Annotated in this window: 44 protein-coding genes, 3 tRNA genes, 1 other RNA gene and 5 pseudogenes; 26 read left to right on the top strand and 27 right to left on the bottom strand. The window is 36.7% G+C overall.

Translation table 11 applies throughout. The features are described 5' to 3' along the window. Positions 1-2 precede the first annotated feature (2 nt). The 3 genes from ACFIK8_RS04850 to ssrA all read right to left on the bottom strand — a co-directional run bounded on the left by ACFIK8_RS04850 (position 3) and on the right by ssrA (position 1,293). A complete protein-coding gene (locus tag ACFIK8_RS04850; protein WP_375636175.1) occupies positions 3-185 on the bottom strand; it encodes a DUF4169 family protein in 183 nt (60 codons plus the stop codon). An 8-nt stretch (positions 186-193) separates the two neighbouring features. Continuing rightward, the gene (locus tag ACFIK8_RS04845) at positions 194-739 is read right to left on the bottom strand and encodes an SspB family protein (RefSeq protein WP_375636176.1); all 546 of its coding nucleotides are present in this window, start codon (positions 737-739) and stop codon (positions 194-196) included. A gap of 197 nt (positions 740-936) precedes the next feature. Then, positions 937-1,293, bottom strand: a transfer-messenger RNA (tmRNA) gene (gene ssrA / locus ACFIK8_RS04840). Positions 1,294-1,390: 97 nt separating this feature from the next. Between ssrA and ACFIK8_RS04835 the strand changes: the two genes are divergently transcribed. Continuing rightward, complete coding sequence (locus ACFIK8_RS04835; RefSeq protein WP_015856622.1) at positions 1,391-1,696, top strand: DUF2853 family protein; 306 nt, start codon at positions 1,391-1,393, stop codon at positions 1,694-1,696. A gap of 75 nt (positions 1,697-1,771) precedes the next feature. On the opposite strand, the gene ACFIK8_RS04830 is transcribed toward ACFIK8_RS04835, so the two are convergent. From ACFIK8_RS04830 to ACFIK8_RS04820, 3 genes are all read right to left on the bottom strand, one after another. Continuing rightward, complete coding sequence (locus ACFIK8_RS04830; protein ID WP_375636177.1) at positions 1,772-3,079, bottom strand: MFS family transporter; 1,308 nt, start codon at positions 3,077-3,079, stop codon at positions 1,772-1,774. A gap of 678 nt (positions 3,080-3,757) precedes the next feature. Beyond that, on the bottom strand, positions 3,758-5,068 hold the full coding sequence (locus tag ACFIK8_RS04825) for an MFS family transporter (RefSeq protein ID WP_375636178.1): 1,311 nt from the start codon (positions 5,066-5,068) through the stop codon (positions 3,758-3,760). 602 nt (positions 5,069-5,670) lie between these two features. Beyond that, positions 5,671-6,978 carry an MFS family transporter gene (locus ACFIK8_RS04820; RefSeq protein WP_375636179.1) on the bottom strand — a complete coding sequence of 436 codons (1,308 nt, stop codon included), beginning with the start codon at positions 6,976-6,978 and terminating at the stop codon, positions 5,671-5,673. A 194-nt stretch (positions 6,979-7,172) separates the two neighbouring features. Between ACFIK8_RS04820 and ACFIK8_RS04815 the strand changes: the two genes are divergently transcribed. From ACFIK8_RS04815 to ACFIK8_RS04785, 7 genes are all read left to right on the top strand, one after another. Continuing rightward, on the top strand, positions 7,173-7,967 hold the full coding sequence (locus tag ACFIK8_RS04815; RefSeq protein WP_015856618.1) for a thymidylate synthase: 795 nt from the start codon (positions 7,173-7,175) through the stop codon (positions 7,965-7,967). After that, positions 7,964-8,473, top strand: a complete 510-nt coding sequence (locus tag ACFIK8_RS04810; RefSeq protein WP_375636180.1) for a dihydrofolate reductase — start codon at positions 7,964-7,966, stop codon at positions 8,471-8,473. The genes ACFIK8_RS04815 and ACFIK8_RS04810 overlap by 4 nt, the downstream gene beginning before the upstream one ends. A 112-nt stretch (positions 8,474-8,585) precedes the next feature. Further along, a complete protein-coding gene (gene hflK / locus ACFIK8_RS04805) occupies positions 8,586-9,731 on the top strand; it encodes an FtsH protease activity modulator HflK (RefSeq protein ID WP_375669007.1) in 1,146 nt (381 codons plus the stop codon). Positions 9,732-9,733: 2 nt separating this feature from the next. After that, the gene (gene hflC / locus ACFIK8_RS04800) at positions 9,734-10,669 is read left to right on the top strand and encodes a protease modulator HflC (RefSeq protein WP_375636182.1); all 936 of its coding nucleotides are present in this window, start codon (positions 9,734-9,736) and stop codon (positions 10,667-10,669) included. Between the two features lie 133 nt (positions 10,670-10,802). After that, positions 10,803-12,329 (top strand): Do family serine endopeptidase, encoded by a 1,527-nt coding sequence (locus tag ACFIK8_RS04795; RefSeq protein ID WP_375636183.1) that lies wholly within the window; start codon positions 10,803-10,805, stop codon positions 12,327-12,329. A gap of 939 nt (positions 12,330-13,268) precedes the next feature. Further along, a complete protein-coding gene (gene miaA / locus ACFIK8_RS04790) occupies positions 13,269-14,141 on the top strand; it encodes a tRNA (adenosine(37)-N6)-dimethylallyltransferase MiaA (protein WP_375636184.1) in 873 nt (290 codons plus the stop codon). Positions 14,142-14,409: 268 nt separating this feature from the next. Further along, positions 14,410-16,209, top strand: a complete 1,800-nt coding sequence (locus ACFIK8_RS04785; protein ID WP_375636185.1) for an acetolactate synthase 3 large subunit — start codon at positions 14,410-14,412, stop codon at positions 16,207-16,209. Between the two features lie 628 nt (positions 16,210-16,837). Here ACFIK8_RS04785 and ACFIK8_RS04780 read toward each other — a convergent pair. The 4 genes from ACFIK8_RS04780 to ACFIK8_RS04765 form a co-directional block, all read right to left on the bottom strand. Then, positions 16,838-17,170, bottom strand: coding sequence for a hypothetical protein (locus tag ACFIK8_RS04780; RefSeq protein WP_375636186.1), 333 nt, complete (start codon positions 17,168-17,170; stop codon positions 16,838-16,840). Position 17,171: 1 nt separating this feature from the next. Beyond that, positions 17,172-17,534, bottom strand: a complete 363-nt coding sequence (locus tag ACFIK8_RS04775) for a hypothetical protein (protein WP_375636187.1) — start codon at positions 17,532-17,534, stop codon at positions 17,172-17,174. Between the two features lie 326 nt (positions 17,535-17,860). Continuing rightward, positions 17,861-19,069 (bottom strand): MFS transporter, encoded by a 1,209-nt coding sequence (locus ACFIK8_RS04770; RefSeq protein WP_375636189.1) that lies wholly within the window; start codon positions 19,067-19,069, stop codon positions 17,861-17,863. 234 nt (positions 19,070-19,303) lie between these two features. Continuing rightward, entirely contained in the window at positions 19,304-20,230 is a 927-nt protein-coding gene (locus tag ACFIK8_RS04765; protein ID WP_375669006.1) for a D-2-hydroxyacid dehydrogenase family protein, read from the bottom strand. Between the two features lie 1,037 nt (positions 20,231-21,267). On the opposite strand from ACFIK8_RS04765, the gene ACFIK8_RS04760 reads away from it, so the two are divergent. The 3 genes from ACFIK8_RS04760 to ilvC all read left to right on the top strand — a co-directional run bounded on the left by ACFIK8_RS04760 (position 21,268) and on the right by ilvC (position 25,382). After that, positions 21,268-22,389, top strand: a complete 1,122-nt coding sequence (locus ACFIK8_RS04760; protein ID WP_375669005.1) for an ATP-dependent RecD-like DNA helicase — start codon at positions 21,268-21,270, stop codon at positions 22,387-22,389. An 84-nt stretch (positions 22,390-22,473) separates the two neighbouring features. Then, a complete protein-coding gene (locus ACFIK8_RS04755; protein WP_375636194.1) occupies positions 22,474-23,208 on the top strand; it encodes a pyridoxine 5'-phosphate synthase in 735 nt (244 codons plus the stop codon). Between the two features lie 1,154 nt (positions 23,209-24,362). After that, the gene (ilvC, locus tag ACFIK8_RS04750; protein ID WP_375636196.1) at positions 24,363-25,382 is read left to right on the top strand and encodes a ketol-acid reductoisomerase; all 1,020 of its coding nucleotides are present in this window, start codon (positions 24,363-24,365) and stop codon (positions 25,380-25,382) included. Positions 25,383-25,496: 114 nt separating this feature from the next. On the opposite strand, the gene ACFIK8_RS04745 is transcribed toward ilvC, so the two are convergent. The 4 genes from ACFIK8_RS04745 to ACFIK8_RS04730 form a co-directional block, all read right to left on the bottom strand. Further along, positions 25,497-26,888, bottom strand: coding sequence for an amino acid permease (locus tag ACFIK8_RS04745; protein ID WP_375669004.1), 1,392 nt, complete (start codon positions 26,886-26,888; stop codon positions 25,497-25,499). Between the two features lie 1,011 nt (positions 26,889-27,899). Then, complete coding sequence (locus ACFIK8_RS04740) at positions 27,900-29,300, bottom strand: amino acid permease (protein ID WP_375636200.1); 1,401 nt, start codon at positions 29,298-29,300, stop codon at positions 27,900-27,902. Between the two features lie 651 nt (positions 29,301-29,951). Continuing rightward, complete coding sequence (locus ACFIK8_RS04735; RefSeq protein ID WP_375636202.1) at positions 29,952-30,452, bottom strand: LysE family translocator; 501 nt, start codon at positions 30,450-30,452, stop codon at positions 29,952-29,954. 130 nt (positions 30,453-30,582) lie between these two features. Beyond that, entirely contained in the window at positions 30,583-31,191 is a 609-nt protein-coding gene (locus ACFIK8_RS04730) for a fumarylacetoacetate hydrolase family protein (RefSeq protein ID WP_375636204.1), read from the bottom strand. Positions 31,192-31,646: 455 nt separating this feature from the next. Here ACFIK8_RS04730 and ACFIK8_RS04725 point away from each other — a divergent pair. Continuing rightward, a pseudogene (locus ACFIK8_RS04725) lies at positions 31,647-32,770 on the top strand (helicase-related protein); the annotation flags it as partial. Here ACFIK8_RS04725 and ACFIK8_RS04720 read toward each other — a convergent pair. The 6 genes and pseudogenes from ACFIK8_RS04720 to ACFIK8_RS04695 form a co-directional block, all read right to left on the bottom strand. Further along, positions 32,722-32,847, bottom strand: coding sequence for a hypothetical protein (locus ACFIK8_RS04720; protein WP_375636237.1), 126 nt, complete (start codon positions 32,845-32,847; stop codon positions 32,722-32,724). The pseudogene ACFIK8_RS04725 and the gene ACFIK8_RS04720 overlap by 49 nt on opposite strands. Before the next feature lie 10 nt (positions 32,848-32,857). After that, a complete protein-coding gene (gene ssb / locus ACFIK8_RS04715; RefSeq protein ID WP_375636206.1) occupies positions 32,858-33,310 on the bottom strand; it encodes a single-stranded DNA-binding protein in 453 nt (150 codons plus the stop codon). A 172-nt stretch (positions 33,311-33,482) separates the two neighbouring features. After that, positions 33,483-33,721 (bottom strand): annotated as a pseudogene (locus ACFIK8_RS04710) (hypothetical protein); the annotation flags it as partial. 463 nt (positions 33,722-34,184) lie between these two features. Continuing rightward, positions 34,185-34,691: pseudogene (locus tag ACFIK8_RS04705) on the bottom strand (hypothetical protein). Continuing rightward, a pseudogene (locus ACFIK8_RS04700) lies at positions 34,678-35,024 on the bottom strand (hypothetical protein). Before ACFIK8_RS04700 ends, ACFIK8_RS04705 begins: the two co-directional pseudogenes overlap by 14 nt. A gap of 170 nt (positions 35,025-35,194) precedes the next feature. Continuing rightward, positions 35,195-35,500: a hypothetical protein gene (locus ACFIK8_RS04695; protein ID WP_375636208.1), complete on the bottom strand. Its 306-nt coding sequence runs from the start codon at positions 35,498-35,500 to the stop codon at positions 35,195-35,197. 525 nt (positions 35,501-36,025) lie between these two features. On the opposite strand from ACFIK8_RS04695, the gene ACFIK8_RS04690 reads away from it, so the two are divergent. Next, entirely contained in the window at positions 36,026-36,178 is a 153-nt protein-coding gene (locus ACFIK8_RS04690; RefSeq protein WP_375636210.1) for a hypothetical protein, read from the top strand. Between the two features lie 255 nt (positions 36,179-36,433). Here ACFIK8_RS04690 and ACFIK8_RS04685 read toward each other — a convergent pair. Then, positions 36,434-36,519, bottom strand: a tRNA-Leu gene (locus ACFIK8_RS04685). A 147-nt stretch (positions 36,520-36,666) separates the two neighbouring features. On the opposite strand from ACFIK8_RS04685, the gene ilvA reads away from it, so the two are divergent. The 3 genes from ilvA to ACFIK8_RS04670 all read left to right on the top strand — a co-directional run bounded on the left by ilvA (position 36,667) and on the right by ACFIK8_RS04670 (position 40,185). Next, the gene (ilvA, locus tag ACFIK8_RS04680) at positions 36,667-37,944 is read left to right on the top strand and encodes a threonine ammonia-lyase IlvA (protein WP_026500531.1); all 1,278 of its coding nucleotides are present in this window, start codon (positions 36,667-36,669) and stop codon (positions 37,942-37,944) included. Positions 37,945-37,979: 35 nt separating this feature from the next. Beyond that, positions 37,980-38,510, top strand: coding sequence for a hypothetical protein (locus ACFIK8_RS04675; RefSeq protein WP_375636234.1), 531 nt, complete (start codon positions 37,980-37,982; stop codon positions 38,508-38,510). Between the two features lie 292 nt (positions 38,511-38,802). Continuing rightward, a complete protein-coding gene (locus ACFIK8_RS04670; protein ID WP_375669003.1) occupies positions 38,803-40,185 on the top strand; it encodes a DEAD/DEAH box helicase in 1,383 nt (460 codons plus the stop codon). A 1,392-nt stretch (positions 40,186-41,577) separates the two neighbouring features. Here the strand turns inward: ACFIK8_RS04670 and ACFIK8_RS04665 are convergent. After that, a tRNA-Asn gene (locus tag ACFIK8_RS04665) sits at positions 41,578-41,652 on the bottom strand. A gap of 184 nt (positions 41,653-41,836) precedes the next feature. Between ACFIK8_RS04665 and ACFIK8_RS04660 the strand changes: the two genes are divergently transcribed. From ACFIK8_RS04660 to ACFIK8_RS04635, 6 genes are all read left to right on the top strand, one after another. Next, a tRNA-Cys gene (locus ACFIK8_RS04660) sits at positions 41,837-41,910 on the top strand. Positions 41,911-42,144: 234 nt separating this feature from the next. After that, complete coding sequence (locus ACFIK8_RS04655) at positions 42,145-42,819, top strand: protein-L-isoaspartate O-methyltransferase (protein ID WP_375636216.1); 675 nt, start codon at positions 42,145-42,147, stop codon at positions 42,817-42,819. Positions 42,820-42,927: 108 nt separating this feature from the next. After that, positions 42,928-44,169 carry a TolC family outer membrane protein gene (locus ACFIK8_RS04650; RefSeq protein ID WP_375669011.1) on the top strand — a complete coding sequence of 414 codons (1,242 nt, stop codon included), beginning with the start codon at positions 42,928-42,930 and terminating at the stop codon, positions 44,167-44,169. A 260-nt stretch (positions 44,170-44,429) separates the two neighbouring features. Continuing rightward, positions 44,430-44,996 (top strand): DUF2497 domain-containing protein, encoded by a 567-nt coding sequence (locus ACFIK8_RS04645; RefSeq protein WP_375619594.1) that lies wholly within the window; start codon positions 44,430-44,432, stop codon positions 44,994-44,996. Between the two features lie 137 nt (positions 44,997-45,133). Continuing rightward, the gene (locus tag ACFIK8_RS04640) at positions 45,134-47,857 is read left to right on the top strand and encodes a valine--tRNA ligase (RefSeq protein ID WP_375636219.1); all 2,724 of its coding nucleotides are present in this window, start codon (positions 45,134-45,136) and stop codon (positions 47,855-47,857) included. A gap of 1,142 nt (positions 47,858-48,999) precedes the next feature. Continuing rightward, positions 49,000-49,791, top strand: a complete 792-nt coding sequence (locus ACFIK8_RS04635; RefSeq protein WP_375669002.1) for a tetratricopeptide repeat protein — start codon at positions 49,000-49,002, stop codon at positions 49,789-49,791. A 102-nt stretch (positions 49,792-49,893) separates the two neighbouring features. Here ACFIK8_RS04635 and ACFIK8_RS04630 read toward each other — a convergent pair whose 3' ends face one another. From ACFIK8_RS04630 to xth, 5 genes are all read right to left on the bottom strand, one after another. After that, positions 49,894-50,640 carry an amino acid ABC transporter ATP-binding protein gene (locus tag ACFIK8_RS04630; RefSeq protein WP_015856594.1) on the bottom strand — a complete coding sequence of 249 codons (747 nt, stop codon included), beginning with the start codon at positions 50,638-50,640 and terminating at the stop codon, positions 49,894-49,896. An 11-nt stretch (positions 50,641-50,651) separates the two neighbouring features. Beyond that, positions 50,652-51,368, bottom strand: a complete 717-nt coding sequence (locus tag ACFIK8_RS04625; RefSeq protein WP_273788550.1) for an amino acid ABC transporter permease — start codon at positions 51,366-51,368, stop codon at positions 50,652-50,654. 2 nt (positions 51,369-51,370) lie between these two features. Then, positions 51,371-52,123, bottom strand: coding sequence for an amino acid ABC transporter permease (locus ACFIK8_RS04620; RefSeq protein WP_375636224.1), 753 nt, complete (start codon positions 52,121-52,123; stop codon positions 51,371-51,373). A 141-nt stretch (positions 52,124-52,264) separates the two neighbouring features. Further along, positions 52,265-53,170 carry a transporter substrate-binding domain-containing protein gene (locus ACFIK8_RS04615; protein WP_375636226.1) on the bottom strand — a complete coding sequence of 302 codons (906 nt, stop codon included), beginning with the start codon at positions 53,168-53,170 and terminating at the stop codon, positions 52,265-52,267. 122 nt (positions 53,171-53,292) lie between these two features. Beyond that, complete coding sequence (gene xth / locus ACFIK8_RS04610; RefSeq protein ID WP_375647255.1) at positions 53,293-54,075, bottom strand: exodeoxyribonuclease III; 783 nt, start codon at positions 54,073-54,075, stop codon at positions 53,293-53,295. Positions 54,076-54,563: 488 nt separating this feature from the next. Here xth and rpsL point away from each other — a divergent pair, with 488 nt between their 5' ends. The 4 genes and pseudogenes from rpsL to ACFIK8_RS04590 all read left to right on the top strand — a co-directional run. Further along, positions 54,564-54,935, top strand: a complete 372-nt coding sequence (gene rpsL / locus ACFIK8_RS04605; RefSeq protein WP_005773262.1) for a 30S ribosomal protein S12 — start codon at positions 54,564-54,566, stop codon at positions 54,933-54,935. Between the two features lie 18 nt (positions 54,936-54,953). Further along, the gene (gene rpsG / locus ACFIK8_RS04600) at positions 54,954-55,424 is read left to right on the top strand and encodes a 30S ribosomal protein S7 (protein WP_015856589.1); all 471 of its coding nucleotides are present in this window, start codon (positions 54,954-54,956) and stop codon (positions 55,422-55,424) included. A 24-nt stretch (positions 55,425-55,448) separates the two neighbouring features. Then, the gene (fusA, locus tag ACFIK8_RS04595) at positions 55,449-57,533 is read left to right on the top strand and encodes an elongation factor G (RefSeq protein WP_015856588.1); all 2,085 of its coding nucleotides are present in this window, start codon (positions 55,449-55,451) and stop codon (positions 57,531-57,533) included. Between the two features lie 62 nt (positions 57,534-57,595). Continuing rightward, a pseudogene (locus ACFIK8_RS04590) lies at positions 57,596-57,671 on the top strand (elongation factor Tu); the annotation flags it as partial.

Here is a 57,671-nt window from a genome sequence, read left to right as displayed (position 1 = left end):
CTTTATTCGTCGTTTCGTAAACGATTTTGATCAAGAAATTTTTGCGTTTTTAAAGATTTTTGTTGCTCAAAAAATTTTTCAGTTTTTGTTCGTCCAAAACGATAACGATTTTGCTCAGCACGAAGAGATTTTTCTATACGTTTTTTTTGTTTTCGAAATCGGCGAAGATTAATCAATTCAGTCATGAGAAAATTTATTTTTTCCGAAAAGAATCTAAAGAGACAACATCAGCACTTTGTTTTGTATCGCTATTTGAAGATTCTTTATTTGTACTGAAATTTTGTTCTTTTGTAAGCGTATTTTCTTTTTTTTGTGTGTTTGATAAGGTAATGGGCGTAGTTGAGGTATTTTCTGAATTTTCACTTTCTCCAGAGGTAAGATTTGAGGGCAGATCAAATGCTGCTTCAAATGCTGCTACAGGATCATAAAAGACCTGAATAGAAGTAAAAGGAATCACGAGCTTTTCGGTTATTTCCCTGAAGGAGAGGGTTACTTCGAAAGCTGTTTCTGAAACACTGAGATCTCTAAACTGATGTTGTAAGACGATTGTCATTTGCTCAGGATAGCGATTTTTTAGCCGAGGAGAAATTTTAACACCTGGGGTATTCGTCAAAAAAGTTATAAAAAAATGATGATTTCCCGGAAGACCTGCTTTGCTAACTTCCGATAAAACTTTACGGATAACTCCACGAAGCGCATCCTGAACGAGAATATCGTAACGGATTTGATCTTTAACCATCGAAGTTTATTCCTTTTATTTCACGTAGCAGAATGGAGCGTATTGATAATGGGGCGTATTGATATTGTGTGATAGAATATATTTTAAAATTAGCAGTATTTTGTCTACGATGCACCTCAATAAATCGAATAAAAACGAAACTCTATGGTAAATAATGTCTGATAATGTCTGAAAGATCAATCAATAACATTTAAAAAAATGAAGGCTTCTGTTGCCAGGTGCCTCCGAACCCCGCTTAAACCTGCGACGGTTTAAGACTTAAATTGAAACATTCGCACTGCATTAAGCAGCGAGACGTGCTTCCGCATAGTTGTCATTTGCAACTACTCATTTAGTCCGATAACGGTGGTACTATGCCGAGTAAAAGAGCAATCTTTACGCCCTTGTCGATCCTATTTCGCCCCCACCAAAATATAACTTTGGTCTCTTATATTTTGGTGGAGGCGCCGGGTACCGCCCCCGGGTCCAATGAGTTTATTTCATTGTCCATTTATTACCATAGCTGGTAAACCAGCTCCTTAAATATAGATGAAGAACAGTCTTAGGAAAAGGGGGGGTTGTTAATATTTTTAATCCTCTAATTATTTATGGAGCTATATGATGCGGCTGTAAAGTATAGGCCGCTCATTTTTGGAGAGGAGATGATGCAAAATGACCAATAATCTAGCAGATATTAAACTATATGATTCAAACCCCGATGAAGCAGCAGTAGAACGGCTTAGCCGTCGTTTAGCTTTGGTGATGAAAAAGCAGGATGCAGCGCTTGTTGCTACATCGGATCCAAAAGAGTTAGAACGCGTTGAAAAATGGGTTCAAGATGTATTAGGCGCGGATGAGCAGAGGGCTAAAATGGCTGTGTCAAAAGTTGCAGAAATGATGTCTGGAGATCGCAGAAAAAGTCGTATGACTTTCTATTATTTGGTAGCCAAACAATTAAACGCACTTGATAAAATTTAAACAATTTTAAAATTCAATTTTGCTCAATAAAAAAAGCCCAAAATTCTTTGGGCTTTTTTGTTTAGCATCGAAGGTTTAATCGGTTTCGTTTTCTTGAAGATATCCTCCTTTGCTCATATCCGGTATAAAGAGGGTGGCAATGAATGCAATGAGCATTACGCCGATTACGTAAAAATAAAACAGTGATTCATGTCCTATATTTTTTAATCCAAGTGCTACGTATTCGGCAGAACCACCAAATAATGCATTGCCAATAGCATGAGAGAGACCAACTCCCAGTGCTCGTACTGAAGAGGGAAACATTGCTGATTTTACGACACCAGAGATGGATGTATACATGCTCATAATACAGAGTATTCCAATAATGGCTGATAGCGCAATCCATGGATTATGTGCGTGACCGATTATAAGAAGTCCAGGAATTGTAAAGAGAGTAGAGAGTGCACTCCAAAGGATAAGTAAAGTTCTTGTCCCAATTTTATCAGCTAGGATACCAAATATGGGTTGGAGTAATATGAAAATAAAGAGTGCCGCGGTCATTACAGTTGTAGCGGTATGTTTATCAAAACCGGTAGTTGTGATCAGATATTTCTGCATATAAGTCGTACAAGTGTAAAATGTGAGAGATCCTCCAGAGGCGAAGAGAACAATCACAAAAAATGCTTTTGTGTGTTTGCTTAGAAGCTCTTTAAGACTCCCAGTGTGTTTTTGAGAGCGGCTTTCTTTGGTGGTTGTTTCATGAAGTGAACGACGTAGATAAAGTACGACGAATGCTCCCAATCCACCAATAGCAAATGGAATACGCCAGCCCCATGTTCTTAATTGGTCTTCCGTTAGATAAAGTGCCAGAATAAATATAATAAAACTGGCTAAAAGTTGACCAGTAATAAGCGTACCAGATTGGAAAGAAGCGAAGAGACCGCGGTGTTTTTTAAGGGAAACTTCGCTTATATAAGTTGCAGCTGTACCATATTCACCACCTGCTGAAAGTCCCTGCATCATACGGATTAGGAGAAGAAGAATTGCTGCAGTTCTCCCTAAAGTTTCATAAGTGGGAAGTATGGCAATGAGAAAAGAGCCCCCACACATCATAAGAATAGATATGAGCATCGAGTTTTTTCGTCCATAACGATCAGCAATAAAGCCAAAAAGCCAACTTCCAATTGGGCGCATAAGAAAACCAATAAAGAAGATTCCTGCAGTTTTAAAAAATTGGGTAACAACATCGCCATCTGAAGGGAAAAATTGTGGTGCAAAGTAAATAGAAGCAAATGAGTAAACGTAAAAATCATACCACTCTACTAGATTCCCTGATGCGCTAGATATGATAGCGAAGATACGTTTTCTTGTATCATGTTGTACTAAAGTTGTTTCATTTTTCATGAAGTGCTCCCCTTTTAAATTTATAGTTGATATTTTCTAACCATAATTGTTTATGATTTCCAGAAAAATTCAATTGTATAAATGATTATTTTTATGAAAAATATTTAAAATAAAATACTTTTGCAATTTTAAATTATTTATTATATAGTATAAATAGTTTTATTAATTAATATAAATAATAAAAATCGTTTTAATAAATTTATAATTAAATATAATATTATTCTTTATAAGAATTAAGTAAGTTTTTATTATATTTAAATACCTTTAAGTTCATGAAAATTTGTTAAATGTAAATTACATCAATAGATTTATACATTTTTTGTAATTTAAATATTTTGTAAAATGCTGTTTTATTCTTTTATTAAATAATTTTATTCATAGCATTAACTCTGTTTCTGAGTTGCAAGAGGTATCGTTATGAGGACGAGATATAAAAGGGTAGAAATGAAAAAATCTTATGGTATTTGGGTTTCTCAATTGAGATACAAAATGATAAACAACCATTACAAATCAATACGTTATGGAAGTAATATCTGTATGTCATAGAAAATATTCGATGACTTTCCATTATTGAGAGTAAGATAATGAAATGGGTTTCATAAATAAAAATTAAGTTTTTGTGTAAATAATGATAAAAAAAAAGCCCATTTTCTTGGGCTTTTTTTCCGAAAAATAAGTTTAATGAAGTTTATCGTCTTTATCGAGATATCCTCCTTTATCTATATCGGGCATAAGGAGAATAGAGATGAGTGCAATGACCATCATACCAACTATGTAAAAAAAGAAAACAGATTCGTATCCCATATTTTTTAATCCAAGCGCTACATATTCAGCAGAACCGCCAAATAGTGCATTCCCAATGGCAAAAGCAAATCCAACACCAATTGCGCGGATTGAGGCTGGGAACAATTCTGCTTTTATGATACCAGCAATGGACGTATAAAAACTCATAACACAGAGTATTCCAATGATGATTAAGAGTGCTGCCCATGCATTATGGGCATTCCCAATCATTTTAAGTACAGGAATGGTGCAGATAATGGATAAGGTACTCCAACTAATGAGTGAAGCTCTTGCTCCAATTTTATCGGCTATGAAACCTAAAAGGGGTTGGAGTAGCACAAAAATAAAGAGGGCGGCAGTCATTATCGTTGTTGCGGTTTGTTTATCAAAACCTGTGGTTGTGATCAGATATTTTTGCATATAAGTGGTGTATGTATAAAATGTGAGTGATCCACCAGCTGTAAAGCCAACAACCAAAAAGAAAGCTTTTTTATGATTGCGAAAAAGTTCTCTAAGACTACCAGCATGTTGTTCAGAGCGGCTTTTGTGGGTTGTTGTTTCATGGAGCAAACTACGCAGATAAATTGCAACAATTGCTCCAAAGCCACCAATGACAAAAGGAATACGCCATCCCCACGCTTTTAACTGATCTTCAGTAAGGTAAAGGGATAAAATAAATATTATAAAACTTGCGAGAAGTTGACCTGTGATCGTTGTTGCATATTGAAAAGAAGCAAAGAGACCACGACGATTTTTTGGTGCAACTTCGCTCATATAAGTTGCTGCTGTACCATATTCACCGCCAACGGAAAGTCCTTGAAACATGCGGACTAAAAGGAGGAGAAATGCTGCTGTTATTCCCAAGGTTTTATAAGTGGGAAGTATGGCAATGAGAAAAGAGCCCCCACACATCATAAAAACAGAAATAAGCATCGAGTTTTTTCGTCCATAACGATCCGCAATGAATCCAAAGAGCCATGCTCCAATTGGACGCATAAGAAAGCCAATAAAAAAGATTCCTGCAGTTTTTAACAGTTGTGTAACGATATCTTCATCTTCAGGAAAAAATTGTGATGCAAAATAAACCGATGCAAAGGAGTAAGCATAAAAGTCGTACCATTCTACTAGATTCCCTGATGCACTGGATATGATAGCGAAGATACGTTTCCTTGTATCATGTGGATCTAAAGTTGTTTGATTATTCATGAAGTATTCCCCTTTTAGATCGATAACTTTTCTTCTCTTTAAGGTTGTTTACAGTTTAAGCCATAAAAATTCAATTATATTGCGATGTTTCTTAAAAAAAAGGGGGGGGGAAACAGCTTATTTTTATGATGTTTGCAGTTTTTTTTGTCATAGAACAAAACGGTGCTCATATTTATAGGAAGGTATGTTTTGATTTTTATTGTATCTTTAACGGTATCATTGATTATTCAGATCAGAAAGGGGTGTTGAGAGAGGATTGATTGGTGATAATAGATGCGGTTTAATTTCCATTATTAGACAAATAAGGAAACGATGTTTTGCTTATTTTTGATAAAGAAAAGAGGATCTTAATTAAAACAGATCTGATGTTTTTAAAGCTAAGTATACTGGATTTATTAGGATCATGAAAAATATACGGTCATGACATGGGATAATTTATTCATCATGGTTCATATCAAAGAAGAGGACATTGCTCCTTTATGATACGAGAGATGTTTATGCTATGAAAGGCGTGTCTATAATAAGTTGTAAATATTGATTTTACAGTATTATCATAATCAAGAAGCCCGAAAAATCGGGATTCTTGATTTAGTTTAGAAAATTTAATGGATACTATCACCTTGAAGATAACCCTCTTTCCGGGCATCGGGCATTAAGAGAACAGAAATGAATGCAATAATCATCATGCCGGTTATATAAAAATAGAAGACAGATTCATATCCAAGATCTTTTAATCCAAGCGCGACATATTCAGCAGAACCGCCAAACAGTGCGTTGGCAATAGCATAAGAGAGCCCAACTCCTATTGCTCGTACTGAAGCGGGAAACATTTCTGATTTTACAATGCCAGAGATGGACGTGTAAAAGCTCATAATGCAGAGCATTCCAATAATGACTGATAAAGCAATCCATGTATTATCAGTACTACCAATCACATTAAGTCCAGGAATGGTAAAGATAATGGATAAGACACTCCAAATAAGGAGTGAAGTTCTTGTTCCAATTTTATCAGCCATAAAACCAAATGCAGGTTGAAGTAACATGAAAACAAAGAGTGCAGCAGTCATCACAGTTGTGGCTGTATGTTTATCAAAGCCGGTGGTTGTAATCAGATATTTCTGCATGTAAGTCGTATAGGTGTAGAATGTGAGCGATCCTCCAGCGGTAAAGCCGATAACTAGAAAAAAAGCTTTTCGGTGGTTGCTTAGAAGTCCTCTAATACTACCAGCTTGTGCACTAGAACGACTTTCTTTGGTCGTTGTCTCATGGAGCGTGCGGCGTAGATAAATCGCAACAATTGCTCCTAGTCCACCAATGGCAAATGGAATACGCCAACCCCATGCTTTTAGCTGATCTTCAGTGAGATAAAGCGCTAAAATGAATATAACAAGACTGGCTAGAAGCTGACCACCAATCAGTGTGGTGTATTGGAAAGAGCTAAAAAATCCTCGGCGATTTTTGAGGGCGATTTCGCTCATATAAGTTGCTGTTGTACCATATTCACCACCGACAGAAAGCCCCTGAAGCATTCTGAGTAAAAGTAAAAGAATTCCTGCTGCTACTCCAATGGTTTCATAGGTAGGAAGTAGGGCGATTAAGAACGAACCACCACACATCATAAAAACAGAGATAAGCATTGAGCGTTTGCGTCCGTAACGATCGGCAATGAAGCCAAAAAGCCATCCGCCGATTGGGCGCATAAGAAAACCAATAGCAAAGACACCAGCAGCCATTAAAAGTTGCGTAACGACATTGCCTTCTGAGGGAAAAAATTGTGATGCAAAGTAAATGGATGTAAAGGAATAAACATAAAAGTCATACCATTCTACTAGATTACCTGATGCACTGGACACGATAGCCCAGATACGTTTTCTTGTATCATGTGGTGCTAAAGTTGGTTCATTCTCCATAAATTTATCCCTTTTATGATCATACCTAACTTGTTTCTTTTAAAATTTATTTACGATTTGATTCATCAAAATGCAATCGTATAATAATGATTTCCTATAAAAGATGTTTGGGAGGAGGATTTTTTTGAATTGTATTTTTATAAATTTTGAAGTTTCTATTTCCTGTAACGTTAAGAATCAACCATAATATTTATATGAAAATCTATCTTGATCTTTTATCGCATGTTTTAAATAACGGCATTGATCGTACAGATCGAACCGGTGTGGGGACACGATCAATTTTTGGGTATCAAATGCGGTTTGATTTGCAGGCTGGCTTTCCTCTGTTAACAACGAAGAAATTGCATTTGCGCTCGATCATTTATGAGCTTTTGTGGTTTTTGAGAGGTGATACAAATATTGCATGGTTGAAGGAACATGGTGTGTCAATTTGGGATGAGTGGGCTGATGAGAAAGGGAACCTTGGTCCTATTTATGGTTATCAGTGGCGCTCTTGGCCTGCTCCCGATGGACGGCATATTGATCAAATCAGTCATCTTTTGACGATGATTAAAGAAACGCCTGATTCTCGTCGCTTAATTGTATCTGCTTGGAACCCCGCACTGATAGAGGAGATGGCTTTGCCTCCTTGTCATTGTTTTTTTCAATTTTATGTTGCTGATGGGAAGCTATCCTGTCAGCTTTATCAGCGTTCAGCAGATATTTTCTTAGGTGTTCCGTTTAATATTGCTTCGTATGCGTTGTTGACGATGATGATTGCCCAAGTAAGTGGACTTAAAGCAGGAGACTTTATTCATACTCTGGGTGACGCTCATCTTTATTCTAACCATTTTGAACAGGCAAGATACCAGTTGTCTCGTATACCAAATGCTTTGCCGTTGATGCTTATAAATTCAGCGGTAACAGATCTTTTTTCTTTTAAATTTGAGGATTTTGAATTGCTTAATTATGAAGCGCAGCCACATATTAAGGCACCGGTAGCAGTATGACTTTTCCAGTTTGTTTAATTGCAGCTGTTGCAGAAAATGGTGTTATAGGTCGTGAAGGTGCGATGCCTTGGCATTTATCCACGGATTTGCAACGCTTTAAAGCTTTGACTTTTGGTAACCCCATTATTATGGGGCGAAAAACATGGGATTCTCTTGGGCGTCCTTTACTAGGGCGTACAAATATTGTTATTACCCGTAATTGTGTATTCACGGCTGAAGGCGCTGTTATTGCTCATTCTTTGTCGCAAGCCTGTTCGATTGCAAAAAGTGTGGCTTCTCAAAATGGTGCAGATGCAGTTTTTATTATTGGGGGTGGTGAAATTTTTCAACAAGGGTTGCATATGGCTGATAAAATATTCCTTACAGAAGTTTTAGCTTCTATAGAAGGTGATAGTTTTTTTCCTGTTTTTGATAAAGAAAAATGGACTATTGTAGAAACACAAGATATTCCAAAAGGAGAAAAAGATAGTCATCCGACACGTTTTGTGGTTTATGAGCGAAAATAATCATAAGTGAAAAGAACCTGTCAGTTGTATTGTAATGAGATAAGATAATCCCTATAAGATCCAATTGAATGGTTGGTATTTGAATGAATGGTAGTCAGTTAAAGAGGTGATAATGCCCTGGACAAATCAAAATGGTGGTGGCCCGTGGAGTGGCGATAAAAACAAGAACAGTGGTGACAAAAAAACATCGACTAAGAATCTTTTTGGTTCTGGTGGCAATAATGGGGGCGGAAATGGTCCCAATTTTGATGATATTTTGCGTAAAGGGAAGGATCAGTTTAAACAATTTAGTAGAGGGGGAATTGTTGTTTTGTTCCTTCTGCTTGCTGTGTGTTTTTTGCTCTATCAATCACTTTATATCGTCCAACAAAATGAGCAAGCAGTGGAATTGCGTTTTGGTGTGCCTAAGGCGGGAATTATCGGGGATGGATTGCATTTTCACTTTTGGCCAATTGAGACCTATATGAAAGTGCCTTTAACTGAAAAAACAATTGCAATTGGTGGACAGACTGGACAGAGACAACAAAGTGAAGGTTTGATGCTGTCTAGTGATCAAAATATTGTTAATGTCAATTTTTCTGTTTACTATCGCATTTCACATCCAGGACAATTTTTATTCAATGTGAATGATCAAGAAGGGACAGTTCGTCAGGTTGCTGAAAGTGCAATGCGCGAGGTTATTGGTTCCAGACCTGTTGATGATGTTTTACGCGATAAAAAAGAGGAAGTTGCTAACGATGTGCGAAAGATTACCCAGTTGACTGTCGATAAATATCAACTCGGTGTCGAAATAAGCCGTGTATCGATTAGTGAAGCTGCTCCTCCGACAAAGGTTGCTGCTGCGTTTAATTCTGTTCAGCAGGCAGAGCAGGAACGTGGACGAATGATTGAAGAAGGAAATCGTGTGCGTTTTACGAAGATTGGTTTAGCAAATGGTGAAGCTTCACGTACACGGGAAATCGCAAAAGGTGAAAAAGCACAAATGGTTGAAGAGGCACGCGGGCGTGCTGAACGTTTTCAGGCTATAGCCCGTGAGGCGGCAATATCACCAGAGGCTGCGCGTTATCGTCTTTATATGGAAACGATGGGGCGTATTTTCTCTTCACCAAATAAATTGGTTCTTGATCAAATTAATTCTCCAGCGGTGCCTTATCTTCCTTTGAACGAATTGCTGGGTAACAATTTACCAGAAAAAGCAAAAGCGAAATCAGCACGTTCGACATCGCTCTTGGATGCTCATATTTCTGGAGGACGCTAATAATGCAGCAGTCTCGTTTTTTGTTTATTTTTAGTACCATAATGTTTCTTTTGATCATTTTGTGGATGTCACTTTTTATTGTCTATCCTCGTCAACAAGTGGCAATTAAGCGTTTTGGTCAAATCGTTAAGGTCGAGTCTAATCCTGGAATTTATTCGAAAATGCCCTTTGTGGATAAGATGATTGTGGTGGATAATCGCTTGTTGCGTTATGATGTTCCTACGCAATCGGTACAAGTTCGTGGGGGTGCTTATTACGAAGTGGATGCGTTCTTTATTTATCGTATTACGGATCCTAAATTGTTTTTACAGCGTATTGCTTCAGGGCGTCCGCAAATTGCGGCACGTGAAAATCTTGCACCACGGTTTATTGACGCTTTGCGTGCTGTTTATGGTAAGCGAGAATTTAAAGCTGCCTTATCGGATGAACGAGGCGCAATGATGGCTGAGGTGCAACGGCAATTTTCTATAGATGCAGGTTCGCTGGGTATTACGATTGTTGATGTGCGTATTCGAAAAACCGATTTAACGGATGCTGTTTCAGAAGATGTTTATCGACAAATGGCTGCTGAACGGGAGGCTGTTGCGGAAAATATCCGGGCTCGTGGTCAACAAGAACGAGATCGTATTGTGGCAGAAGCAAATCGTGAATATGAGGAAATTGTGGCAGCCGCAAAGCGTGATGCTGAAATTACTCGCGGTGAAGGACAAGCCGAAAGTATTCGCATTTTATTAAATGCGCGGGAAGCTAATCCATCTTTTTACGATTTTTGGTTAGCGATGGAACAGTATAAGAATTTAGAAAGAGTTTCGATGGTCATTTCACCAAATGAGGATTTCTTTTTTTATTTTCAAAATCCCCTGCAAGTAAAGAAAAAGCTTTCATCAACAATGAGTCCTAGTTTGAGCAAAACTGATTCAAAGTCTGGTGGAGAATAGATGTATACTATTTCATATGAGAAGTATGCTCTATAGCTGCTTTTTTATGATGCATGTAAGAGAGTGTTAAGCCATACTGATTTTGCATAATAAGTTGAGTAAGGCTCTTTGCAGCTTTGGTTAAAGGCATGTCATGGATAGAAGTATCGTGAGTAGAAATACGTTTTTGAAGTCTTTTATCACAAGAGTTGTTTTGTGTGTGATTTTGTTTTTATCAGGATCAGTGAATTTGTCTTGGGGCGCAGAGACAAACAAGACATTGCTTTCTGTTCCTGATTTAGCTTCTGAGCTTTTGGAGACGGTTGTGAATATTTCTACGGCACAGACTGTTGAAGGAACCGAACAGGATGAAAATACTTCGGTACCCGTTATTCCCAAAGATTCATTGCTGGAGGAATATTTTAATGATTTTTTTACACCCAAAGATGGTCAAAAAAATAGTCAATTTCAAAAGGTGCGTTCTTTGGGGTCTGGTTTTGTGATTGATGCGCAAAAAGGGATTATTGTTACAAATTATCATGTTATTGTTGATGCTGATGATATTGAAGTTAATTTTACAGATGGTACAAAACTCAAGGCGAAGCTTCTTGGCAAGGATAGCAAAACTGATTTGGCACTACTTCAAGTGGATGCGGGACGTAAAAAATTAAAAGCTGTGCGTTTTGGTGACTCAGAAAAAGCACGTATTGGTGACTGGGTTATGGCTATTGGTAATCCTTATGGTTTTGGTGGAAGTGTAACGGTTGGTATTATTTCTGCACGTAACCGTGATCTTAATGCTGGTCCCTATGATAATTTTATTCAAACAGATGCAGCAATTAATCGGGGCAATTCTGGTGGTCCGTTATTTGATAGAAATGGTGAAGTCATTGGCATTAATACAGCAATTGTTTCACCTTCTGGAGGATCTATCGGTATTGGGTTTGCTATTCCATCAGATATGGCCCTTTCTGTTATTAGTCAATTGCGTGATTTTGGAGAAATAAGGCGTGGTTGGTTAGCTATTCGTATTCAGCCGGTGACTGAGGATATTGCAAAAAGTTTAAAATTGGACAATGCGGTAGGAGCATTGGTGGCTGGTAAAATAGAACAGACGGAAGAAAATAATGTAGATAATAGCCAGTTACAAACTGGAGATGTTATTCTTTTCTTTGGCAATGCAAAAATTAAGCATGCACGTGATTTGCCGCGTTTAGTGGCGGAAAGTCCGGAAGGAAAAGTGGTAGATGTTACCGTTTTACGGGATGGACAAGAAAAAACAGTAAAAGTTAAGCTTGGACGTTTGATTGAAACAGATGCAAATGAAGATATAGAAGAAGAAGTTGATGATAAAAAAGATAATGATCTGTCGAAAAGCGTGACAATGCAATTTATGGGAATGACGCTATCTGAATTGACAGAGGATTTGCGTCATCGTTATTCAATTTCAGATAAACTTCGAGGACTAGTGGTAACATCTGTTGCACAAAATAGCGCAGCGGATAAAAAGCGTATTCGCGTTGGTGAAGTCATTATTGATATCAATCAGAGTGCTATCACAACAATCGATGAAGCTAAAAAACGGATTCATAAATTACGTGAAGCCGGACGCAAAAATGCTCTATTCATCGTAGCGCGTCCAGATGGAGAGTTACGGTTCGTAACGCTTCTAATGGATTGATACCCCAATAGATTGAGGCTTAAAAATTAATTTTTTGTTTTTTATCAGCCTTGGTATATGGGCTATTTTGTAGCTCAGCCATGTGATGTTCAATATTTTTCAAGCTCATTTCACGACAAAGAGCATGGATTGTATAACATAAAATCCGTTGGGCAGTTCTATTTTTGCATTAAATAAAAGTATAAGTTGGTACCATAATAGATTTGCTAGTTCCCAATATTGCAACAGCCTAGGCTTTGAAATGCTGCATAAGAGATCACTGTCTTGTGTTTAAGTCAATTTTTATCTCTGCTTTTGATGCACAAGTGAATGGTATTGATATGGCACTTTATGAGAAGGATAAAAATGAGAAAATCTTATGATATTGGGAGCTCTTATTCAGATTGCAAAACGCTCAACTATTATAAATAAAGGGTGCAATTATTATTATAAAGAATGTTTTATCTAGTGAGACTTTTAGCACTTTGTGATTGTACTTTGTGTGCTATAGAGAACGTTTTTTTTCACTTCAGTTTGAAAAAAGTTATCCTAGAGAAAAATTATATTAGACTAAATTAGTTATATATATTTATACCTTTCTTGGTGATGGATGAAAAAATAGTTATAAAAAAGAGAGCGTGAAGAAGACAATTTCTGAATCTCTTATTATAAACCGGAGTAGCATGTTGTTTTTATAGGAAAAAAATAAAGCTGTCTGATTGTATAGGTTAAGCTCAGTATTATTTTCATAAATGATGACAAAGAATATGTTTATTTTTAATGGACTAACGGACAGAATGATTATGGATGTAGTTTATTATTGAATTATGATAGCAAAAATGCTTGGAAATTTCTTTGGTGTTGTTATTAAGTCCATTTTTTCTTTTTTTATAAGTTTCATAGGGGCTTTGGGGGGGCTGTGTGTTGCAATAAGTTATTGATTGGGAGAAATTGCTATTCATGACACAGAGAACAGTTACATTAATAGCGGGGCCTACTGCAAGTGGTAAGTCAGCGCTTGCTTTACAAATGGCTCAAGAAAAAAATGCTCTCATCGTTAATACTGATTCAATGCAGGTTTATGATGTTTTAAATATTTTAACAGCACGGCCTACGGAGGCTGATATTGCGATTGTTCCACACTATCTCTATGGCTATGTGAGTCCTACTTTGAATTATTCAGTAGGGCAATGGTTGTGTGATGTCGAGAAGCTATTGGCAACTTTTTCTTTAAGATCGGTTATTTTTGTTGGTGGAACAGGGCTTTATTTTCGTGCTCTTTTAGAAGGGCTTTCGGAAATACCTCATATTCCAGATGCTGTACGGCAGAAATGGCGACTTCGGCTTGATAAAGAGGGAGCTGAAAGCCTTTACCGCCAATTGTTGCAAGTTGATGCTGTTCTTGCTGAGAAAATTTCTTCGCAAGATGGTCAACGTATTGTTCGTGCTTTAGAAGTTTATGAGGCAACTGGTAAGAAGCTCAGTTGGTGGCAGAAGAAAAAAACGCTTCCTCTGATTTCGTCAGATTGTGCAGAAAAAATTCTTCTTATGCCACCACGTCCTCTGCTTTATGAACGTATTCATAAACGTTTGGATTCTATGATTGAAAGAGGAGCTTTAGAAGAGGCGATGATCATGAAGAATCTTAAGCTTTTCCCTTCATTACCAGCAATGAAGGCTATTGGTATACCTGAATTTATAGCTTATTTGGATGGATATAGAAGCTTTGAGAATGCTCTTGAAGCGGTGAAAATACAAACGAGGAGATATGCAAAAAGACAAATGACATGGTTTCGTAATCAATTTGATGAAGAATGGATGCTTACTTTTTGATAAAAGAGCTAGAGCTTTGTAAAGAAACTTTCGAAAGATAAAAGATAATTCGTGAAAAAGAATTTTTTAGAAAATAGAATTTTTTATTGACGAATGGTATCAATGGAATTAGAAATCTTTCTACAAGGAAATTTTTATATATTTTATACGTTGGAATAATGGGGGTGATCATACAGTGTGTGTTGTGTAATGGGCTCCTTTGGGGTCTTTTTTTATGGGCTCCGTTAGGGGCTTTTTTATTGTCCTATCAAGTAGGTGAGTGGGAAAAATGAGAAATGATCCAAGAAAGCAAGAGAGTGCAGATGGAAAAATAATGTCGGGGGCTGAAATAGTGGTTCAGGCTCTTATAGATCAAGGGGTTAAACATATTTTTGGTTACCCTGGTGGGGCTGTTCTGCCTATTTTTGATGTTCTCTATCACCAAGATACACTCCAGCATATTTTGGTGCGCCATGAACAAGCTGCAGGGCATGCTGCTGAAGGTTATGCACGCAGTACTGGAAAGGTAGGTGTTATGCTTGTGACTTCTGGTCCAGGCGCAACGAATGCTGTTACACCTTTGCAAGATGCTCTTATGGATTCTATACCTCTTGTTTGTTTTTCTGGTCAGGTAGCGACAACGATCATTGGAACAAATGGCTTTCAAGAAGCTGATACGGTTGGAATTACAAAGCCCTGTACGAAGCGTAATTGGCTGGTTAAAAACGTCAATGATCTTGCGGCTATTATTCATGAAGCTTTTTCTCTTGCTCAATCAGGTCGTCCTGGACCGGTTTTGATTGATATTCCTAAGGATGTTCAATTTGCTTCAGGAATTTATAGAGCGCCTCAAGTGCCGACATTTATGCATTCTTATTCAAAATCGAAAGGGAATGCGCAGGCTATTGAAGAGGCTGTTTCTCTCTTAGTAGAAGCAAAGCGTCCTGTTATTTATTCTGGTGGTGGTGTTATTTCATCGGGGATGGAAGCTGTAAAGCTTTTGCGCGATTTAGTTCAACTGGGTGATTTTCCGATTACATCAACACTCATGGGGCTTGGTGCTTATCCCGCTTCTGGCAAAAATTGGCTTGGAATGCTTGGGATGCATGGAACCTATGAAGCTAATATGGCCATGCATGATTGTGATGTCATGTTGGCTGTTGGAGCACGATTTGATGATCGTATCACAGGGCGATTGGATGCATTTGCACCTCATGCGCGTATTATTCATATTGATATTGATCCTTCTTCTATTAATAAGATCGTAAAAGCAGAAGTTCCACTTATTGGTGATGTGGCTTGTGTTTTAGGAGATATGACGCAACTCTTAAAGATACAGCAACCAGCGTTTAACAGTGAAGTCCGTGAGGCGTGGTGGACGCAAATTAATCGCTGGAGATCACGCAATTCATTGGCATATATGGAAAAAGAAGATGTTATCATGCCACAATATGCTCTTGAACGGCTTTATGCACTGACCAAAGATGCTCGTGCTTATATCACAACGGATGTCGGACAGCATCAGATGTGGGCAGCACAGTATTATCATTTTGATGAACCAAAACATTGGATGACTTCTGGTGGTCTTGGAACGATGGGGTATGGTCTTCCGGCGGCTATAGGTGTTCAAATAGCCCATCCTGATGCGCTTGTTGTGTGTATTTCTGGTGATGCTTCCATTCAGATGAATATTCAAGAACTTGCAACAGCTATTCAGCATGGCACACCTGTAAAAATTTTCATTTTAAATAATCAGTATATGGGGATGGTTCGCCAGTGGCAGCAATTGCTGCATGGTAATCGTCTTTCTCATTCTTATACGGAATCTATGCCTGACTTTGTGAAATTGGCACAAGCTTATGGAGCCGTGGGAATTCATTGTTCAAAACCCGATGAACTTGATGATAAAATTCAGCAGATGATTGACAGTGATAAGCCTGTTCTTTTTGATTGTCGTGTTTATCATTTAGAAAATTGTTTTCCTATGATCCCATCAGGATGTGCCCATAATGAGATGTTATTACCCGATGAGGCAAGCGAGGAAGCTGTTGCAAATGCTGTTTCTTCCGAGGGAAAGATTCTTGTATAAAATTAATATGTTAACAAAATAGTGAAAGATGGTGATGATGAAGTCTTTGAATTCTTTGAAGTCTTCATCTCTGTCTCTTCTTTGTGGAGAGTTCCTATTATCCTTAGAGCTCATTTTATGATTTTCATTCTTTGTTTAAAGACATGGGGTGTATTATTATTTGTACGCGATGTTTGTTTTTTTAATTCATATGTTCACATTAATAGCTATTTCGTTGCATTTTTTAGATAATACATTGAATTATCTGTTATAAATTAATTATGTTGTCTCATATATGAAAGATTCCATCGTGCAAGAAAAAAAGCCACCGTGCTTGAAGGGTGCGACCATGCAAACCGTCATGCCTATGAAAACAATAGAAAAGTTTGTCACTATGTTTTGGTTTCGCATTATGAAATTGCTCCAAATCGCTCTTTCAAGGGATTGATAGGAAAATCCCCCTAGCGGCTTGAAAGGAAGGGCAAAAATAACGAAGATCAAATGCAGCCATAGAAAATCAATTATCCACCATAGCTTATAATCAGGTAGTAATCTCACCTGATTATGCGGGGGAGATCTATATATATGAGATGTGTAGTCAATATATATAAACCGGAATAATACTCAACATCGTATCATTATCAGGACATTAACATTGAAAATTAAATATTCTTTCTTTTATTTGTTCTACATATTTATGATTCCATAAATCTACAGACACAAACACTCTTTGAATCCACCGCATTGGATTTTCATAACTATCAAATGATCCAAAAAATTTATCTCTAGAGTGTAGAGCCATTTTGTTATCAATGTATAATAATCTTCTTGGTTGTACATCAATTCCAAAAGATACAGCCTTCATAGCTTCATAAAAATGATTTAAAGCTTCCTTAGCTTTTTTTGACTGTGGCTCTAACATGCCCGGATAAAAAACAGCGCTGATATCTGGGAATTCACCGTCCCCTTGAACTAGGGGCACTTTACTTGTAGAGGTTACCCCATTTTTCTCCTCTATAAGGAATATTAATTATATATAAATTATCGCTTAAGCTACTCAAATCCTTCTCAATTAAAAGTTTTAAAGCTAGACGTGCACCAGATATTCTCGTTAACGGGCCATCAACATCATTGCGAACACCAGATAAAAATATCCCTTTAGGAGATAAATTTAAACCCTTTATAAATTTTAGTGCAGCATTTTCTATATGAAAATCTAACTCAACTTCAGATCCTAATCCTGTATAATCTTTTTTATTATCTTCTAAAGGAACTAGGTTATTTACTATATATTCGCCTTCAAACTTAATTGAATAAGGCTCTCCGATCAATAAAGAAAACATCATAATTAAATTTTTGCTAATATAGCCACTTTTACAAGACGCATCTAAATTATAAGGATTAGGTGACGTATTAATTGGTCTATCAATTGGAAGGTTTTCAAAGATTAAATGGTCTCGGGGTAATAGACACCTTTTGATTCATAAGAATTGTCAATATTCTATGTGATAGCAGCGAAAATGCTATTTTTTAGTTCAACCGAATATTCAATACACCCGTATGGATCATAAATAACGTGGTCTAAAGTCTACCAAAGTTTATCTCTTTCGACATTGCTTAATTCAAAAGCATTTTCATTTATCATTATAATTTCTTCCCCAATTATATTTCCCTATTTTTTTATTAAGAAAAGTGAAAAAACAATAATTAAAATTAAAATCAGCCATGTTAGCAAATAAGTGTCTGTAAAATCTTGGATTAATCCAAATAATGGTGGAGCAGTAATAATTGCGATTTGATTTACAGACATTGCTAAACCCAGAGAAAAGCCAACGCTTTCTTTCGGCGAAGAGTCTACAATATAAGCAACCCAAGGGCCATACCATCCTATTCCAAAAAAACCTAACCAAGCAGATAAAATAGTTAAATAAATTATGGATCCACTCATGCCTAAAATTAATATTAAAAATCCAAAAATTACTGCAATCATGCAAAACAAGACAGGAAAAAATCGTCCTTTTCTACAATGATCACTCCACGCTGCTAAAATAATTCTTCCTAAGGCACCAGAAGCCTGTAAAACAAAAAACAAATAAGCACTTTTATCTAGAGACAGGTGATAGATTCTATAAAAATAGATCGTTATAAAAATGGTTAAAACATATTGAACGATCACAAGTGAAACGCCTGAAAAAATAATATTCTTCATATGCGGTGCAGCCAACATCGCAAGACGAGATCTTATATTTGCATAGAACGAAACTCTTGCCTTGCTTTTTGGAACGATAGCTACAACTTTTGCTGGTGAGTGATAAAAAATAATAAATATACATCCACCTAAAAAAGAAACTATGGCACCGACCAAAAACGCACCTTGTATGCCATAAACAAGCGCACTAGCAGGAAGAACTATCCCAGCTAATGCCCCACCTAATGGTAGTCCCGCCTGCCTTATTCCCATTGCAAATCCGCGCTGCGATTGTGGAAACCATGAAGAAACAGATTTAGCGCCACCGGGTTGAGCAGAACTATAAAATCCCCCTACAATGAGCAAACAAACCAAAAGGGAAATATAGTTATCTGCGATTGCTCCCAACAAAAGAGCGACAGAAACGCCGACCGCGCCAACTCCAACAATATAGCGCTCGTTAAATTTGTCTAGTAATTCACCAGCTACAAGTAACCCAATAATAGGTAGGAACTGTGCTGCTGAAGACAGCAAACCTATCTGAGAGTCACTGAGCGAGAAATTTTTCTTAAAAAATTCAGCTAAAGGACCAATCCCTTGAACAAAGAAGCAGGCTGATGCTTGAGCGATAGTGGCAACAAGCAATACAATCCATCTATAATAATTTTTTTCTATAAATTTATTATTGCTCACTATACTCTCCCTCCAATTAAAGTGTATTCCAATAAAGTGGACTTTTTTCTAATAATGATTGCAACAATAAATCAGGTATTTTATGCTGATTACATAAAAATCTGTCAATACGATTGGTATTAATATGAAAGCTAAGGAATATGCTTAATTTAAGGAAATAAGCTATTATGTGTCGTGCAAATTTGATAGGCTAGCGATATAAGATAAATTTTACAAACATTGGTTCAGCTGGCATTAAACGCTCTTCATAAAAGATGCTATATTTTGGCAAGCTTTTTCAATATAATTCTCAAAGCTTTCTTCAGTCACATAGCCCAGATGCGGCGTGCAAAGAACTTTATCTGATTGCAATAATTTGCTCTCATATACCGGCTCGCTGTCATAAACATCCAGTGCAAAGTAAGTTGAATTTTCCAAACTTAGTATTTTTTCTATCGCCCCTTTTTCAACCAAAGCTGAACGCGCTGTGTTGACAAAAATAGCATGAGGTTTCATGCTCAATAGATCATCTAATTGAATGATTTCTCTGGTTTTATCGCTTAAGCGTAAATGTACGGATATAATGTCAGGACGTGTAAAAAATTCATCTTTTGAATGCGTAAAATGATAACCTAAATTTTTTGCTTCTTGCGTTGAACGCTCGCTCCCATAAACCAAAATGGACATGCCAAAAGCTTGAGCATATTGAGCAACCATTTTACCAATACGCCCAAACCCGAATATTCCAAGAGTAGCCCCTTTCATTTGGTTGCCAAATGTTGTTTGCCATCGTCCTTTTTTCATATCAGACACAGATTTACAGAGTTTTCTACGCGCAGACATAATTAAGAGCCACGCAAATTCAGCAGCAGAAGTTGGATCTCCACCACCGTCTAATATTTCAATTCCTAAGTCTCTACAAGCTTCTATATCAATATGTGAACCTATAGGGCCTGTTTGGCAGATTAATTTTAAATTTGGCAGTTTCAGTAGAAGATTTCTATCAACTATAGTTCGCTCTCTGATTAAGATAAGAATATCTATCTCTTTGAGCTTATCTTCTAAATCACATTCTTTAGCTAAATTATTTATAACAAGCACTTCATGCGATTTCATTAATTTTGTAATAGACTGTAATGTTAGGGTGGCTTTTTGATAGTCATCTGGAATTAATATTTTCAATTTAAATCTCCCGTTTCATTCATCAATATTTGAGCTCATTATTTCATTTCTAAAACAACCAAAAAGCAATCTCACAGCTGATATTTTGACATAACGCCAAGCCTATTAACAAATTACCCCCCTTGATTTCATTGTTATTTCTAGCAATAAGAATAGCATTAATCAGTTAGTTTTTATAAACTTTAAAACATTGCGACAAAAAGAAAAAGTTTGACTCAGTAGATGGAGAATTGCGCTTTTCTCATATTCTAGAGGACGGATCTGAAGTGCTACGCTGGACTGAAACCCATGTCCCAATTTTCTTATAATAGACTACCAAGAAGGCCATACTTACGAACCAGATTTTATTGTCGAAACAGAAAAAGCTACATATTTGTGCGAGATAAAGCGCGCTTCATATAAGCGTGATGTCTCTCTTTATTCGTTGAGATATAACTTATTTGTAGCATGAAGAGTAAATTTATTAAAATCATGATAAGAGGGAGATAGGAACTTTATAGGTGTATCATCATAGGATTAAGTAGTTTTGTTGAGAGCTATTTCTGCCAAAAGGTTTTTGATATATGTAATTATTATTTCGTAATAGTGGATGTACTTTATTTTTATGTGCAAGAAAGCTGAGTGATTGTGTAAAATAGTATTCATAAAATTACATTATTCTTATCCTGTTAAGGACATTTTTTCTAGAGAGGGTTTTGCAACTGCAATGCTCTTTTTCTCATTCTAAATTTTGGTTAGAAAAAGCGTATATAGGTATTATTTTAAATTTAAGATATGTATATTCCATTGTTGCTGTTACTGTTGTAGAAAATGATATTTTATTTGATAAGTATAAGGTGTTACCAAGAAGATCGATGTATAGATAAAATTTAGATTTTTACTATATCTTGAAAAAGCAATGGGTAAATAATTGATAATTGTGCTACGAAAGTTGTTAGATGGGCGTGTGTCAGCAATTCTTAATAAAAAAGTTTTTCTTGATAGTCGTTTTTTTTCAAAATACTGCTCTTTTTATGCAAATCTTATGTTGGTAAGCTATGCAGTTTTCACGGGAACAGGATAGTGCATTGAAGGCTGTTGCTGCGTGGTTGAAGGAAGGGCGTTCTCCACTTTTTCGCCTTTTTGGCTATGCGGGGACGGGTAAGACAACGCTTGCGCGCTATTTTGCAGAAACAGTTGATGGTTCTGTCCAGTTTGCTGCTTTTACAGGGAAGGCGGCACAGGTTTTACGCTCTAAAGGTGCAAGCAATGCTTGTACAATTCATTCGTTGATTTATTGTCCGCGTGGGGAAGAAGAAGTTTCCGATGAAATTACGGGAAAGAAGTCTATTGCTCCAACATTTACATTAAATCGAAGGAGTGCAGCTGCACAAGCTAAGCTCATTATTGTCGATGAATGTTCGATGGTAGATGAAAAATTGGCGCGTGATTTAATGAGCTTTCGGACGCCAATTCTTGTTCTGGGTGATCCAGGTCAATTGCCTCCTATATCAGGTGGAGGATTTTTTTCCAATGGAGAACCAGATTTTCTTCTCTCAGAAATTCATCGGCAAGCGCGGGATAATCCGATTATTCGTTTAGCTATGGATGTGCGTGAAGGACGCGATATTGCTTATGGTGACTATGGAGAAGCGCGCGTTGTTACACGTAAAGAGGTCAATCAACAATTGGTTTTGAATGCTGATCAGGTATTGGTAGGGGTTAATCGTACGCGCTACCTTTATAATCAGCGTTTGCGTGTGTTAAAAGGATTTACAGCAGATTATCCGCAAGCAGGAGATAAGCTGGTGTGTTTGCGAAATGATCCTACTAAAGGTTTGTTGAATGGCTCTTTATGGAAGGTGATGACTTCACAGAAGGAAACAGTTAAACCAAGTATTAATCTTCTTGTGAAACCAGAAGAAAGTGAGCGTGGGGTAGCAAAGATTAAACTGTTAAAAGCAGCGTTTGAAAACCCTGATCAAGAAATTTCATGGCAATTAAAAAAGCGATATGATGATTTTGATTATGGGTATGCATTAACGGTTCATAAAGCGCAAGGTTCTCAATGGAATAACGTCGTTTTGTTTGATGAAAGTTTTGCATTTCGTGATATGTATGCGCGCTGGCTTTATACGGGAATTACGCGCGCAGCAGAACGTTTAATGATTGTTCGATAGAAAAAATATGTATATCATCTAAGTTTCAGATGGAAAATGCCTTTTTTCTATCTTGTTACACATTATAGAAAAATGGAAATGGGCATGGCGGTAAAACTTTCGGTTAATCTTAATGCTGTTGCTGTTTTGCGTAATCGACGTAATCTTCCGTGGCCAAGTATCACGAATATGGGGCATATAGCGCTTGCTGCTGGAGCGGCAGGTTTGACGGTTCATCCACGCCCCGATGAAAGGCATATTCGTTTTGCGGATTTGCCAGATATATACTGTTTAATCAAGAATACTTTTCCTACAGCTGAGTTTAATATTGAAGGTTATCCAAGTGATCAATTTTTGGATATCGCTGAAAAGTATGCTGATCAGATTACCCTTGTTCCTGATGATCCAGATCAGTCAACATCTGATCATGGTTGGAATTTTGCTCATGATGCAGAATTTTTAACACCTATTATTCAGCATTTGAAAAAAAGAAAGATTCGTGTATCACTTTTTGCTAATCCTACTATCGATGGTCTTGATACTGCTAAAGCAATAGGGGCTGATCGTGTGGAGTTTTACACGGGACCTTACGGTGGTGCATTTCAGGATAAGATAAAACAGGATCAAGAGCTCAATAAACTTGTTTTAGCAGCAAGAAGAGCAAAAGAGTTGCAGTTAGGTATGAACGCAGGGCATGATCTGACGCTTATGAATCTTCCTGCTCTTGTCAAAAACATTCCTTGGCTTGATGAAGTTTCTATTGGTCATGGCCTCATTGCCGATGCATTAGAGTATGGAATGCATGATACTGTTCAGCGTTTTATCCGGTTATTATCGTAATCTTTTTCTCTCTATAAAATTGAAAGAGAAATTTTTATAAAGCTTTGCCAATTTATCTTTAAAAAATAATATATGTTTAGATAAATAGCACTATTAGCGTGCATTATAAATATTCTATTGTTGCTCTGTTTATTGGTTGCTTTCTATCTTTTGTTTTGAGTGTATGCGATGTTTTTTATTTGTACTATCTATTAGGGAGAAGAAATAGGGGTTGGAAAGTATTTTCCTTGTAAAGGAGTGCGTAGGGTTTTTATGGATCAATACACAAATTTTCTTGATGTTTGAGCTCATTTTACGGGTTATCTGTAAATAGTATAATGTAAAATCTCCATAGATGATATGAAGTCTATTGCTATCATCATTTTATTGGCTAATTCAATGTTGTGGCAGTTTTTGGCATATAAGGGTTTTGATGATTTCATCATGAATAGATTTAAAATCAGAAAATGCTTTTTATGAATAGGCTTAATGCAATAAGAGCTGTCAAATAGAATGATGATATCGACTTGTAGCTTTATGAAGTAAAGAGAGTGGTGTGTAATAAATCTTAGGCGATTATAGGGGATTCTTGAAAAGGGCTCGAGCACATTAAAAGTTTTTTTATAAGGCGCCATAAATGAATAACATAATGGCAGTATGGGGGTGTTCTTTTTCGCGTGAGAAGCGCGGATATTAAAGAACGTAAAAAGTAAAAACGTCCTCTCTATTATTCTAAAGATATTGTTGTATATGCTTTTGAAGATTGTATTAAAACAATACTTATTATTTTGTAATTTTTCTTGCTATCCGTATTGATTTGGTTCATGTTAACAATTGTATATTGTATCTTAATTTTTAGAATATAGGGTTTTGTTGCACGATAGAAGAGTAAAATATTAGCAAATATATTTTCTTTAGAAATCTTGTTTTGTGTAATTATTGTTTTTGTGGAATAGCAGTTGAAGTTGATTTGGGGATCCGTATATGTTTTGGGAATGTTTGGGGACTACAGTTTTTTTATGCAATATGTAAACTTTAAAAATTATTCAATTGCTATGTTCTTATAAGCGGTGTTTTTTGTCTTTATAAGTGTGTGATGCACTGAAGATAATGTTTCTTATTTAATAAAAATAATCTGAAATCCAGTTTAAATAGAAAAAGAAGGAAGTTTTTTTATGCGTGTTTATTATGATCGTGATGCGGATGTTAATCTTATTAAAGGGAAAAAAGTAGCCATTGTTGGTTATGGTTCTCAAGGGCGTGCGCACGCTTTAAATTTGAAAGATTCCGGTGTTAAAAATGTGCAAATAGCTTTACGTTCAGGGTCGGAAACAGTTAAGAAGGCTATGGCCGATGGTTTTGAAGTGGTGAGTGTTGCGGAAGCTGCAAAATGGGCAGATCTCATCATGATGGCAACACCAGATGAATTGCAAGCTGATATTTATAAAGAGCATATTCATGATCATTTACGTGATGGGGCGGTGATTGCTTTTGCGCATGGTTTGAGCATTCATTTCGGCTTAATTGAACCTAAAAAAACAGTTGATGTTGTGATGATTGCTCCTAAAGGTCCAGGTCATACAGTGCGCAATGAATACCAACGTGGTCGTGGTGTTCCTTGCTTAATAGCGGTGGCACAAGATGCTTCAGGACATGCTCATAATGTAGCATTGTCTTATGCATGTGGTCTTGGTGGTGGACGTGCTGGGGTAATTGAAACAACATTTAAAGAAGAGTGCGAAACTGATCTTTTTGGTGAACAAGCGGTTCTCTGTGGAGGTCTTGTTGAACTGATTCGAGCAGGTTATGAAACATTAACACAAGCAGGTTATGCACCGGAAATGGCTTATTTTGAGTGTTTACATGAAGTTAAACTGATTGTTGATCTCATGTATGAAGGGGGCATTGCAAATATGAATTATTCGATTTCCAATACGGCTGAATGGGGCGAATATATGTCTGGTCCACGCGTGATTACTGATGAAACAAAAGCAGAAATGAAGCGTATTTTGAAGGATATTCAGACGGGTAAATTTACGTCAAATTGGATTCAAGAGTATAAAGCTGGTGCAGCTCATTTTAAAGGCATGCGGCGTTTAAATGATAATCATCCTATTGAAGAAGTTGGTAAAAAACTTCGTTCTATGATGCCTTGGATAAAGTCTAATGCTTTGGTTGATAAAGAGCGTAATTGAAGCTTCTAAAGAGATATTTTGTTAATAGCTTTTATAATTTTATAGATAAATATCAAAAAAGGGTAACTTTAGTTACCCTTTTTTATATGTTTTTTGCAACATAAGCTTTATTTTTTAATTTTTTGCATAATTCTTTCTTCCAAAAAGAAAGTATACAATTCCTAAAAATATGAACCACGCTGGAGTGTATTTTAAAGCCATGGCAGTATCAGCTTCTAATGATAATAAATAAATAATGAATGCAAAGAAAACAAGAAGCGCCCAACACATAATAACACCTCCTGGCATTTTATAAGGAGAGACAGTATGCTGGAGAGGACGATTACGACGATAGACGATATAGCTGATCAAAATGATAGACCATACAAATATAAACAAAATTGCGGCAATCGTCGTAACAATTGTAAAAGCAGCTATGAGGGTTTGAGATAACGATACAATTGCATAACCAAATAAGATGCATAAACATGAAAAGAATAATGCGTTGGCTGGAACGTGGTTACGAGAAAGTTTTCCTAGAAATTTAGGAGCACCTTTTTGTGTTGCTAGCCCATATATCATACGGCTGGTAGAAAAAATTCCACTATTTGCTGAAGATGCGGCAGCTGTGAGGACAACAAAGTTCATCAAACCAGCAGCAGTTGGAATACCAATAAGTGCATACATTGTTACAAATGGGCTTTTTTCTGGACTGATTTGATTCCACGGTGTCACAGACATAATCACAAGAAGAGAGAATATATAAAAGAATACAATGCGGATTGGTATTGAATTAACAGCCTGTGGTAAAGCTTTTTGAGGCTCTTGTACTTCAGCAGCAGCTGTTCCAGCGAGTTCAATGCCAACAAAAGCAAAAATAACAATTTGGAATCCAGCAAAAAAGCCTGTAATTCCTCGCGGAAAAATATTTCCACCATTCCATATATGGCTAAGAGAAGCAACCGTGCCGTTTGGAGAGACAAAACCGGTAAAGATCATATAAAATCCTACAACAATTAAGACTAGAATTGCTACGATTTTGATAAAACCAAACCAAAACTCAAGTTCGCCAAATAGTTTTACGGCGACGAGGTTAAGAATTAAAAAGGACATAAGACCAATTATAACAGGAATCCACGAATTGAGTTCAGGCCACCAAAAGTGTGTATAAGTGACAATAGCAATAATTTCAGCAGTTCCGGTGACAATCCAACATAACCAATATGTCCAGCCGATAAAGAATCCGGCACACGGACCTAGAAGATCGGTTGAGAAGTCAATAAAAGATCGATATTGTGTATTAGAAAGCAATAACTCTCCCATAGCACGCATGACAAAGTATAGAGCACAACCAATAATTGCATAAACGAGTAGAATTGAGGGTCCTGCTACACTGATTGTTTTTCCTGATCCCATGAAGAGACCTGTTCCAATAGCACCACCGAGGGCTATAAGTTGTATGTGTCGATTATGTAGTCCACGTTGCAATTTCTTCTTAGGTTTTTTTTCTAAATTTTGTTTGTTCATTTTTGGGAAGTTCCCCTTAGTTATTTTTAAATAAAAATTATCCTAAAAAAGGTAATGCCTTCTATCGGAACACGCTATGGTTAAGGAGTAAAGGAATTTTTTTCTATGACTATATGTCAATAAAGAAAAAACATTATAAATTAATGGAATAATTATTTTATACATAAGAACTAAAATATAAATTATATTATATTTTTTATGTTTTATACATAAACTATAAACATTATATATTATTTATTATTTATAATAAATAATATTATTTATAATAAATAATAAATTATTATTTATATATATTATATTTGCAATTATTTTGTAATAAATCATTGTATTAAATAGCTTTCATTTAAAATTATTTATTAATAAATATTTTCCATTACAGAAAAATATAAATAAAATTATAAATTTATTAAATTTAAATATTTGTATATAAATATAATAATATTCAAATTGTTAAAATATTATTTAAATATTAAAAATATATTTTAAATTTAAATTTAAATATTTATATTTAAAATTTATTATAAATAGAAAAATATTTTCATAGAATCTTTTTTTATTGTAGATAGCTATTAAGATATATTCTGTTTAGAGCTGTATTTTTAATTTTGCTAAAAAATTGAATATAACTTTTTGGGGGTGGTTTTAGATAAAAGCTCATGTTTTATTAATAAACAATATCAGTGAAGTTTATAGAGAATTCTTCACAGAATAGCGCGTTTCTTATCCTATAATGCAGTAAAATACTGTTGTTTAGAGTAGTGATATAAAGCATATAAAATTTTACATATTAAGTATTTTTAGAATGTGTGGTGAGTATTCAGGGTAGGGCTAGCCCATAGAGCCTTATGTAGGTGAATCATATAAGTGGTCAGCAGGCATCTCTCTTAACAAAGTCGGATTGTTTACAAACCAAGACTTGCGAGGAATCCTCGTCTTTTGAGGTATGAGGAGGAGGTTAAGTAGAAAAAGGGTAACTTTAGTTACCCCTTTTTGAGATGTTTTGTATAGATTTTATTTGTTCTTTGGAGAGATTTTTTTTCTTATAAATATAAAATACATTATACCTAAGAAAATAAACCAAAAGATACTGTATTTTAAAGCTGTTAGGGTATCATGTTCTAATGTCAATAAATAGAGCATGAAAGCAAAAAAGACTAACACGATCCCGCACATAATGACACCTCCCGGCATTTTGTAGACGGATTCAGCATGTAGATGAGGGTGATTGCGACGATACACAATATAGCTAATCAAAATGACGGACCATACGAATAAAAATGCAATCGCTGAAATGCTCGTCACAATTGTAAAAGCACTTATGATGCTTGGAGATGATGATGCGATTGTGTATCCTACTAAAATACATAGGCAGGAAAAGAACAGAGCATTGGCTGGAACATGGTATTTGGAAAGCTTCCCTAAAATTGGAGGAGCACCTTTTTGTGTTGCAAGCCCGTATATCATGCGGCTAGTCGAAAAAATACCACTATTTGCTGAAGAGGCAGCCGAGGTGAGAACAACAAAATTGACCAAACCAGCAGCTATTGGAATGCCTGCAAGCCAAAACATGGAGACAAAGGGACTTTTTTCTGGAACAATTTGATTCCAAGGAGTAACGGACATAATCACAGTGAGAGAAAGGATGTAAAAGAGTACAATACGCACCGGTATTGCATTAATTGCTTTAGGGAGAACTTTTTTAGGTTCTTTAACTTCAGCTGCCGTTGTTCCAGCAATTTCTATACCAACAAAAGAAAAAATGGCAATTTGAAATCCAGCAAAAAAACCTGTAATTCCTCGCGGGAAGATATTTCCATCGTTCCATACATGGTTAAGAGAGGCAACAGTACCATTTGGAGAGGTAAAGCCTGTGGCGATCATATAAAATCCAACAATAACTAATGCCAAAATTGCTACGACTTTGATAAGACCAAACCAGAATTCAAGTTCACCGAACAATTTTACGGCAAGGAGGTTAAGGATTAAAAAGAAACCAATGCAAGCAAAAACAACAATCCATGGATTAAGTGTTGGCCACCAGAAATGCATATAGTTAATGATAGCAATAATATCTGCAGCTCCAGTTACAACCCAGCTTAACCAATAGTTCCAGCCCACAAAGAAAGCGATTCCTGGTCCTAGCATATCGGTTGAAAAATCAATAAGGGACCGGTATTGTGAATTAGAAAGTAATAATTCTCCCATAGCACGCATTACAAAATATAGGGCACATCCAATAATAGCATAAACGAGTATGATGGAAGGGCCTGCTACACTAATTGTTTTTCCTGATCCCATGAAGAGACCTGTTCCAATAGCTCCACCGAGGGCTATAAGTTGTACGTGACGGTTATCTAGGCCACGTTGTAGTTTCATATGAGGACCATCTTTTAAATTTTGTTTACAGTTCATTTTTTGGGGGTTCCCTTTAATTATTTTGAGATTAAATTACACTAAAAAATGCATCATTCTGTATCGAAGCATGATATAAATGAGGTGTAAAGGAAAAAAACGTTTTTTATGATTTTGTGTGGATAAAGACAAGAATATGGTTTTGAAAAAAGAGGATGTTTTCCTCTTAAATAACGTAACAGATATTTGAATAGGAAGTTTTTTTATTGTTATTATTCACAATGGTGAGAATTTTAATTTTGCTCAAATAGCGCTCAAGAGTTCTCATCTTAGTTTAAGAAACAGTTTTTAATGATAGAAAATTAAAATGATTTTTAAAATCACTTTTTGTTTGTATGATGCTATCATAAATCAAAAAGTTACTTTTGTTTCATAAACGAAAAGAGGAATATCATAGCTTATTTCTTCTAAAGTAATTAATAAGGATTTTGTTTAGATATTGATAACATTTTATAAAACGTTGCGAGAAATTCACATCGTTTACACAAAAATCCTTGAGACTATGATAAAGAAATGCAGCATAATTCAGTTATACAAAGAAAAAACTGGGGATTGTATAAGCTCTGTTAGAGGTTGAGCTATTCATCGTGAGAGACAGAATCAGAAAAAGATTGCTTTATTAGCTTTGCAATTTGTTATCAAAAGATAAAACTATCCAAAGAAAATGAAAAAAGAAAACAGAGATAAAACTGTTCCTGTCGCTATATTAATCGCACCTTTTATTCGCTGCTTTTTTAAAGCGGAGCTGGCAAATGATATAAAAATGGTCATCAAGGTAAACCATGCAAAGATGTTGAAGGAATGTATGGTTACAAGTTCAAAGCCTTTTTTAATGCCACCACCAGAAGATAAAAATTTCGGGAAGGCCGCTATATAGAATATTGATACTTTGGGGTTTAGTATTTGTGTCAGAAAGCCGTCTCTGTAGCTGGTTAAAAGCTTTGTTTCACTCGTAGCATGCTTTTCATTCGTTGAACTTCTTTCTTTTGAATTTAAGTTGTGTATTCCAGATTTAATTGATTTAAAGCCCATGTATAATAAATAGCTGCCATCCATGAGTTTTACTAAAAAAAACAGCGTTTTGTTGTTGAGAATGAGCGCTGATACACCTAGTATGGAAAATGCCCCCCATGCACATATGTTGCTGTACACAATCCTAAAACGTTTACAAATGCGTTCTTTCTTCCTAATCTCGTTGCATTATCGATGATAAGGGCCATATTCGGCCCCGGTGAGATGACTAAAAAAAATGAAACAATGAAAAAGGTCAGTATTTGATGATTCATTTTACTTTTAGCTCTGAAATTAATTGATTTTCGAGATACAATTCTATTCTGTCAAACTGAGAAAGTTTTCCGACACCCTGTGGAGTGCCTGTGTATATGAGATCACCACGTCTTAGCTGAATGTAGTGACTTAAAAATGAGATTATCTTCTCAAAGCTAAAGATCATATTTTTCGTATTGCCAACTTGTCTTGTTTCGCCATTCAACTTCATTGCAAAGGTTATTGGGTTGTTTATTTTTTCCTTGTTTATGAAGTCAGAGACGTATGCAGCGCCTTTAAATCCTTTCGATAAAAGCCAAGGAAGCCTTTTTCCTTTCAGTTTTGTTTGCAAATCCCGCGCTGTGAGATCAAGACCTATTGCTACGGCATCATAGCATTTTTCTGCTTCTTCCTCTGTGACCATGAAAGCGTCCTTTGAGATTTTGAGCACAATTTCAGTTTCAAAATGGATTTCTTTGGAAAAATCAGGGAGATAAATTTCATTGCCTAAGATGAGTGAACTGTTTGGCTTGCTAAAGATAACGGGTTCATTTTCAACAGTATTGCCTAGTTCATGAACATGTTCAACATAATTGAGTCCAACACAGTAAATGTCATTTATCATAGGAGCCCTCCAAATTTTTTATTTTTTCTTTGTATAGGCAAGAGAGAACTTTGCAAACAACATTTTTTCTTATCTCGTGTTGTGCGTTTTCTGAACAAGAGGCATTGTGTGGGTTGATAACTAACCACGATGACAGCCCTTAGCATTGTCTCTCTTTTGAAGAGTGCCTAATCTTACAGTTTTTGAGAGATAAGAAACACTGCTTTCATTTTGGTTGCTAATCGCGTGAAATTCCTTTAATACTTTAAAGGTGTTTTTGGTTGTCTAGGCAGCGATCAGTAGGGTCTGAAAGCCCTAAAGTTTGATCATAAAAATGAGCCCACTCTGTGGGTGTATCGGAATTCTGGGAGATTTTGCTATGTCCAAGTGCGATGAGCACTAAAAGCAAAAAAGCTGATTCAAACTCAGTACTTTCAGGCTTCCGGAATACTAATGCGAGGGCGCTTACACCTGCACAAGTCCCCTTGCTTTCCTTTGCGGTATGTTCTGATATATGAATTGGCAAGCGTCGTAAAACACAAGATGATGCTGTCGAACTCGATGTTTCAGATCTCGCTCTACCAGCTACCAACTGATGCTCAAAAACTTTGAGAAAAAGCAAATAAAGCCTTAGCACATGCAATGACCGTGGTGTTTGCTACTTACCAATCAATCCAAGTGATTGCGGATGAGCAAAAGGAATGTGATTTATCCGAATTTGATCTGATCATTTGTGATGAAGTACACCGTACGACTGGGGTTGTGTTGGGAACAGACAAACGTGAATCTGAATTTATCAAGGTTCACGATAACAGCATCATTCGGGGTAAAAAACGTCTGTACATGACAGCAATCCCCAAGGCCTTTACGGATAATGCCAAAAAGCAAGCCAATGAGATCAATGCCGTTCTGGCTTCTATGGATGATGAAGAACTCTATGGAAAAGAGCTTTATATCTATACATTCTCTCAAAAGCCGTTAAGAATGAACTTTTATCTCCTTATAAGATTATTATTTTGGGTGTTGATGAAGAGGAAGTAAGTCAATCCATTCAACATCTGATAACAGATGAGAATTATGGACTTATTCTTGACGATAAAACCAAGATCATAGGCTGTTATCAAGCCCTTGCTAAAATAGATCTGAAGGTTGACTTGAGTGATAACCCAAATCTCATGCGTCGGGCTTTGGCTTTTTGTAAAGATATCAATAGGTCTAAACGTATCCGTGATACATTCAATTCTAAAGAAATACAGAAAGAATTATATGATCTTCATAAGGTCCATAAAGAGACTTCGCCTTTTGACTGTAAATTTGCTCATATTGATGGAACACAAAGTGCCAAAGAACGTAATAAAGCCCTTGATTGGCTTAAGGAAGATGCGGGGGAGAATGTTTGTCCGTGTTTGCTCACCAATGTAAGATATCTCTCTGAAGGAGTAGATGTCCCTGTTTTTGATGCGGTTATGTTTTTACATCCCCATAAAGTCATGTAGATGTCATACAGGCGGTGGGGCGTATCATGCGTCGTGCAAGGAGAAAAAAGAGAGGCTATATCATTTTACCCGTTGGGGTACCTGCCAGTGTTTTTGCTCGTGAGATGCGTCCGTTTGGTTCTCTGATACATCCTTTAATTCGAGGACGTCCGCGTTTTGTACGGTTTTTTCTCTTTGCCATATTTTATCAGTCAGAATGGGATAGCATCATTAAGAGATGCACTATGATCAGCAGCACCTGAAACGATAGCATAATTTGGGGTAGTAATGGATGAAGGAGTAGGGGATGCCGATTGATCTTTCTTTGCATCAAGTAAATATAATTCGCCTTTAAATTGTGGCAAGATAATCTCTGTTGAGTAACGGCCATACCCATTTTTATCTTGCCATTTGCGTGTCTGTAATTTGCCTTCTACGTAAACCTTTGAACCTTTGTTTAGATATTGAAGTGCAATTTTTGCCAAATGTGGATTAAAAATCACAACTGAATACCATTCTGTTTTTTCTACTTTTTGATTGGTCTTTTTATCTACATAGCTCTCAGAAGTCGCTATACTAAAATTGACTATTTCTGTACCAGAATTCATTGTTTTGCTTTTGGGATTAGCACCTAAATAGCCAATTAACATCACTTTATTTAGCATGTTTTCACTTACTTTTTTAATAATTTTTTCAATTATTTCAAAATGATATTATTATTTTTTAACATATAAAATTATGTTTTTTTATCTTTTGATAAACATAAAGCCACATCACGCAAATGACATGGCTTTCTTTTTGCTGTTTAAAAGCATAGTGTCACAAATGCTAGCATTGACCACAAACCTGAGCATTATCAGAAATATAGGCATCATTATAAATCCATGCATTACCACCAACCCAGCAATTCCCTTCGTGACTTAAATTGCCCTCATGCTCTATAAAACCACCAAGTCATCCGCTTTTACATTACCAAAGTCTCTTAATGCACGTATGCGATAAATGGTTCGAACTCGATCACTTAAAAGATCTTTCACTGTTTTCATTTCATTTGTTAATTCATATTTTTTTTGCAAGAGCGTGCTTTTGAAAGGAGGGGGTATCATTTGCAACAGTAGCAATAATGGAGGTCATTTGATTTTTAACTATAGCGTTCATACTAGTAATCCTTAACGTAATGGAGTTTTCAATTGACACCCTATAAGGGCACTGGGCGTTGAAAACACGGCGTTAAGTCCGTCGCTATGCTTTCCCCTAAAAAGGGTCTTGTATGACATAACCACACCCGACAAAATCATTATATGTCCTCACAAGCACAAAAGATAGTCAGTATTTTAAAGGCATGGGAGAGGCTGTTTCGTAACCTATCCGCTTAACTCTAAGTATTTTTACACACTTGATACTTTCTTAATAGCATGACTTTGCAATTTTTTCTTTTTTATACTTACCTAATTGAATATAAATCGCTTTTTCTAGCTTGCTATCTATAAGGTCATAAGAATGAATTCTTTGTAAAAAATTATAAAATCGGAAATTTTACTATGGCTTTTTAACTGAGCACTGTAGTGCGTAAATGGACATGTTTATTAAATTGCGTGTGCTTAACATAAGAAACAATACACAGACTAAAAAGAGTACTAAAGAGCAATATCTAAGTACCAGTATCCAATGGAAAAGAAAGCTTATGCTCCAAGTACTTAGAAATGATGGGTAAAGAGACCGTTTCTTTATAACTACTTGGGAAAATTAAAACGACAAGCGCTAAACTTATTAGCTTTAAGAGTCTGTGCATATACTGGTGTAAATCACGTGTTAGTTTCACCCAACCTGTTGTATTTCCGCATTTGTATTTTGGGTTGCTCTGCAATTCAGAAGGAATATTGGAATTGCATAAAATTGCAAAAACAGTTGTGACTATTACCAAAGAAACAGATGCGAATGTCAAAATACTCTGAATAAAGTAAAGATTTTTTTAATTCCTAAAAAACATAAAAATATAAAAGTTATAATGCCAAACAAGGCTCTTAGCTGCTTATCTGTAAACATATTGATTTCCTGCGGTTTTCGATAATTTTTTGATCTCTCTGTTGATCTCGTCTATAAGAGGTTCGTAATTGAGAATGTTTTTTAGAATAGCACCACCGTAAACTCATGCTTTTACTTGTGCTTTGGTACTAAAATCCGCATTCTTAGGTGTTTTGTAATACTGATCAGCATCAAATTTTTCACACTCTCTTGTACCGTCTTCATATTCGTAGAGCTTGTAAAAATACTCCTCTGCCCCATCCTCCATGGTGTATATCCCACTGCTGTTGCAACAAACCTCTTTCGCATGGGCTGTTTACGTTTTTTTAAGAATAGATGTTTTAAAATGAACATGCTTTAATCCTAATTTTACAAATTTGTCTATTTGCCTCAAATTTGACCGTACAGAGCGTTTTATATTATAAATTTTTTATCATAAAATCTTAAATCGCTGTGTACGGTGCCTTTATGTCGATTTAAATGCACATCTAATCACAAAACGATCAGCACTTTTCACTAGTTTGCTAACCTGCAATGTTTTTCACTGTTCCTCCAAGACCATTTAAAATCCCTTCAAGCTTTTGCTTTTCAACCAACGTGAGTGGTCTTGAATCCTCTTTCATTGCCTTTTCTTTCAGCCTTTTTTCACGGGTGTTCAAAACAGCTTTGCGTACAAGATTGGCTTTCGCCAAAAGACTGTTTTCCAAGTGATCTTGTAGCGCATGTCCTTTTGCATACACCGTCTTAATCATTTCTTCTTTTGAGGCATTGCCTTTATCTGTTGTTACCTTCATTTTTGTAAGCCATTGCTGAAAACGCAAATAGCGCATACCATCGCCTTCAAAACGAGAGGATTCAAAATTGACAGTGCTACTTGTTATATTGCTGTCTACACGAGAAATTGTCCAGCCTGTCTAGGTATCTAGATCAAGGCAGAGAATGGTTTGTGCATTGATGATCATATTCCCCCATTAAGGCTGTTGCGTATTTATATGTGCGCTATGACAGAGCGTGTTGTGATTGCCTGTCTTGAAAAAATGTTTGTGAGAAAATACTTGAAACTACTTTTTGGCTAAATTTTTTACTGCCATTCGAGGAAAATAATCTTGGAAGCAGTTAATCTTCGAATTTATTCTTCTTGTTTTTGAGTTACATCTTTTTGTGTACGTATTAATTTCAGCTTCTTTATTATCTTTTTTCTGAGCTTTTGCATTGTTTTACAAGAGTCATGAAGAGTAGGAGCCACCCCAAAATTAGCAATAAAATAGATAACAACTGCTTCTACTAAACTCAGATCTATCTCCGTTTCATACCTCACTTCCTTTTCTTCATATTATCTTACTCCTGTTAAGAGCGTGAATGGTGCTGCTGGTGTTGGAGAAATCTTAGGATTGATGATGAGGCATTTGTTAGATGCAAATGACCTCGAAAAAGAGCTTAAGCATTACAAATCAGTTACAACAGAAGTTAAGCGAATTTTACCAAGCCCTGTTGTGAAAGCTACTTAACGTTAAAAACATGACTCATTTCCTCATCCTTAAGGATGAGGAAATAGAGATTGACTGCCTCTCCACCCTAAAAGACGAGGAGGAGGTCAAAGTGCTAAAAAGGTACTTCAAAAAGCAGCAATGATTCGTATTTTAGCATCATCGCGGTGCCGTCTGATAGCGTTATAATGGAGTTGCGAAAGGTGGTTTAGAAGGTGGTTTAATTTTTGTTGATTTTTAATAAATCATTGGAAAATAAGGGGAATTAAGACAGTCTGGTGCGGACGGCGGGACTTGAACCCGCAAGGTCTTTGACCGGCAGATTTTAAGTCTGCTATGTTTACCGTTTTCATCACGTCCGCGATGAGAGTTCTCTCATAAGCTATATCTTTTATTGAATCAAGAATTAATGACAAAAGAAACATTTTTCATTTTTTTAGTAAAATTTTGACTGACAATAGTTTTCTTTATCGCTAGAAAAAGCTTTTATAATGTAAATAAAGCATGAAATGATTAGTGTTATGAGTCAATTTATTCAAGACGTCACAAAAGCTATGGTGGGATTGCATCACGTGTTTGCTGAAACACCACTTCAAAGAAATGATTTTCTTAGTCAAAAGTATGATGCAGAAATTTATTTAAAGCGTGAAGATTTAACACCGGTGCGGTCTTATAAGATTCGTGGTGCTTTCAATTTTGTTTCAGAAATGCTGAGCAGTCTATCACCAGATTCTGCATTTGTTTGTGCTTCAGCAGGGAATCACGCGCAAGGGGTTTCTTTTGTTTGTCGTTATTTTAAACGTAAAGGCGTGATTTTTATGCCTATGACAACGCCACAACAAAAAATTGAGAAAACACGTATTTTTGGTAAAGAATTCATTGATATTCGTTTGATTGGTGAAACATTTGATCAATGTTATGAAGCTGCGCAATCCTTTGTCGTAGAGAGCGGTGGTGTAATGGCTCCACCTTTTGATGATATTCGCATTATTACAGGGCAGGCAACAGTGCTTTGTGAAGCTGCTTTACAATGGAAAAAACTCAATGGAGAAAGTGAGCCAGATTTGATGATTGTGCCGGTAGGGGGTGGTGGTTTGGCAAGTGGGGTGAGCAAGTTTTTACATGAATATGGTTGGAAAACAAAGCTTCGTTTTGTTGAGCCGCAAAGAGCTGCAAGTTTGCTTGCTTGTTTGGAGAGTGGAAAACGCGTCAAGCTTGAAAATATTGACACTTTTGTAGATGGTGCTGCTGTGGCTGAAATTGGTGCGCTGAACTATACAATTCTAAAGAAATTTTCTCCTGATTCTGTCATTACGGTTCCTGAAAATCGTGTTTGTTCTACGATGGTTGAAATGCTTAATGTTGAAGGTGTGGTCCTTGAACCGGCTGGTGCTTTATCGATTGATGCGCTTAACAGTATTCCTCCTCAAGAGTTAAAGGGGAAAAAAATTCTTCTCGTTATTTCAGGAGGTAATTTTGATTTTGAGCGTTTGCCAGAAATTAAAGAGCGTTCTTTACGTTTCCAAGGGTTGAGAAAATATTTTATTTTTAGTTTTCCGCAACACCCTGGTGCATTGCGTCATTTTCTTTCCACATTATCACCAGATGATGATATCGTACGTTTTGAATATCTTAAAAAATCAGCGAGAAACTTTGGTTCTGTATTGGTTGCGATTGAAACAAAAAAATACGGTAATTTTTGCCTTTTAGAGGAAAAATTTCAAGCGTTAGGTTGGCGTTATCGTGATATTACTGATGATCAAACGTTATTTGATTTCGTTATTTGAGGAACTGAAATTTTACTAAAACAAGAAGTACAATGATGAAACCTATTTTTTATTTGGTGCTGAGTCTATTTTTCTTTTTGATTGTTAATCAACAGAGTTTAGCATCTCAGCCTACAATAATACAAAAAGCTGAACTTTCAAGAGTTGTTGTTGATGTCAATAATGCTATAAAAAATAGGGATTTTACACCTATTTCTCGTTATATGCCTGAGCGACTTTATAAAGAGATGGCACATCGATTGAATACAACAGAGAGTGCTTTACGTAGTGATTTTCTTCAACAGTTGCATAGGAAATTTGAGGATTTGCCTTCTGGTGCTTATTATTTAGATAAAGAAAATATAGAGTATTTACAAACTGATAACGGTACTTTGTATGCTTTAATTCCAACAGTTCTTGAGATGAAGGATCGCATCATTCGATATAAAACTTTGGCGATTTTTGATAAAACTCAATGGTATTTAATTTATGGCGGTCAAAAAACTTTACAAAACCCAGTTTTTCTCGAGATTTATCCTGATTTTATCAAGGTACATTTACCGATGGACACAATCATCAAAAAGTAAACGATCTAAATATTGTTTTTTTATTCATGATAAATGTATTTCGTAAAGTTCTTGCTTTTTTATCATAATCCAAGGATAATGGGGATGAAGGCATTTAGGCTGGTTTGTTGGCTTTTTGTAAAGTGAAGTTTATACGCCTTTATCTTGATTTCAAGGTGCTCATGAGTTGCGCAAGCTGCTTTTTAAGCGTTGCTTCATTTAAAATGTCAGGGATTTCTCTTGCGCGGATTCTTGAGTGGAAAGTTCAGCTGGTTACTTGTTTTGAGTTCTTCGGCTGAGGAAAGATTGTATTTTGCCTATAAACGAAGAAAATGTTTTTACAAAGTTAGGTTTGCCTACTCTTTTGATTAAAAATTTACTCATTGCTGGGATGAGTAAACCTAAACCTATACAAGAACAAGCTATTCCAGTGATGTTGAAAGGACACGATATTTTAGGTGTTGCTCAGACAGGTTCTGGAAAAACCTTGGCGTTTGGTTTACCTATTTTAAGTCAGATTTTGGCTTTGGGTAATAAACGCTGTCCTAAAACTGCACGCGCTTTGATTTTAGCTCCAACGCGTGAACTTGCTGTCCAGATTGATGAAACGATTCGCACTGCGGCGAAGGGAGCTCATCTTTCAACATGTCTTATTTTTGGGGGCGTGTCACGTTTAAAACAAATTAAACGTATGGAAGCAGGTGTGGATGTTTTGATAGCGACTCCAGGGCGTTTGAGAGATCTTGTTCGTGAAAAGTGTGTTGATCTTTCCCAATCTCGTTTTTTGATTTTGGATGAAGCAGATCGTATGTTGGATATGGGGTTTATTCATGATGTCAAGCAAATTGCAAAGCTTTTGCATCAAGAGCGTCAGACAGCACTCTTTTCTGCAACAATGCCGAGGGAAATTGCTGTGCTTGCAAAATGTTTACTCAATGATCCTGTTAAAATTGAAGTTGTTCCTCAAGGTACTACGGCTGTAGAGATTTGCCAAAAATTATATTGTGTTCCTACGAATGAAAAAAAGAATGTTTTAAGTAAACTTTTGACAAATCCAGCTTTTAATTCGGTTATTGTTTTTACCCGAACTAAACATGGGGCTGATTCTGTTACACGTAGTTTGGCAAAGATAGGATATTCAGTCGCAACGATTCATGGGAATAAATCACAAGGTGTTCGCCAGTCTGCTTTAAAAGCTTTTCGTGAAAGATCTGTGCAGATCCTTGTGGCAACAGATATTGCTGCACGCGGTATTGATATACCAGGGATAAGCCACGTTATTAATTATGACTTACCAGATGAAGCTGAAAGTTATGTACATCGTATCGGTCGTACAGGACGTAATGGTGCATCTGGTGAAGCACTTACACTTTTTGATGAGAAGATAGAAAGGGAACGGTTGCGTGCTATAGAGCGCTTGATTCGTATGAAATTGGTGGCTGAGTCAGTTCCAGAGCAATTTGCAGCGTTTCCAGAAAAGCCAATTGTGCCAGAAAGTAGAGAAAAAGAAAACGATAAGGAACGCCGTTTTAAAAAATCTAAACGTCAAAAACAGTTTTTAGGTCGAAAAGATGATGCCGCACAGTTGCAGCGGAAGAATTCTTCATCTCCAAATGAGAGGCATAAAAAAGCAAAAGCGGTGCCAAAGCGTGCAAAGCCTTTTCGTTTTCGAAAATCAGTTAAGAAGGCTGCCTAGATAAAGTCTTGAGAAAAGATTATGTACTGGAGATTTTTTACTTTTGTTGATTTGTTCTCAATTGAAAAGAGGTATAAAATATTCTTGCCAAAATAAGAAGGTCTTTTAGAGGTTTTCATTTCTAAAAAATGAAAACCTCTAAGTGTTTGGATTATTTAAAAATCTTTTAAAAAGAAATTATTACTGTAGAGGCGATTATTTATTTTCTTTATTTCCATTTTTTAAAATGGGAATGAAAATAGATTTTATTTATATAAAATTATTTTTTAAAAGATGTGTTTTATCTTTAATGATAACTTTTAATTTTAAAAATTTATTTCTAATAATAACTCATTGTTTTATATATTGATAATTCATTATATCGTAAAATTTTTTTCATTTTGAAGCTATTTATGTGGATCAATCAAAAGTATTCATTTGCACGTTATATGTGAAATTATCGTATAGATAAACATTTGAGAAATAAATAAAATGATTCTTATAAACTCTTTCAAAGGCAAGGGGTATTGCTAAGATTGAGAGTTGGAAAATAGTATGATGGTATGGCTTTTATTATAAATAAAGATGGGATGATTAATCGATTTCATTTTATATCATTTACGGGAGTCATTGTGAAATGGGCTTGGGGGGAATTTAAGAGATATCTCTTTAGAAAAGCGTGTGACTGCATAATGAAATAGCAAGAATGTCATGATTTCTGAAGGCTTTCTCAGGATTCTTAACAATTTAGCTTGTTATCTTGGTTTTTATTGTAAAACACTATTATTTGGGGGGATATAAAGCCTATAAGACTTTATGTATTAAATGTTTTATGACAGTGGGATGAAATATCCAAGGCAAGGTTGTTTGTAAAGCGTTGAAGTGGTTAGCAGGAGGAACAACCTGTTAGATAAGACGCCGGAATGTTTACAGACTTGTTTGATGTTTTTTGCTTTTAAGATGGGGAGGCGGTTATGTGGGATGTATGGAGATAATATATGCCCTGATTGTTGTTTCTTCCATTTTTCAAAATGATTGCTTCATGAGCAGTTTTTTAAGTTTAATTGCTTTATGGAGTACAAATCATTTTTTCCTTGGACAAAAATTATATGAGATCTTTTTCATTGCTGATGGAGCTTAATAATTCCTTCTCGTGAAAGAAGCCCTATTTTATAATGTGCAAATAATTGCAGAGCTCTCTGATAGAGGCGCGGTAGTTTGAAAAAAGTAATCTTATTTGTGCTATTTTAAAATGAATCAATGGTTCTTTGCGTTCATTGAAAAAAATACATCCCGTAGGATATTGTGTTTCTACTTTATAGTAAAAACCTTATTCTCTCACTTTTATTAACGAATTCCTCACTTAAAAAAACATATGGAAAACCAATAAGTTATTTGTGATAGAAAAGAATGTGGCTCCCCGGGCCGGATTCGAACCAGCGACCAACCGGTTAACAGCCGGTTGCTCTACCGCTGAGCTACCGGGGAATGGTGCCCAATCATTTAGTTGAAAAGGCTATAGCAAAGCAATACTGATTTGCAAAGGATAAAATTACTTTTTTTAAAAAAATATGATAAATTGTGTAATAAGAGGAAAAAAGGCGAGAGAAAATTTCTACACCTTGACGGATGCGTTGCCTTCCCTTATTGAAACCTTTATGTTTGTTGACGAGGCCTCGTGGCGGAATGGTTACGCAGAGGACTGCAAATCCTTGTATCCCGGTTCGATTCCGGGCGAGGCCTCCAGCCGATTTTAAACGAAACGGCTTTTAGGGGAGATGAGGTATAGGAAAATAGATTATTTCCCTCTATAGTTGTTCCTCTATAGTTGTGAAGACACTTTTTTATGAGAGATCATACAGTTAAAATCTAATTGTTGACTGGAGCATCCTTTTTCGTAACGCTCATAGTTTGAGAGATCTTCGTCCATCATTGTCGCTGTTTTGTTTGTTTTTTGTAGGTTAGGAGAAAATATTCGTTATGGTTGCAGATTTTGCTGAGCTTCGTCGCAAAATGGTTGACAATCAAATTCGTACAGTTGATGTAACGGATTTATCAGTTCTTGAAGCGTTTTTAACGGTATCTCGTGAAGATTTTGTATCGGAAGATATGAAAGTATTAAGTTATCTTGATACCGACATTGTTCTGTGTCCAGTACAAGATGGGGTTCCTGCACGCTATTTGATGAAACCTGCATCTCTAGCGAAATTACTACAGCTTGCCGCTGTAAAATCATCAGATGTTGTTTTAGATATTGGTGCAAATAGTGGTTATTGTGCAGCGTTGCTTGCAAAACTTGCAGGGTCTGTGATTGCGTTGGAAAGTAATAAATCTCTTTTTGAACGTGCTCTTGAAGCTTTAGAACGTAATCAATGTGATAATGTGGTTGTCGTTCATGGTCCATTAGAGCAAGGATATGCCGTTGAGGGACCTTACGATGTGATTTTCATTGAGGGATCTGTTGATTTTATTCCACAAGGTATCTTTGATCAAATGAAAGACTGTGGACGTCTTGTTGTGGTTGAAGGGTATGGAAATGCTGCTGTTGCACAAATCTATATAAAAGAAGATGGAATCATTTCGGCACGTCGTGCTTTTAACCTCGCTGTAAAGCCTATTCCTTGTTTTTTAAAAACACCTGGTTTTGTGTTTTAGTGCTTGTTTGTTTTGTGAATAAAAGATAATTTTGTAATTTATTTGGGGTTTGTTATTGTGTGTATTGTGTTTAGAGTAAACAAGAAGTTTCAGGTGTGTTTATTACTGGTGTTGAGTATTTTACTATCAGATACTGTTTATGCTGAGACATTGATGGATGCCTTTTCTAAGGCTTATAAGCATAATGCTAAGTTGAATAGTGAACGTGCAGCTGTGCGTATATCCAGTGATGATGTTGTCATTGCGCGATCAGGGTTATTGCCTCAAGTTGAGGGGGTTGGGAGCTATGGTCGGAATAAGTCTTTTACAGGTCCTTATGTCACTTCTGGATCTATAGGCGTGAGATTAAATCAAAGATTATTTGATGGTTTTATCACGCAAAATATCTTTTCTTCAGCTCAAGTTAAGTTGCAGGCTCAGCGTGAATATCTTCGTAATATTGAACAAAATACGTTTCTGGAGACAGTGACCGCTTATGCTAATGTCTATCACGCACGTCGTGTTGCCGATCTTCGGAGAGAAAATTTGGCAGCTCTTGAAGAACAAGTTCGTTCCAATAAAGCAAAATTTGATGTGGGTGAAGGAGGGCATGTTGATCTTGCTCAAGCTCAAGCTGCACGTTCCGTGGCTGTTTCAGAGCTGAGTCTTGCTCGTGCTGATGTAAAAGCAGCAGAGGCAGTGTATCGACAAGTTATTGGTTCTGATCCTGAAAAGTTAAAACGCCCACCCGTAGCCAAAGATTTTCCCGTCAACCTTGATATGGCTTACCAAATGAGCGTTGTGATGCATCCAGCAATCCTTTATGCTAAATATTTAGTCGATGCGAGTGTTTACAATGTAAAGGCGAAAGAAGGAGCATTGCTCCCTAAAGTTGATTTTTCTGCAACAGCATCTTATAATCGAATCTACAGCGGTGCTGGAGAGGATGGAGTTTCTAAATCAATAGGATTGTCAGTAAGTGTCCCAATCTTTGAAGGAGGGCGTACGTCTGCGCAAATTCGTCAATCAAGGGAACAGCTTGGACAGGCGCAGCTTCAACTCGATTTGGCGCATAGTAATACTAGGCAAGTACTTACTTCTGCTTGGTTTCAGTTAGAGGGCGCGCGCTCATCTGTTATTGCTTACCGTGAAAGTGTTCGTGCTGCTGAAATTGCTCTGAAAGGCCGTGTTCAAGAAAATCGCGTAGGGCAAGCAACGACGCTGGATGTTTTAAATTCTCGTACTCAATTGATTAATGCTCAGATTGCGCTTGCAATGGCGGAGCGTAATGCTGTTGTGGCAAGCTATAGTGTTCAATCTTCTATTGGTAGATTGACTGCAAATTATTTAGGTTTAAAAACAATTAAATAATATATCCGATAATGCATAAAAGTATCTCTTTAATCTTAAATTATTTTAGTTTTTAAAAGATTAGTAAATCAATAGTTGAATATGTTTAAAAATAGAATGGTGAGATGTTATTTTTATAAGTGTAGAAAATTGTGTGTAGCGCCCTCTTTATGACAAGCATATTTGAAAATATCGTGGGAGGCATGTTGATCTTATGATTCTTTTGCATACACTGAAAGTATGATTCTATTTGTTGTTGCGTCTTTGAGAGGTTGTAAAGTATGGTACAGAGTTCAAGCGTGTTACGTGAGCCAAGTATGGATGAAATTTTAACATCTATTCGTGAAATAATCGAAGAAAATGCGGTTCAATCTGATCACTTTTTAAATGAAGATGTTGCAGTGAATGCTTCGGAAGGTCGTTCAGAAGCTGCATCAGAGGGTATTTATGATACAACCTTATCGGTTGATGATGCTATGAAAGCTTTAGCTGATCGTATTGGTCTTTCTTCTGAAAATCAAGGGGGGAAGATAACGCAAGAGAAAGAGGATATAGAGGCAGAAAATAATACAGTTGGTATGGATATGCAAAAGATGAAGCTTTCTTCTGAAGAACGGAATTCTGTTTATAAAGCAAAAGAATATGAAGATGAGATAAGGAAATCACAGTCAGAAGCTAGAGGGGATGGTCATGTGGAATTGTCTGCATATTGTATTTCTTCTGCAGAAAAGATTGCAAAGGATGTGTTGCGTCCGGCTATAGCAGAATGGTTACAGTCTAAATTGCCTATTTTGCTGGAAGATATTTTGCGTGAAGAGATTGTGAAAGCGATTAAAAAATCATCTTAATTGTTTTTATGTTTTTCATTTTATGAGAATTTTGTTTGCGATTTTGCGAGCTCTCTAGTGAATAGCTGAAAATCACGGGTTTTTGATCGGGATTTGATCATATATTGTGTTTTTCAGTGGCGTTATGGATGGATGGAATGTTAGAAAAAAACTATGATGCTGCCTCTATAGAGCAACGGGTTGCAAAGAGATGGGAGACTCGTGGGGCCTTTAAAGTGGGAGCTGGTTCTAAAAGCGGTGCAGAACCTTTTTGCGTTATGCTTCCACCTCCTAATGTTACGGGCTCACTTCATATGGGGCACGCGCTCAATACGACAATTCAAGATATAATAGTTAGATTTCAGCGGATGCGTGGCAGAAATGTCTTGTGGCAGCCTGGTATGGATCATGCTGGGATTGCTACACAAATGGTTGTAGAGCGTCAACTTGCAGAACGCCAAGAGCCAACGCGTCAAGAAATGGGGAGAGAAAAGTTTATTGAGCGTATTTGGGAGTGGCGTTATGAAACTGGAGGCGTTATTGCAAACCAGTTGCGTCGCCTTGGGGTTTCATGTGATTGGTCGCGTGAGCGGTTTACAATGGATGAGGGGTTGTCGCAGGCAGTTCGTGAAGTCTTTGTCACGCTTTATAAGCAAGGGTTGATATATAGGGATAAGCGCCTCGTCAATTGGGATCCTAAATTGTTGACAGCTATTTCAGATCTTGAAGTTGAGCAAAAAGAAGTTCAAGGACATTTGTGGCACTTTAGATATCCACTTGAGGGTAAAATTTTTGATCCAAATGATGCGACAACTTTTATAACAGTGGCGACAACACGACCAGAAACAATGCTTGGTGATACAGGAATTGCCGTTAATCCTGAAGATGAGCGTTATAAAAATCTTATCGGTAAAAATGCTCTTTTGCCACTTGTTGGTCGTAGGTTATTAATTGTTGGTGATACGCATGCTGATCCTGAAGCTGGAAGTGGTGCTGTAAAAATCACACCAGCTCATGACTTTAATGATTTTGAAGTAGGACAGCGTAATCATTTACGCTTGATCAATATTTTTACCCAAAAAGCCGAGATTTTTCTCCGTGAAAATGAAGCATTTTTTGATGGTTTGATTTTATCAGATGAATTAAAAATGTTAGTAGAAAATCTCGATAAATCTGATCGTTTTTTTGCGCGCCAGAAGATTGTTTCTTTGATGGAAGAACAGGGATATTTAGCCTCTGTGGACGATCATACCCATATGGTTCCTCATGGAGATCGCAGTGGTGTCCCTATTGAGCCGTTTTTGACAGATCAATGGTATGTTCATGCTGCTAAATTAGCAAAGCCAGCGATAGAGGCTGTTCAACAAGGCAAAACGCAGTTCGTTCCCGATAGCTGGAAAAAGACTTACTTCAATTGGATGGAAAATATTCAACCTTGGTGCATTTCTCGCCAATTGTGGTGGGGACATCAGATTCCTGCTTGGTATGGTCCTGATGGAACGGTTTTTGTTGAAAAAAGTGAAAAAGAGGCTTTAGATTCAGCTTTTGCTCATTATGGTGAGGTTGTTGAATTAATCCGTGATCCGGATGTTTTAGATACTTGGTTTTCATCAGCTCTTTGGCCTTTTTCAACATTAGGATGGCCAAATAAAACGACTGAATTATCTACTTTTTACCCAACATCTTTATCCGTGACAGGATTTGATATTATTTTTTTCTGGGTTGCTCGTATGATGATGATGGGACTTCACTTTATGGGTGACGTTCCTTTTCCAACGGTCTATGTGCACGCTCTTGTTCGGGATCAAAAGGGTGCAAAGATGTCAAAATCAAAGGGAAATATTATTGATCCCTTAGAGCTTATTGATCAATATAGTGCTGATGCACTTCGGTTTACTTTAGCTATTATGGCAGCACAAGGTCGTGATGTAAAACTTGACGCTTCCCGTATTGCTGGTTATCGTAATTTTGCTACGAAATTGTGGAATGCTACCCGATTTGCACAGATGAATGGTGTGAAGCATGATCCAACTTTTAAGCCAGAACAAGCAAAATTGGCGCTTAATCGTTGGATTTTAACAGAATTATCCAAAACGATTTCAGCAGTGACGGCTGGTATTGAACACTATAAATTTAATGAGTCAGCTGCCACACTTTATCGTTTCATTTGGAATACATTATGTGATTGGTATTTGGAGCTTCTCAAACCTATTTTTCAGGGGGGAAATGAAGATGCTAAAAATGAGGCTCAAGCTTGTACTGCTTGGGTTTTAGATGAAGTTTATAAACTTCTTCATCCTTTTATGCCTCATATGACGGAAGAGTTGTGGTCTCTTACAGAAACGCAAGCCATCAAGCGTGAGGATATGCTCGCATTGACAAAATGGCCAGAGGAAACATTGATAGATGAAGAAGCTGCTGATGATATTAATTGGCTTATTGATGTCGTTACAGGGATTCGGTCAGTACGTTTTGAAATGAATATTCCAGTGGCTACACAAGCACCTCTTGTTGTTGTTGAAGGAGGGGAAGTAACGCGAGAGCGTGTGAGGCGTTATGATGCACTTCTTAAAAAATTAGCGCGTATTGAAGTTATTGATTTCTCTGATAAAGTTCCGGAAGTATCGGCACAAATGATTTTGGGAGAGGCTGTTTTTTGTTTACCATTAGGACAGTTGATTGATTTGGAGGCTGAACGTGTTCGTTTGAGGAAGGATGTCAGTAAAATTGAACAAGATATTGAAAAAATATCGCTTAAGTTAAACAATCCCAAATTTATAGCAAATGCAAAAGCAGAAATTGTTGAGCGTGAACGGAACAGGGTTGTAGAACTGCGTGCAGCGCAGAAGAAAATATTTGTTGCTTTAGAGCGGTTGGATTGATTTCAGCTTTTTATTTTTTGATGGATGATTTCATACTATTAGGGCTGGTGTAGATCTTCTTTAAAGAAACTTTTTCTTTTGTTAGTTTTTCATGAACGATCATAAAATCTCTACTGAAATCCATTGTTTTATGTTTATCATTAAAGAAACATCTTTTAAGGTACCCGAGCCTATTTCACGACGGAAATCATGAATGGTATAACGGTAAATTCATTGAGCTCCCCTTCTTTACGCTTGTGAAGTAACAAGCGCTGGCACCATCCCACCCAATCCGGACAAGGACTTGGCACTTAAGACCGTTCATAAGAGGCATTTTTAGTTCTTTCTTATACAGAGTTTTTATCCACATAGCTCTCTCTGCTTGTAATGTGCAAGCGGATGGGTTTGATTGATTCAACATGGAACAGGTTTTGAATGAGAGAATCTTACGATATTCTAGGGACTCATTCAACATACAAAAAAGGTAAATTATCATTATAAATCAATATGTTGTTTTATTACTGTAAAACATCATCATTTAGAGTAGCAATATAAGGCATGTAAAATTACACATGTGGTATTTTTGTTTTATGTAGTGGTGAGTATTCTGAGGTAGGGCTTGTGTGTAAAGTATGAATTAACCCCATGTGAAATGATGTCAGGTGGAATCTGTTAAACAAAAAGCTGTATTGTTTATAGATTGACGGTGGCAAAAAACTTCATCTTTAAGCTGGTAAGGCAGTTGTGAAGTTATAAGTTAACGATCATCATTATATTTATTTATCTTTCGTATTGTTTTTTATGCTTAAACGCTTACCATTCATTATGTATTCTCTTCGTTCTCAAGTTGCTGTTTAATGCACGTTATTTTATTGAGCGACTTTTATTCATACGTATACAATTTTAAAATCAATAAATCCTAGAATGTTAAAGGAGGTGTTACAAAATATAGAATGATGATTTATATTTAAAAATCAATTTGTTATATATAAAAATGGATACTTAATTTTATCGAACATTTTGGATGGTTTTAATTTATTGATCTTTTCTTTTAAAATTTTTACTTTAAAATCGCGTGTGCTTCTTACTAAGAAAAAGGCTTTAAATATCTACAAAGAAATTTGTAACAGATATAATCATTAAAATTGAGATAGGGGGGGGAAATGGTTAATAGGTTTCAGATATGGAAAAAAGCCACTATTGTTGTGATTTTAGGGGGATTTTTTTCGACTGTTTATGCAATAGATGTTAATAGCTTGCAAGAAGCGAATGATGGTTCGTTTTATTTTTTTAAACGTGGTATGTCTGCTTATAAAGATGGACATATAAATCAGGCTATTGCAGCATTACGTCGTGCGGCTAAGAGAGGCCATATTGGTGCGAATTGGAAACTTGGCTCTATCTATGCAAACGGTGATGGTGTCCCTAAAAATGATTATAAGGCATATCATTTTTTGGCATATATTGTTGAAAAAGGTACTGATCTTGGTTCAGAGGATGAAAGTTATGTTTCTGATGCATTGGTTAAACTTGCGGGATATATAAAAAAAGGTATTCCTCAATCACCTGTGAAACCTGATCCTTCTTATGCTGCTCATCTTTATATGCAGGCTGCGGTGAACTATGGAAATCCTAAAGCTCAGTATCATTTAGGAAAAATATTTTTAAAGGGAGAGGGAAGGGAGAAGAATCTTATACAAGCAGCACGATGGTTTCAACTTTCAGCAAAAAAAGGAAATCCTTCCGCCCAAGCAATGCTTGGAAATATGCTGCTTCAAGAAGGAAAAATTGTCCGTGGGGTAGCATTGTTAACTGCTGCCTATGAAAAAGCTAATGTAAAAGACAGAAATTGGATTCGCCCTTTGCAAGAACAGGCTTTTGCTCTTTGTAATGAATTTGAGAGACGTACAGCAATTTCACTGGTTGCTGATATTTTAAAAAATAACAGTTTTTAAACATCTGATTGTAATATTTTTACATTCTCTCATCCGTTATTAAACTCTACTGTCTTGTGTCTAAGTTTACAGTAGAGATAGCTTTTTGTGATAATATAACGGCTAATGACTTAAGATTTTAGACAAAAATTCTTGCGTTCTTGGTGTTCTCGCTTGTGGATCAGAAAAGAACTCTTTAGATGAACAGTCTTCAAGAATTGTTCCTTGATCTATGAAAATAACACGCTCCGAGACTTTTTGTGCAAATCCCATTTCATGGGTTACACAAATCATCGTCATACCTTCTTCTGCTAAGCTAATCATGACATCGAGCACTTCACCTACCATTTCAGGATCTAGAGCAGATGTTGGTTCATCAAAAAGCATGACAAGTGGATCCATAGTTAAGGCACGTGCAATAGCAACACGTTGTTGTTGCCCTCCAGAAAGTTGACCAGGATATTTATCTTTGTGTTCAATCAGCCCAACGCGTTCAAGATACAACAATCCACGTTCAAGTGCTTCTTTTTTGCTTCGTTTTAGGACTTTAATTTGCGCAATTGTCAAATTTTCTGTGACAGATAAATGGGGGAAAAGCTCGAAGTGTTGAAATACCATTCCCACTTGACTTCGCAATTTAGGCAGATTCGTTTTTTTTGAATGAACTGGTACTCCGTTAATCCAAATTTCACCTTTTTGAAAAGGAACGAGAGCGTTAATAGTTTTAATGAGTGTTGATTTTCCTGATCCTGATGGACCACAAACGACAACGACCTCTCCTTTATTAATGTTGGTTGTACAGTTTTTAAGGACTTTAATTTCGCCATACCAATTAGAAACATTTTTTATTTCGATCATATGAGTAGACATTTTTTTTCCTATTAGCGAATAATGGATACTTTTTTTTGTAAATACAAAACTATTTGTGACAGTGTAAAACAGATAACAAAATAGAAAACAGCTGCTAAGATATAAGCTTCTTGCTTTACACCAAAATTATTAGCAGCAATATCAAAACCATTTAAAAGACTGTTGCCACTGATTGCATAAACAAGGGTTGTATCCTGAAAAAGGATAATAACTTGTGTTAAAAAAACTGGTAGCATGTCTCTAAAGGCTTGAGGAAGAATGACAATGTACATACTTTGCCAATATGTCATTCCGAGAGCTTGTCCCGCATATTTTTGTCCTTGCGAAACTGAGTTTATGCCAGCACGCATAATTTCTGCAAAATAAGCCGTTTCAAATGCGGTAAAGGTAATGAGTGCTGATTTATTTGCACCGATGGATGTACCGGTTAAAAAAGGCAAAAGCACGAAAAACCATAAGATAACCATCACAAGTGGTATTGAACGCATAGCTGTTATGTAAACGATTGCAAACCAAGAAAGAAGTTTTATGGAAGAAAGGCGCATCATTGCTAAAAGGGTGCCGAAAACAAACCCCAATACCGTTGCAAAAAGAGTTAGAAAAACGCTAAAGAGCAAACCTGATAAAATGTAAGAACGAAATACATCAAAGGTAAAAAAGGAAAAATCAAAGTCGGAAAAATTGAAAGGAAAATAAAGTCCAAACTGAGAGCTTATGAAATTCATCATTTTCAATTTCCCTTTGTTTGAAAATTAGGAATTTTGAGTATTTGTTCAATGACTGTCATCACAATGAATACGAATAAGGCTATTAGAATATAAAGAATCGTAACAAGCAAATAATTTTCGTAAACATGGCTTACCTCTTCAATTGCTTGGTATTGAAATTGCATGAGCTCATTTATTGAAACGGCGAATGCTATAGACGAATTTTTCACAATGCCCATTGCTTCTGAAGTAAGAGGCGGCATAATTGTACGTATAGCACGTGGTAGTATAATATAGCGATAACTTTGATAAGTTGTAAACCCCATTGCCATAGCAGCATAACGTTGTCCAGAAGGAATCGCTTCAATGCCTGAACGAACCTGTTCTGCAATGCGTGCAGATGTAAAGAATCCCAATGCGCATGTTATTAAGAAAATAGGGGAAAATTTCATCGCTGGTGGATAAATCTTAGGAACAACAAAATACCACAAAAATACTTGTACAAGGAGGGGAATATTACGCATAATCTCTACCCAAATAGCACCGATAGTGCGAAATATATAATTGATTATCGATGTTTTGGGTAAAGTGCGCATTGTTCCTATAATAACACCACACAATACAGCTAAGATAAGTGAAGTGATAGACAATATAACCGTATTTTTTAAGCCATCGAGAAGTGTATCTAAATAGGTATGGCTCACGCCGGGAGCTCCCAGGCATCCTGTTACCAGTGTTTGGGTAAGGTCATCTCTACAAAGGAAAGAAAAGTCCATTAATTGATATTCCCTCAAATTAGTCATTCACAAATAGGACAATAAATTAAGCGCATTTACATAGGCCAAATTTATTAAAAAGTGAATTAAAATATAAACCACACTCAATTTTTAAAGAGTGTGGTTTTTCTTTATTAAATTTTATAAATCTTTTTCTGTGTAGCTTTCTCGAGGCTTACTATTTGGGTGATCCCAAGCATATCTTGTTTGTTTTGACAAGGGAAGGTTCATAACAGTGTTAGCAGGTGGAATCGGTTTCATAAACCACTTATTATAAAGCTTTTCAAGTGATTCATCTTTAATCTGACGTACGATACTATCGTTGATTGTTTGTTCAAATTTTTTGTCATTTAATCTGAGCATACAGGCGATAGGTTCGACTGAAAGTACAGTATCAAGAATGACATAATCAGATGGATTCTTTGATTTAGCAATATGTCCAGCAAGAATTGAAGCATCCATAACAAAAGCATCTGCCTTACCAGATTCTAATAATAAAAAACTATCTCCGTGATCTTTCCCCTTTAAAACTTTAAACTGAATGTTTTTTGCACGTTTGTTTTTACGAATAAGTTGAACAGATGTTGTACCGGTGGTCGTTGCGACTGTTTTTCCATTTAAATCGTCAAGAGATTTAATGTTAGAGTTTTTCTTTACAGCAATCCGAACCTCTTCAATGTATGTCGTATAAGCAAATGCTGCTTCTTTACTGCGGGCAATATCATTTGTTGTTGAGCCGCACTCAAAATCATAGGTTTTATTTTTTAAGAGAGGAATTCTATTTTGAGAAGTGATAGGAAGATAATGAATTTTAATTGGTTTACCAATTTTTTTTGAGATATCATCAATGATACGTTCTGCCATTTCTGTATGAAAACCTACATATTTATTATTACCAAGGGCGTAGGCTAAACCAGATGATTCACGGACACCTAAAGTAATTTCCCCTGTTCGTTTTATTTTTTCAAGAGTATCATGTTCAGCATGCGCGACGCTTGTGAAACCAATGGCCGTTGCTGCAATAAACATTAATAATGATTTCTTCATTTATGTCCTCCATTCATTTATCTTTACTTTAGCTGTTTAAGATATACTGTTTACATGGTGTAGCATAGTTATTATTTTTGAGTGGAATTTTTTTGTTGTTTCATAATGGGGGGTGTACTTTCTTAATTGATATTAAGGTGAATCCAAACAGGAACGTGGTCGGATGGTTTTTGATATCCCCTTACTTCTGTTTGACTATGAGCGCAAATAAGCTGATCAACAGCTTCTGGTGATAATAATAAATGATCAATGCGAATCCCATTATTTTTAGGCCAAGCACCCGCCTGAAAATCCCAAAAACTGAAGGAGGGAGTATCGGTGACATTCCGGATAGCATCGTAAAGACCTAAATTAAGAATACGTTGAAATACTTTTCTTGTTTCTTGAAGAAATAAGGCATCTTGATACCATTCTTGAGGTTTTTTTGCATCTAATGGAGCGGGGATGACATTATAATCACCCGCTAGAATAAGGGGGTCTTCATACGCAAGCAATGATTTTGCATGTGTATATAATCTTTCCATCCATTCTATTTTATAGGAATATTTTTCACTCTCAATAGGATTCCCATTTGGTAAATAGAGAGATGCAACACGAACAACACCTTTGTTTGTTGAATAAACAGCTTCAATGTAACGTGTCTGCTCATCATTATCGTTGCCTGGTAATCGACGGATCACTTCATCTGGTGTTCTTTTAGAGAGAATCGCAACACCATTAAAACTTTTTTGTCCGTGTGTTTCTATATGGTAACCTAAATTTTCAATTGCATCGCGTGGAAAATTTTCATCAATACTTTTAATTTCCTGTAAACAGACTATGTCCGGCTGACTCTGCTGCAGCCATTGACATAATGTTTCATGTCGTGCTTTTATTCCAGCAATATTCCACGTTGCTATTTTCATGGCGCTCATCATTAGATATCAAGTATGCAATTTAATTTACTGCATTCATGTTTTATTACAGTCACATTGCTGCTTTTTTATTTTAGGGATATTACTATGGTAAATTGATTTATCAAGAGTAGCGGTAAAAGCAAATTTAAAGTTTTAAAATTTAATTTATTTTCATTTTTAAAAACTTTCTGCTGTTTAGTTCTTGACGAATGTAAGTGTTCTCGCTATTAGAGGTGGACATAACCGATGTGGATGTGATCAGGTGTTTTGGATATGAACCGAAAGATTATTCACAGGTGTTAAGAAGATTAAAAGCAAATGCTAGTGCAAAAGGCTATTGCCTTCTCTGCTTGTGGTCGGGTGAACTGTTTTTTGCAGGTATGCCCGATTTTGTGTGTAGACTTAGATATCTGTTCCGATTCTATTGGAGTGGATAGAAATGAAATAGAAAAGCCCGATTGGGTGAGACGAATGTAGATCGAAAAGAGGAAGGTTGCATGCCTACCGTAAACCAGTTGATTCGCAAGCCGCGTGTAGCGCCAGTTAAACGTAATAAGGTTCCTGCTTTGCAGTCGAATCCGCAGAAGCGTGGTGTTTGTACGCGTGTTTATACAACAACACCGAAGAAACCTAATTCTGCTCTTCGTAAAGTTGCTAAGATTCGCTTGACGAATGGATTTGAGGTGATTGGTTATATTCCTGGAGAGGGACATAATCTTCAAGAGCACTCTGTTGTGATGATTCGTGGTGGTCGTGTGAAAGATTTGCCAGGAGTTCGTTATCACATTATTCGTGGTTTGCTTGATACGCAGGGTGTCAAGAATCGTAAACAGCGTCGTTCAAAGTATGGCGCAAAGCGTCCAAAATAATATTGAGAGACAAAGCCAATGTCCCGTCGTCATAGAGCAGAAAAGCGTGAAATTAATCCAGATCCTAAGTTTGGTGATTTGGTTATTATGAAATTTATGAATGCCATTATGTTTGATGGTAAAAAATCAGTTGCAGAGCGTATTGTTTATGGTGCGCTCGATTCTGTAGAAAAAAGAGTAAAAACAGACCCTGTGGCTCTATTTCATCGGGCCTTAGAGAATGTTGCTCCTCATATTGAAGTTCGCTCACGCCGTGTTGGTGGTGCTACTTATCAAGTTCCGATTGATGTTCGTCCTGATCGTCGTCAGGCTCTTGCTATTCGTTGGTTGATTGCTGCAGCACGTGGTCGGAATGAAACGACGATGATTGAGCGTTTATCTGGTGAACTGATGGATGCGGCTAATAATCGCGGTTCTGCCGTGAAAAAGCGTGAAGATGTTCATCGTATGGCTGAGGCTAATCGTGCTTTTTCTCACTATCGCTGGTAGAAGTTTTAAACTAAGGCAAATATAATGGCTCGCGAATATAAAATTGAAGATTATCGTAATTTTGGTATTATGGCGCATATTGATGCTGGTAAGACTACGATGACTGAACGTATTCTGTTCTATACCGGCAAGAATCATAAAATTGGCGAGACCCACGATGGTGCTTCTACGATGGATTGGATGGAGCAGGAACAGGAGCGCGGTATTACGATTACGTCTGCTGCGACAACGACGTTTTGGGAAGGGCGTGACGGTCGGAAGCGTCGCTTTAATATTATTGATACGCCAGGGCACGTTGATTTTACGATTGAGGTTGAGCGCTCTTTGCGTGTTCTTGATGGTGCAATAGCTTTGTTGGATGCAAATGCTGGTGTGGAGCCTCAGACGGAAACTGTTTGGCGGCAAGCTGAGAAATATCGTGTGCCTCGTATGGTTTTTGTTAATAAAATGGACAAAATAGGAGCTGACTTCTATCGTAGTGTGGAGATGGTTGGTTCTCGGTTGGGTGCTAAAGCGCTTGTTTTGCAGTTGCCGATTGGTGCTGAAAATGACTTTGAAGGCGTTGTTGATCTTGTAGAAATGAAGGCTTTAAAGTGGGATGGTTCTATTGGTGCCTCGGCGGTGATAAGTGAAATTCCCTCTGATTTAAGAGAGAAAGCTGAAGAATATCGCGAGAAATTGATTGAGATGGCTGTGGAGGTTGATGAAGCTGCGACAGAGGCTTATTTAGAAGGTGTTATGCCAACCAATGAACAGCTTGTTTCTCTCATTCGTAGGGGGACAGTAGAAGTTCAGTTTCATCCGGTTCTTTGTGGTACAGCTTTTAAAAACAAGGGAATTCAGCCGCTTTTGGATGCTGTTGTTTCTTATCTTCCTTCTCCAGTTGATGTTCCGGCAATTAGTGGTATTGATGTGAAGACTGAGACTGAGACGACACGCGAGTCTTCAGATGATGCTCCACTATCTATGCTTGCTTTTAAAATTATGAATGATCCTTTTGTTGGTTCGTTGACGTTCTGTCGTATTTACTCAGGTAAAGTTCAGAAAGGTATTTCTCTTGAGAATACTGTGAAAAAGAAGAAAGAACGTTTGGGGCGTATGCTTCAAATGCATTCAAATTCTCGTGAGGATATTGAAGAAGCATTTGCTGGTGATATTGTTGCTCTTGCAGGACTTAAAGAGACGACAACAGGTGATACTCTTTGTGATCCTTTGAAGCCTGTTATTTTGGAGAGGATGGAATTTCCAGAGCCTGTTATTGAGATTGCAATTGAACCGAAAACAAAAGCAGATCAAGAAAAAATGGGTATTGCTCTTAATCGTCTGGCAGCCGAAGATCCTTCATTTCGTGTTAAATCGGATGAGGAATCTGGTCAGACTATTATAGCTGGAATGGGTGAGCTTCATCTTGATATTATTGTTGACCGTATGCGGCGTGAATTTAAGGTTGAAGCAAATGTTGGGCAGCCTCAAGTTGCTTATCGTGAGTCAATTACTAAAATGGCGGAAATTGATTATACGCACAAGAAACAATCGGGTGGTGCTGGTCAGTTTGCTCGTGTGAAAATTGTTTTTGAGCCTCATGATGGTGATGACTTTATTTTTGAGTCGAAGATTGTGGGTGGTGCTGTTCCTAAAGAATATATTCCCGGCGTCCAAAAAGGGATTGAAAGTGTTATGGGGTCAGGTCCTCTTGCAGGCTTTCCTATGCTTGGTGTAAAAGCAACTCTTATTGATGGTGGCTATCACGATGTTGATTCTTCGGTTTTGGCTTTTGAGATTGCTGCTCGTGCAGCTTTTCGTGATGGAGCAAAGAAGGCTGGTGCACAGCTTCTTGAACCGATCATGAAGGTGGAAGTTGTTACACCAGATGATTATGTTGGTGATGTTATTGGTGATCTCAATTCTCGTCGGGGACAGATTTCAGGAACTGAAGCGCGCGGTATTGCAACGGTTGTGAATGCGATGGTTCCTTTGGCAAATATGTTTGGTTATGTGAATACCCTTCGCTCTATGAGTCAGGGGCGTGCACAGTACACAATGCAGTTTGATCATTACGAACCTGTACCTTCGGCTGTTGCTTTGGAGATTCAAAAGAAATACGCGTAATTTCAGGTTGGTAATTAATTTTTAACTTAGTCCTTGGCTTGGACGGAAAATGGAGAGCTCAGATGGCGAAGAGCAAGTTTGAACGAACAAAACCGCATGTTAATATTGGTACGATTGGTCACGTTGATCATGGGAAGA

It is taken from the genome of Bartonella sp. MR168JLCBS (assembly GCF_042194175.1).
The sequence above is the reverse complement of the archived record's forward strand: the minus strand, read 5'-3'. Positions and strand labels throughout refer to the sequence as shown.

Bases quoted from the DNA above. Each gene is read 5' to 3' on its own strand.
- ACFIK8_RS04850 (WP_375636175.1), bottom strand. From the start codon at position 185: ATGACTGAATTGATTAATCTTCGCCGATTTCGAAAACAAAAAAAACGT.
- ACFIK8_RS04845 (WP_375636176.1), bottom strand. From the start codon at position 739: ATGGTTAAAGATCAAATCCGTTACGATATTCTCGTTCAGGATGCGCTT.
- ACFIK8_RS04835 (WP_015856622.1), top strand. From the start codon at position 1,391: ATGACCAATAATCTAGCAGATATTAAACTATATGATTCAAACCCCGAT.
- ACFIK8_RS04830 (WP_375636177.1), bottom strand. From the start codon at position 3,079: ATGAAAAATGAAACAACTTTAGTACAACATGATACAAGAAAACGTATC.
- ACFIK8_RS04825 (WP_375636178.1), bottom strand. From the start codon at position 5,068: ATGAATAATCAAACAACTTTAGATCCACATGATACAAGGAAACGTATC.
- ACFIK8_RS04820 (WP_375636179.1), bottom strand. From the start codon at position 6,978: ATGGAGAATGAACCAACTTTAGCACCACATGATACAAGAAAACGTATC.
- ACFIK8_RS04815 (WP_015856618.1), top strand. From the start codon at position 7,173: ATGAAAATCTATCTTGATCTTTTATCGCATGTTTTAAATAACGGCATT.
- ACFIK8_RS04810 (WP_375636180.1), top strand. From the start codon at position 7,964: ATGACTTTTCCAGTTTGTTTAATTGCAGCTGTTGCAGAAAATGGTGTT.
- hflK (WP_375669007.1), top strand. From the start codon at position 8,586: ATGCCCTGGACAAATCAAAATGGTGGTGGCCCGTGGAGTGGCGATAAA.
- hflC (WP_375636182.1), top strand. From the start codon at position 9,734: ATGCAGCAGTCTCGTTTTTTGTTTATTTTTAGTACCATAATGTTTCTT.
- ACFIK8_RS04795 (WP_375636183.1), top strand. From the start codon at position 10,803: ATGGATAGAAGTATCGTGAGTAGAAATACGTTTTTGAAGTCTTTTATC.
- miaA (WP_375636184.1), top strand. From the start codon at position 13,269: ATGACACAGAGAACAGTTACATTAATAGCGGGGCCTACTGCAAGTGGT.
- ACFIK8_RS04785 (WP_375636185.1), top strand. From the start codon at position 14,410: ATGAGAAATGATCCAAGAAAGCAAGAGAGTGCAGATGGAAAAATAATG.
- ACFIK8_RS04775 (WP_375636187.1), bottom strand. From the start codon at position 17,534: ATGATGTTTTCTTTATTGATCGGAGAGCCTTATTCAATTAAGTTTGAA.
- ACFIK8_RS04760 (WP_375669005.1), top strand. From the start codon at position 21,268: ATGCAGTTTTCACGGGAACAGGATAGTGCATTGAAGGCTGTTGCTGCG.
- ACFIK8_RS04755 (WP_375636194.1), top strand. From the start codon at position 22,474: ATGGCGGTAAAACTTTCGGTTAATCTTAATGCTGTTGCTGTTTTGCGT.
- ilvC (WP_375636196.1), top strand. From the start codon at position 24,363: ATGCGTGTTTATTATGATCGTGATGCGGATGTTAATCTTATTAAAGGG.
- ACFIK8_RS04745 (WP_375669004.1), bottom strand. From the start codon at position 26,888: ATGAACAAACAAAATTTAGAAAAAAAACCTAAGAAGAAATTGCAACGT.
- ACFIK8_RS04740 (WP_375636200.1), bottom strand. From the start codon at position 29,300: ATGAACTGTAAACAAAATTTAAAAGATGGTCCTCATATGAAACTACAA.
- ACFIK8_RS04730 (WP_375636204.1), bottom strand. From the start codon at position 31,191: ATGATAAATGACATTTACTGTGTTGGACTCAATTATGTTGAACATGTT.
- ACFIK8_RS04720 (WP_375636237.1), bottom strand. From the start codon at position 32,847: ATGGCAAAGAGAAAAAACCGTACAAAACGCGGACGTCCTCGAATTAAA.
- ssb (WP_375636206.1), bottom strand. From the start codon at position 33,310: ATGCTAAATAAAGTGATGTTAATTGGCTATTTAGGTGCTAATCCCAAA.
- ACFIK8_RS04695 (WP_375636208.1), bottom strand. From the start codon at position 35,500: ATGCGCTATTTGCGTTTTCAGCAATGGCTTACAAAAATGAAGGTAACA.
- ilvA (WP_026500531.1), top strand. From the start codon at position 36,667: ATGATTAGTGTTATGAGTCAATTTATTCAAGACGTCACAAAAGCTATG.
- ACFIK8_RS04675 (WP_375636234.1), top strand. From the start codon at position 37,980: ATGAAACCTATTTTTTATTTGGTGCTGAGTCTATTTTTCTTTTTGATT.
- ACFIK8_RS04655 (WP_375636216.1), top strand. From the start codon at position 42,145: ATGGTTGCAGATTTTGCTGAGCTTCGTCGCAAAATGGTTGACAATCAA.
- ACFIK8_RS04645 (WP_375619594.1), top strand. From the start codon at position 44,430: ATGGTACAGAGTTCAAGCGTGTTACGTGAGCCAAGTATGGATGAAATT.
- ACFIK8_RS04640 (WP_375636219.1), top strand. From the start codon at position 45,134: ATGTTAGAAAAAAACTATGATGCTGCCTCTATAGAGCAACGGGTTGCA.
- ACFIK8_RS04635 (WP_375669002.1), top strand. From the start codon at position 49,000: ATGGTTAATAGGTTTCAGATATGGAAAAAAGCCACTATTGTTGTGATT.
- ACFIK8_RS04630 (WP_015856594.1), bottom strand. From the start codon at position 50,640: ATGTCTACTCATATGATCGAAATAAAAAATGTTTCTAATTGGTATGGC.
- ACFIK8_RS04625 (WP_273788550.1), bottom strand. From the start codon at position 51,368: ATGATGAATTTCATAAGCTCTCAGTTTGGACTTTATTTTCCTTTCAAT.
- ACFIK8_RS04620 (WP_375636224.1), bottom strand. From the start codon at position 52,123: ATGGACTTTTCTTTCCTTTGTAGAGATGACCTTACCCAAACACTGGTA.
- ACFIK8_RS04615 (WP_375636226.1), bottom strand. From the start codon at position 53,170: ATGAAGAAATCATTATTAATGTTTATTGCAGCAACGGCCATTGGTTTC.
- xth (WP_375647255.1), bottom strand. From the start codon at position 54,075: ATGAAAATAGCAACGTGGAATATTGCTGGAATAAAAGCACGACATGAA.
- rpsL (WP_005773262.1), top strand. From the start codon at position 54,564: ATGCCTACCGTAAACCAGTTGATTCGCAAGCCGCGTGTAGCGCCAGTT.
- rpsG (WP_015856589.1), top strand. From the start codon at position 54,954: ATGTCCCGTCGTCATAGAGCAGAAAAGCGTGAAATTAATCCAGATCCT.
- fusA (WP_015856588.1), top strand. From the start codon at position 55,449: ATGGCTCGCGAATATAAAATTGAAGATTATCGTAATTTTGGTATTATG.